We start from the raw sequence: 49,549 nt of genomic DNA, 5'->3' as shown, positions 1-49,549 counted from the left end.
GATTATAAAACAAAAAAAGGTAGATTTCCTCAGAATAAACTGAGAAAATCTACCTCTATTGGCCCGAAGGGACTTTTCCAGTGCCCTCATTTTAAGGTGTCCATTTTTTTTCGTGGGTATAGTTCATGATGTAGAGTGAGAACTTTTCATTTAGGAATGTGGGCAAGTTTGGTTTGGATGGCCAAGCACGTCGAATGTACACATATTGTAAGTCAACTGGGATTCGGGTTATTGAATACGCTTTCATTCGTTAGTGCACTTGGGTTATCGTTTGGTTACATTTTAATCGTGTACAATTTTCTGCAGCACTCGTTATGCACCAAGAAATATTTCAAGCGACCCTTTAAAATTCAGAGTATTGGCCTACTCTCAATTCCAAAGTTCCCGAATACAACTTCGCTACCGTACCGACAGCTGATTCTTCACAAGCATTCCGGGTTCTAGCCTCATCTACCTGTAAGGAATGATGTAATACGAGTATGAAACTATTATTTCTTCGTGGATATACAATGGGGTTCCTATTCTCCATGTTCTTACAGCCGTTGCTCTTGGTGTCGTGTGGCCTTTCTTTCAGAACAGGAATGATTGTCCTTTTTTAGTTACTGTATTCGGTACTCCTTTTTGTTTTAGGAATAGCTTTTGATTTTAATTTTATAACTTTAGTTGTATCCGGTACAACTCTTTCACCCTTTTTTGTGTTCATCACCATTTCTTCTGTCAGGACAAAAAATATACCAACTAGAAAAATGGCAGCTGCGCTTAGTGTAATGGCCATCCCAACAGCGGTTAATAAATAATCCTTGTTGTAATCGCTTACAAAAAAACTTAAACTAAAAATTAAAATCCCGATTACACAACCTGTGCCTGATACCCACTTCACTGCATCCATCATCTTCTGATTAGTTTCCATTATTTCATCCCCTTTCTTTCTATTTTATGACATTTCACAAATTTGTCAAATCTTTTCTATTTTTTAACATATCCACAATGAAAACCTTGACAAATAGAAGACGCCACTATTCACTTTTAGGTATTCAAGACTATATGAAAAATCTGTAAAACAGTATAAATACACTATCATTTTTTCCAATACTATCCTTTTCTATACTTGTAAAAACTTTTTGACTTCAATATCAAATAAATGACCCCTGATGAATTTATCAGGGGCCATACATCTTTCTATGATTTCTGCAAGGTTATCGTTAACGTTTTCTTTTCAGCACCCCGATACACTTTAACCTTCACTTTATCTCCGATTTTCTTATCCGTGTATAAGACTTTCCTTAATTCTGCTGCCGTATTTATTTTCGTTCCATCAATCTCCGCGATGATATCCTGTTGCTTAAGCCCTCCATTCGCTGCTGCCGATCCCGCTTCAATACTTGTAACCATGACACCCGACTTTGCAGCTTCAGGAACATTTTGTAGGTAATACTGTGGCAGTTCTTCTATACTGGCCAAGCTTACTCCTAAATACGGGCGCGTGATTTTTCCGTTTTCAATCAGTTCCGTAACAACCGGAATCACATCATTACTTGGTATGGCAAAACCTAGGCCCTCCACACCATTTTCGGAAATCTTCAAGCTGTTTATGCCTATCACTTCCCCAGCTGTATTGATCAATGCCCCGCCGCTATTGCCAGGGTTGATCGCTGCATCTGTTTGAAGGACATCAAGTTCCCACTCACCGTCCGATGTATCGACTGAAATGGAGCGTCCGGTCGCACTGACGATCCCTTGTGTAACCGAACGTGAAAAGTCAAGTCCAAGAGGGTTACCAATCGCCAATACTTCTTCACCTGGACGCATGCTATCAGAATTCCCGAATTTAATTCCATCAGGTGCTTTCGAGGCATCAATTGTCAAAACCGCTAAGTCCGTCAAGGCATCCGCCCCGACAACCACTGCAGTTGCCTTTTGTCCATCATATAATGAAATTTCGACTTTCTTTGCTCCCTCAATAACATGATTGTTCGTAATGATATAGGCCTTCCCATTTGCCTTTTTAAAAATGACCCCTGAACCAGTGCCGCTCGCAACCGTTTCGCTTTTCGTGCTTTGCTGCTGGAACGGGTCCTGGTTTTGCATCTCTTGTAAATTCACGACCCCTACAATCGATTTGGATGCTGATTCCACCATCTCTGCCCTATCATTTGAATCCGTACTTGTCGATAACTTTTCTGCCGTGACACTTCTATGTTTTTCAACGTTTTCCGTTTGCTCTACACCCGCCTTTTGGGTTGACTCATTCACGGAACCTTTCCCTTGATCTATAAAATCCCCGCCAAATACAAATACAGAAGATGTAACAATAGAAGCAACTGTTCCGGAAACAAGGCCAGTTAGCAAAAGGGACTTACCCTTCTTCCTTTCTGTCTTCACTCTGGCTTGCTCATCACCATTATAATTCTCCATCTTTATCCCTCCTATGATTGTCATTTACTTGGCTCAATCATATACAGTAATTATTAAAAAATTCTTAAGAAATAAAGAAATAAGTGACCTTTTTATAAAAAATATAAAATTTTATCAAATCCTGCTATATGATATTTTGCATGCTAGAAAACAAAAAGGCCTCAACATGGGCCCCTTTTCAATTCGACCGTTATATATACCTTTACATGACTTCATACACTTCTTTTGTCTCCTTATTCACACCATACCAGCCCCAAGTAGCTGCATGGCCATTTTTCTGACTGCCTTCATCCACTTCGAACACTTGAAAAATGTAATCTCCCTTTTCGGCATCATGATCATATTCTATTTGCAAATGCGGGAAATTTTCCATGTCCACGTAATCCTTCACAAGCTTCTCCGCCTGAGATTTACTTAAGGTACTAACCGAATCCTTACTCTCTTCTTTTCCTTTTACCGTCTCAGCTTTTGTATCCGTTACCGCCTTATCTTCTAATTCGGATCCAATGGTCCCTTCTTTACTTGCTTCCTCCACCGGTTCCACTTCGTCATTCCCCTCTACGGTTTCTATAGTGGCTGGGCCTGATACCGGATGCATTTCCGCCGCCTTTAAAACCATTAGTTTACCTTCCTGGTATTTTGCCTTATATGCGGCTGCTTCTTGAAAATCTCTTTGGGCCGAATCAAAATCCTGTTCGTCGTATTTCTTCATTCCACTTGCCAGAAAACCTGAAAGATCCATTAATTCTCTTACTTCCGGTGTTTTTGCTTCTATATAAGCTAATTCAAATGCCTCGTGGGCTTCTAAATAATTTTCCTCATTCAACTGACTTTTCCCCAAATCCATATTGGAATCATAATTCCTTGTTACGCAGCCTGAAGCAATCAACATCAAAAAAATAACCATGAATGTTCTCTTCACTACATCACTCCTCACTTTTCCAAAGATACTCTCCCATATTATTCTATACATCCATCTTAAACCCTTTGATAAGAAAACCGATACCTCTATTTCCTATCATTTTCATTAAGGAAATGTTGACTTTTATGATTATCTTTTTACAAAAAGTGGTACAGAAAGATAAACAGTTGAAAGGATGATGAGCAGAATGAGGCAGGACAAACAGACCTATCATGTCGATTTGGTCAGCGGCGACGTACTCGGACAAAAACTTGAAGAGAACCCGAGCTTCACTGTACACGTAACTGATGAGGAACTTGCAGAATTGAAACAATGCTTGGAGGAACACCGGACAGATGACCTGGAGGCATATGCCCGTTCACATGTGCCCTACCTTCTCTATCATCATGACCGGGCAAATGATAAATACGATGCAGCCATGAAAAAGCTTTATGCCCTCATATATAAATTTGGCGATGAAACGGCCCGAAACCATATCGAAGAAATCGGCATATTGACAGACAACAAATTCGAGGGACAAGAAGAGGTGCAAAAGTTCAAATAGAAAATATGAACAGAACCTGAAACTCAAAGGTTCTGTTTTTTTGAAAATCAGTTGGTGTTATCCCTTAACAATATTATGATGGTGTTCTGAATAAAAATCAGGAGGTCTATCATATAAGTTTTTATTTGGGGCGAGTATCTTTGCTTAGCATTTTTCTGGACATTTTATTTCAGCCTTTTCTAAAAGAAGCCTTCTGACCATCAGCTGGGGAGCCGCTGCACCCAATTTCTCAACCCTCAGCAACTAGCGTCATTTGCGGTTATCGAACTAGCTCCTCCTTCTTTTATAATTGCTTTTGGCGACTTTATTATAAGAGGTGATAAAGTAAAATGAAGACGATACATAAACGAAATTCTTATCTCGATAACCCCGCCCTTTAGGTGCCAACGAAAAAATCCTGTTCATATCCAACAGGATTTTTATCAATCTTTATTCAAAATTCAAAATGACAGGATTCTTGCAAGAAGAATCTAATAAGGACAATGTCTACCCCTTATCCTAAATGGGAAACGGCCTCTTAATAATTTAAGGTGATAGATTCATTTTAATGTTTTTGTTTATAATAAGTTACCGCGAGCGCAAGGGCCAGCACTGTTCCTTTGACGATATCCATAGCATAATACGGAACGGACATCATGATCAAACCATTTTGAAGGATTCCGATCAGGACTGCACCGACAAAGGTTCCAAAGGCATTCGGTTTTCCCGCTCCTAAAACGGAGGAACCAATGAAGGCTGCCGCAACGGCATCCATTAAATAGGGGGACCCTGAATTGATTTCCGATGTCATGACCCTTGAAGCAAGGACAATCCCCCCGATTGCAGCAAATAGAGCTGAAAGCAGATAGGCAAGGATTTTGTATTTATTGACCGATATCCCGGAAAGTCTAGCCGCTTCCTTATTTCCCCCAATCATGTACATATAACGACCGTGCTTCGTATAAGTCAAAAAGATATGGGTCGCTACCACAATGACTGCCATGATCAGGATTATCCATGGTACCTGACCAATTTTGGCGAAAAACGGGCTGATCAGTCCTGTTGCGAATGTTCCGTCGGGCATGACCATATTTTGCGAAACCGTGGCCCCTTTTGTATAGGTAAGGGCAATTCCCTGGATAATGAACATGGTAGCCAATGTCATCAGCATGTCGGGAATTCTCAATTTAACGATCATGAATGAATTCAAAGCCCCTACGACAAGCGAGGCGCCGATCGCAGCTAATATGGCGATTAATGTATCCTGCGAAAACCAGACAAACATTGATATGACGATGGCATTGGCCAATGATGCGACGGAGCCGACGGAAAGGTCGAACCCATTCACTGTCAAGGATATCGTTATGCCGATCGCAATGATGGTCACGATTGAGATGGAACGCAGGATGTTGATCAGATTAGTAGTTTGAATGAAAGATGGATTGGACACGGCAAAAATTCCAATTAGAATGACAATCGTTAATATTGTGCCGTATTTATAGAAAAATTCGAACAGGTCCACCTTTTTCTTCGCTTTCGCTGTCTGTGTAACAGAAATGGGTGTACTCATCCTAATTTCCTCCTGTTGAATAGAATAGCAGTTCTTCTTCATTCGTTTTGCTTGTTTCTAGTTCGATGACAGTGCTCCCGTCATATAACACGTATGTCCGGTTAGTAATGCCAATGATTTCGGAGAGCTCGGATGATGCATAAATGATCGCTTTCCCATCCCTCGCAAGCTTTGCAATCATTTCGAATATATCCTTCTTGGCTCCAACATCGACACCTTTCGTTGGTTCATCGAATATGTATACATCCGCATCGGCTATAAGCCATTTTCCAATGGCAACCTTTTGCTGGTTACCACCTGAAAGGTTTTCGACTTTCACCTCCCCGGAAGGAGTTTTAATGCCGAGACTTGCGATCATTTCCTTCGCTTTTTCCATTTCCGCCTTACGATCCACAAAACTGAATGTCTTGCAGAATTTGCCGATACTGGCTGCAGTCAAGTTCGCCGATACTGATTCCTGAACAAGGACCCCTTCTTTCCTGCGTTCCTCAGGTATAAGTGCCAGACCGCTTTTTACTGCTTGGTGCGGTGATTTCAAAGAAAGCTTACGGCCATTTAGGATGATTTCACCTGCTGTAATCGAAGTATGACCGAAAAGGCTTTTACACAACTCCGTTTTCCCAGCCCCGACCAACCCTGCCAAGCCGATTATCTCCCCTGCTTTAATATGCAGACTGACATTTTTAACTTTCTCTGTATCTGACAATCCCCTCACTTCCAGAATAACGTCGCCAATCGAAGAATTCACTTCAGGGAACTGTTCATCCATGGTTTTCCCTAGCATATTCTCTATCACTTCGTTACGGGTGATGTCTTCCATTTTTCGAAAAGTGACAAGCTCCCCATTCCTCATGATCGTAATTTCCTCACAGATTTCAAAAATCTCAGGCAGACGATGTGAAATGAAAATGACTCCAACACCTTTTTGCTTTAATTCATTTACAATTCGAAAAAGTTCTGTCGTTTCTGTATGACTTAACGGAGCAGTTGGTTCGTCGAGAATCAGGAATTTGCATTCTGTCGAAACGGCTCTTGCTATCAGGACCATCTGTTTTTCAGCCAAAGTAAGGTCTCTTACCAGCTTTTTCGAAGGGACACGAATTTTCATATCTTCAAGAATTAAAGAGGCTTGGTTGTGCAGCTCCTTCCATTGAACTATCTGTTTTTTTCCCATGTTTTGGACCATATCATTCAACATTATATTTTCCCCAACGGTTAAATAAGGGATGAGGGCCGTATCTACTTCCTGATAAACTATTTGAATACCCTGTTCCTGCGCCACTTTGGGCGAGCGGATATCCTGCTTTATCCCATCAATAAAAATGTCACCTGAATAATGAGCATGGGCTCCCGATAAAACCTTCATTAACGTCGATTTCCCTGCTCCGTTTGCACCGACCAATGCGTGGGTTGCCCCTGATTGTATAGAAAAGTCAACTTCACTAAGCGCCTTCACTCCTGGAAATTCAATCGAGATTTTCTTCATTTCTAGTTGCGTGCCCATGTCCATTCCCCCTTATTGAACAGACACTCCCTTCACTTGAAAGAGAGTGTCCCCTTTTACTTTTTATAATGAGCTTTCAAAACTTTCATCCAATCTTCTTCAAATTCCGTTGATACACCCCATCCTTCGACAATACCAGACAGATTTGCCATGTTTACGGCTTCTTTTGAGGCTTGGATTTGCTTTTGTGAAATAAGTGAAGCCTCTAAGTCATAGGTTTGCGGTGTTTTTTCGCCCGCTAATTTTTTTGCCAATATCCTCATATTCACTGCACCAATCAACTTGGGATCGACGGCTGCCGTGTAGGACCATGAGCTAGCGGCCGATTGGATTTCCTGAAGATCTGCATTCGATACATCAATTCCGTATATCTTCACTTCATCGCGGCCCGCTTCTTTAATCGCCCGGGCGGCACCGATAGCGAAGGCATCCCATGTTGCGAAAATGGCATCCAATTTACCTTTTGGGTATTTATTCAGCATTGCGGCTACTGCATTTTGTGTTTGAACCGCAGTATCTGCAGATGCCACTCCGAATCTTTCGACTTCCCTAATTCCAGGGTTTTCTTTTAATTTTTCCTGATAAACTGAATTTCTTCTCACCATTGGAGGAAAACCATCCACCCAAAGGTAAGCAATCGCCGCTTCACCTTTCTGTTCTTCTATCAGTTTATCAAAAGCCAGTGTTGCCAACGCTTCATCATCCTGTGAAGTTAATGTCACACCTTCTATTTTAGATAAATCGCTAATTGAATCGAATGTGACAACGCTTTTACCTGCATCAACCAACTTTTGAACGTCATTCACTGTTGCTGCATCATCACCATGGGAGATGATATAGCCGTCATAATCTTCCTGCAAAGCCTGCGCGATCGCATCATGGAATTTAGCCGTATCCCCATTGGCTGTATACGTATCCACTTGAAAGCCCATTGCTTCTCCTTCTTCCTTCGCTCCAGCAAGGTATTGGGCCGTATGATCATCACCGCCAATTTTACGGATCACTTTGATTTTGGCCCCTTCCCCATCAGCAAATCTTTCCGGTACATTTTCAAATGATACTTTTTCTTCTTTCTTCGATTCTGTGGAACTCTGTCCTGTAGAACAACCCGTTAAAAGCAACGCCGAAGCGATGGCTGAAACGAATATCCCTTTAATAGATCTTCCCATCTTGTTTCCCTCCACATTCTCTTATTATTCTTATCAGTTAAGTTGGTGTAAATCATAAAATAAAAACCTCTCTAGTAATAGAGAGGTTTAATCAGCTGTATTGCAGACTTATCCCTCTCTTATCTGTCAAAACATTTCTGTTTTGCAGGATTTAGCACCAATTCCTAATGGAACGGTTGCTGGGCATCTTAGGGCCAGTCCCTCCGCCACTCTTGATAAGAGAATATATCGTGTTACGTTTTTCGTAATTATCACTTTATAGGGATATAGTCGTAAAGTCAATAGTTTTTCGAATATTCGAAATGTTTCCTGCTACTTTTATTTTCTTTGAAGCTGGGCTAGACGCTTTTTCTCAATTTTTTCAAGTCTCTCCAACTGACGTAGTTTCACTTCGAACACAGTGATCGGATCACGGTAAACTTCCGGATTTTCTTTCATATGCTCCAATGTAGCCTGGTAGTCTTTAATTTCTGTCTGCGTTTGCTCTATTGTTTTTTGAAGTAAGGCAAATGAGCTGCGATAGAAAAGTGAGATGTCCCGATCTAAAGATTTTTCAAACAATCCAAATTGGGTAAGGAAGCGTTCAGTGATCATTTCCGCAACATCCTGGTAATCTTCACTTTCCAAGTATTTCTTATAACGATTGTACATATTGGCTTTATTTTGCGGTATTGCCCCAAACAGCTTTCCTGCTCCTTTAAGCAGCAATTGTGATGGAGTCCTTCGCAAAAGGATATTAACGTCATCGATGCGGATACTGCTTGTCATCCGGTCGGCATCACGGCGCCAGTCATCCAATACCCTGAAGTCACCTGCCAGCATAATCCGTTCTTCTTTGTATAATTCATTGAATCCGGCACTCATCTCATCCATAAACTGTTGGCTTTGTGAGAACTCCATTTGGGAACTAGCAATCCAATCTTGAAGAGAACGGTAATATTGAGGCATGATCTTGTCAGAAATGAAGGCTTGAATCCGCTCATTCATTTCATGGTTCAACTGTATATGGACCTGACTGAAATCACTGCTTTCCGTTAACGATTTAGAGCAATCCCTCAGTAATTCAGGAATTTTAGAAGAAAGCTGACTTTTCACTTCATCCTTAAGCACACGGTACGACCTTATGATATTTTCACTTTTTTCTTTTTCTAAATCAGCCAGTTGATTGACCGCACCATTCAATTTGACTTCCATCTGTTCATTCCAAGAGATGGAATGCTCGCATTTCCGTTCATTGGCTGTCCGTTTTTCTAACAGATAAGATAAAGTTTTACGAATGAAAGCAAGGATTTTTTCAGATCTTCTTTCTTTCCAATTATCATCTTGATAATTCGATTGAAGGAATGCAGAAAGGTCATTCAACTGCTGCTTGCTGTCATAAAGTTTAGAGAAAGCGAACACTTTCGCATTCGGGAAATATGCATTCACTTTATCCCATGTTTCGTCTTCCATCCGGACCGCGACTTGATCACTGTATATCGTATCCATTTTATTTAATAAGAAATGAATCGGCAGTTTCGGAGCCATCATTTGAATTTCCAATAACAGGTCCCGTTCACTACCGGTGAAAGGCGCCCGGGCATCAAGAACGAACATCAGGCCATCACTGCCATGTAAATAGCCTTGGAAATCCGATTCCACGCTTTTTTCCCCATTGAACCCCGGTGTATCCAATAATCGCAGACGATTATTTCTAAGATAGTCACTAATAAGCGTCACATCGACAATAGTCCCGCGCTGGCGGCGTGTTTCATCCAATTCAGTTAGCTCCATGACAACCTTGCTATCTGTATCGGTAATTTCAAGGATTTCCAAATCATCCCCGTCTTTGACGCTGACTAGTGAAGAATGATCTTCGGCAGCGATGCTCTCGCCAACTATTGACTGTATAAAGGATGTCTTGCCATTTCCTGTACTTCCCACAAGAAGAAGATTGAAATTTCCGGTATCCTTAAGCCCCTCGACCATCCATTTAAGCTTATTGCCAACCCTTAAATCATTCTCTTCAGCCCATTGGATGATAGAATTGAACAGTTTCTCTCCCGCTTCCAGTCCGCCTCCCAATTTAGGCGATTTCGAAAGCAGGCTTTCTGCATCCTGAATGACCAGCGCATTAATCGTATCCGGGAAGATTTCATTCCAGGACAGCGCGGATGCCGCCGCAAACAGCGAAAGCTCCCCATCTGCGATTTTCAGCCAGTTTTCCAGCAACCTTGGCACGACAGGGCTTAAATCTTTGATTAGGTGCGTTCCTTCCAACAGACCTGCATATGCATCCCTGTAATAGACGGAAAGCTCATCCCATACATCCCCTTGGTTTAATTCGATGGTATCTATCAAGTTATTAATCACTCTTAGCCATTCAAAATAAGAATCGGTATATTTATAATTTTTCCAGAGGGCAACCGTCACCTTTTCGAAACGACCCTGGTCAAGTGTGTATAGCGAACCAAGGACAGTTGAAAAGTAGTCCGGATCCATCGATTGGGCAACCCCCTGCTGGATATACGTTTTCAGCACATCGAACCAGCCCATTGATTCTGTACGGATACTTTCATTCGCCGCTAATACCACCGCACTGTTCCAATCCTTTTGTTCTTCAAAAAAGGCTCGTGCGATTTCCGTGACATTCGGATAGTCAGGTTGAAACTCTACTGCTTCTTTCACGACTTTGGAAGCCAAATCATTTCTAGATTCAACTATGTACAGGGAAAACAGTTGCAAAAGAACCTCCGTTTTCAAAACCGCTTCATTCGTATCGACGGATTTATAAATATCCTCTGCGGTTGAATACATTTCCAGTTCAAAATAAGCATCAGCGATGTTTTTCTTCGCCCATGAACCAAGTTCACCTTCTATGTTTTCCCATTTAAAAATGGCTGCTTCAAAGTCATGGTGCTGAAAGTATACTTCACCTTGAGCGAATCGAACTGCCGTTAAATCCGCTCTTTCTTTTTTTTGTTCCACGAGAAACATTTCACCCAAAGCTTGAATGGGGTGTTTCCTTGTATCCTCAATCATCGTTTCATAATATTTTTTCCCGATCAGCCGTTCGTCCATCTTTATTCCCCCGATATATTTCATATTTTCAATTAAAGGATAATCACTAATTTGAAAAGCAGTCAAGAAGCCCTAACATGCAATTAATAGGTTCCTTTAGTTAAGAAAATTATTTGTAAAACCTTAAAATATTATTTTAACAAAACAATATGGTAACAACATGTCACCACTCTTACAATTTTAAAACAGAAATGAATGGAACTGTAATGATTTTAATGAACCGATACAGAGATGTCATTTCCATATTCGAGAAATTATGTTTTTTCTAGTTTAACCGGTATCTGAAAAGTTTAGCGAACCATTCTTTATACATCTAAATTACCAGAAGTCCAGCCCTTTAACTACCTAAAACTAAAAACGGTAATAAGACAAATCCTCTACCCCACTCATTACTAATATCCCATTTTATCGTTCATATAAAAAAGCAGCACCCTCATTCGTGAAAGGTAACTGCTCTCTGATAAGCTCCGAACAGTCATTGTCCTTTGACAAATTAGGATTATACCCCTGTACGCTTACGTTGGTTATTCGGCTTTTTGGTCAACTGGCTTTTAAGCTGTTTCGTTTTCTTCACTACGCCGGTTTCCAGTTTATCTTTACTTGATCCTGCTTGCTTTTGAGCCAGTTTTTGTTTGACTGCATCCGCCAGGCTTAACTTTTTATTTTCAGACATAATGTTGTCTCCTTTAGTGTTCTGCCTTCTATTATAATATAGTTGCGGTTAGAAAGATAATAGGGAGTTATATCCGATTCTTTTTGCAAAAAATACCCCTCGATAAAGGAAGTTTCGCCAACGGAGGACTAATTCCCTGCTTAAAAGGAATAATGAAATGATAAATTATGTTGACTTCATAATCAGAATTTGCTAAATTATCTTTATATTATAAAATCTATGAAGAGAAAGAGTAAGATTAGTACCCTGTTCCACAGAGAGTCGACATTTGGTGGAAGTCGATGTCCAAGGCCTATCCGAAAATCATCTCTGAGATGCAAAGCTGAAAATGCAGTAGGCTTTGACGGGTTTCCGCCGTTACAATGGATCACGTATGAATTCGTACGTTGACTGAGTGCCGCAGCTTCTTATGAAGTGCGGAATATGGGTGGTAACGCGAGCACAAACTCGTCCCTGATTTTCAGGGGCGAGTTTTTTATTTGCACAAAACACTTAAAATAGCCTTTTTCAGGCCAGTCGGCGGGAGTTATCATTTTAAAAAAAAGGAGAATCACCATGAAAAAAACAGACACATTATTTATCGGCCTAATGCTTTTCTCAATGTTCTTCGGAGCCGGGAATCTTATATTCCCCCCATTTTTAGGGGCGTCTTCGGGAACTTCTTTTTGGCCAGCCATTACCGGTTTTATCGCCACTGGAGTCGGCCTGCCAATTTTAGTGCTTCTCGCCGTCTCACTTGTTAAAGGCGGGGCACAAACTATCGGGGCACGTGTACATCCTCTATTCAGCACGTTGTTCATGGTTGTCATTTATTTAAGCATCGGACCTTTTCTAGCCATTCCACGGAATGCGAATGTCGCCTATGAAATGGGCTTCAAGCCATATCTTGGTGACTCAATGAATCAATCCCTATTCCTATTCATATTCACAACCATATTTTTCATCATCGTTTATGCCATTTCATTGAATCCAAAAAAAATGGAAACCTTCATGGGACGCTGGATTACACCTATTCTGCTTTTGTCCATGGTCATTCTCTGTGTTGTCGGATTCGTAAAGCTTGATGCTCCATTCAAAGCTCCAACAGACGCATATGCAGCAGGAGCATTTTCGAAAGGGTTCATTGAAGGGTACAACACGATGGATGCTTTAGCTGCCCTGGCATTTGGGATCGTCATCCTTACTTCAATCCAGCAAAGAGGGATTTCCGATCGAAAACAATTGACGAGATATACAGTAAAAGCGGGTCTCATCGCTGGTGTATTGCTTTCATTAGTCTATATCTCCTTAGGTATAATGGGAGCACGCATGGCAGCCGATGGGTCATTCGAAAACGGAACGGATATCCTCACAGTCGCATCCACCCTTTTACTTGGAACTGGCGGGAAGGCCCTTCTCGGCATCATTTTCACTTTAGCATGTTTCACCACCGTCGTCGGATTGACGACCGCTTGCGGACAGTACTTCTCGAAACTTTTTCCCAAGCTGAACTACAAAAGCGTCATTCTGATTGTAACAATCGTCGGTTTCATCCTTTCAAATATGGGTCTGAATCAAATTCTGAAAGTATCGGTACCATTCCTTGTGATGGCTTATCCGTTAACGATCGTCCTGATTGTCCTGACATTCTTCAGCCGTCATTTCAAAAACCCGAAGAAGGTTTATCGCAGTGCAATGACTTTCACAGGAGTTTTCGCCTTGATGGATGGGCTGAATGCTTTCGGCTTACAATTAGGACCCGTGCAAACCTTGACTGATGTCCTTCCCCTTTCCGCTTACGGCATGGAGTGGGTCATCCCTGCTCTCATCGGTACAGCCCTTGGCATTCTGCTCAGTCAAATCGGACAAACAGCTCCAGCTGAGGAGTTGGAAATCAAAACATTATTATAATGAGGGAAGCAGATGATTTTACAGATCATCTGCTTATTTTTTGGACGGCCTGCATTGCTTTATTTTGGAAAACACCATCCACTTTTTGTTATGATGGGGTTAAAGGAGATGATAAGTAATATGTCGAAACAAACCCGTATTGGTAAAACAGATTTGTATGTAAATCCGATTGGCCTTGGAACGAATGCCATTGGCGGACATAACCTATTCCCTAATCTAAGCGAGGATACAGGAAGGAACGTCTTGAGAACGGCACTTGATGAAGGAATTAACTTTTGGGATACAGCTTACATTTACGGTCCGGAGCGCTCAGAAGAACTTATCGGTGAAATCCTTAAAGAGAGTCGCAAACGCGACGATATCGTACTTGCCACTAAAGGGGCACATAAATTTTCCGATGGCAATATCGTCTTTGATAACTCTCCGGCTTTTCTGAAAAATGCCGTGGATTCGAGTCTAAAAAGGCTCCAAACAGACTACATCGACTTATTCTATATCCATTTCCCTGATGAGGGTACTCCTAAAGATGAAGCAGTAGGTGCCTTAAAGGAATTGAAGGATGCAGGCAAAATCAAGTCAATCGGAGTCTCGAACTTTTCGTTCGAACAATTGAAGGAAGCGAATAAAGACGGCTATGTCGATGTCCTGCAATCCGAGTACAATCTATTCAAACGGGAGGCAGAACAAGACCTACTGCCATATACAGCCGAAAATAATATCTCCTTCATTCCTTATTTCCCCCTTGCTTCCGGTCTTCTCGGCGGCAAATATAATCAAGAATCAACATTCGAGGACGGCCGGGCAAAAAGTCCGCTTTTCCAAGGACAAGCCTTTGTAAGCAACCTGCAAAAAGTGGAAGAGGTACGGGCGATCGCCAACAGGAAGCATGCCGATGTTGCCGATGTGGTACTAGCTTGGTATTTAACTCGGCACTCGGTAGATGTCCTGATTCCCGGAGCGAAAAAGCCAGAACAGGTCATACGCAACTTAAAAGCATTAGATGTCAATCTAACCATGGATGAAATCGCCGAAATCAGTGCCATTTTCGCTTAGTATATAGAAGGAAAGGCTGTTCAGCACTGTTGAGCAGCCCTTTCTTGATTTATCCCATCTTCATTCCTAACCTGTGGTTCCAAGCTCCCTATTAATTGAACGTCTTACATTACTAGATGATTAGGATCTTCTATTTCGCTATATTTAGTGAATATTCCACCAATTAAAGAAGAGGCAGCCTGATGAAAAAATCTATTGTTATTTTATTTTTTCTCATCTTGGCCAATCTGTTCTGGGCCGGTAATTACATTTTCGACAAATACGTTGTGACCGAACTTTCCTCCATCCAACTAACATTTACGCGATGGCTGATTGCGGTATTTTTATTATTTCCTCTAGCCCAATGGATTGAAAAGCCATATTGGAGGAGTGTATGGAAAGAATGGAGATTGCTGTTAAAGGAGAAAATTTCAGCCCTCCATGCACTCGGACTTATCATATCTTTATTGACACCTTCTGGATATTTTCCAGCTCACCTCAGCCACAGCCGTTTCCATATTTCTCGGATTGATTCTCGTCGCTCCATTTGCCATTGACTCGGGATTGAATCTTGATTTAAGCAGTAAAACAAGCAGAGGACTCATATACATTTGAATCTTCCCGTCTGTTGGCCCCTTTATTTTCTGGAATATTTCCCTTCGTCATATCAATGCAAGCCAGGCTGGAATTTATCTAAATCTGATTGCTGTTTTTACCGCCATTCTTAACCTACTTTTAGGTCAACCGATTACTTTGGTCCAACTCCTGGACGGTCTCCTTGCCTTCATTGGTGTCTATCTGACAAGTAAAAAGAAAAAAGAATACCCGGCTGCCGTCATGAAGAACTTGTAAAAAATGTACAGAATTTCAAACCTCCTAACGCTTTCTTGTCTTTTCCCCTTGTCTACCCAGCATGATTTACGTTATCCTTTAAAGAAGAAAATCTGAATGCAAAGGTGTGCTTTAGTTGAGGATCAATAAATATATCAGTGAATCCGGAATTACCTCGAGACGAGGCGCAGATAAATGGATAGCCGATGGCCGTGTGACGATTAATGGCACAGTTGCTGAGCTTGGCAGTCAAGCTGAACCCGGGGATGATGTTCGTGTAGATGGCAAGCCAATAAAAGTGGAACAGCAAAATGTCTATATTGCACTGAATAAACCGATAGGGATTACAAGTACGACGGAAAAACACATTAAAGGAAATATTGTTGATTTTGTAAATCATCCGCTTCGCATTTTTCATATCGGACGGCTGGACAAAGACTCTAGTGGACTGATCCTGCTTACGAATGATGGAGACATCGTAAATGAAATCCTTCGTGCAGAAAACAAACATGAAAAGGAATATATCGTAACCGTGGATAAGCCACTTACCGCTTCCTTCATTCAAGATATGTCATCCGGCGTGGAGATTTTGGATACGAAAACACTTCCATGTAAGGTTAAGCAATTGACCAAATATACATTCAACATCACCTTGATGCAAGGATTGAACAGACAAATCCGCCGTATGTGCTCAGCACTCGGTTATGAGGTCCGTGATTTACATCGAATCCGAATCATGAATATCCATTTGGACGGACTGGCGCTCGGACAATGGCGCGACCTGACCAAAGATGAATTATCGGAACTATTCAAGGAGTTGGATTATACCCCTAGGCAGAGATAACTATTGAGATGCTCCCAGAATTCAGGGGGCATCGTTTTTTTATTTCAGAAGATTTTTCAGCAATAAAATTGCTATTTTGTTCTTTTTGGGTACTTTTACTCGTGAGTTTCGCACTTTTACTCGTGAATTCCGCTCTTTTACTCGTGAGTTTCGCACTTTTACTCGTGAATTCCGCTCATTTACTCGTGAATTCCGCTTTACTCGTGAATTTCGCACTTTTACTCGTGAATTCCGTACTTTTACTCGTGAGTTTCGTACTTTTACTCGTGAGTTTCGCACTTTTACTCGTGAATTCCACTTTACTCGTGAATTTCGCACTTTTACTCGCGAATTTCGCACTTTTACTCGTGAATTCCACTTTACTCGTGAATTCCGTTTTTAATGGCCAAAATAAAAAGCAACCTCTAATAGGCTGCTCGTAATCGGCTATAAAATTATACCCACCATAAATCAGTTGGACTTTCGTTGATGAGGACAGTTTTTAAATTGGTTACCGCCCGTTGAAATCCTTCTTCGACTGACATCAGCGGATCTTCGTGTTCGATGCTGACGACGTAATCGTAACCGTATGTGCGAAGGGCGCTCATGATGTCGGACCAATCTTGCAGGCTGTGTCCGCATCCTACTGAGCGAAAGTTCCAGGCGCGGCTTTGGACATTTCCATATGGCTGCATGTCGGTTAATCCATACATATTGATATTATCCTGATCCAAGTATGTGTCTTTTGCGTGGAAGTGGTAGATTGCCCCCGCTTTCCCTAGAATTTTGATGGCTCCGACTGGCTCGATGCCCTGCCACCAAAGATGGCTTGGATCAAGGTTGGCTCCTATTGCATCCGATGTAGCTTCCCGCAGTTTTAACAAGGTGTAGGGTGTGTGAACGAGAAAACCACCGTGCAGTTCAAGTCCAATTTTTATATTGTGTTCATCGGCAATGGCGGCTACTTTTTTCCAATAGGGGATCAATTTTTCTTCCCATTGCCATTTCAGCACATCTGTATACTCATTGGGCCATGGGGCGACAGGCCAGTTTGGATATTTAGCTCCTTCGTGATCACCAGCTGTACCAGAAAAGGTATTGACGACCGGGACATTTAGTAAGGATGCAAGCTTGATTGTTTTAATCAGTGTTTCATCACTTTCTTTGGCGAACGCTTTATCTGGAGAGATCGGATTGCCGTGGCAGCTGAATGCACTGATCGTTAATCCTCTTGTTTGAACGGATTCCAGGTATTTTTGGCGCTTTTCTTCACTATCCAGCAGTTCATCGAGTGGACAATGGATATTGCCTGGATACCCGCCTGTACCGATTTCAACTGTTTTTAATCCGGAATCCGCAACATAATCAAGCATATCCTCGAATGATTTTTGAGCAAATAGCACGGTAAAAACCCCTAATTTCACAAGCCCCACCTCACCTTTTCTTTAGTTTATGCTCATGACCTTCCCACTTGCCGAGCTTTGATAAATGGCTTCGATTATTTTTGAAACTTTCATGGCTTCCGATGGTTTTACCAATGGTTCCACCAATCCTAGGCAGCTGTCAATAAAGTTCTCTGCCTGCTGCAGGTCTGGTGTATCCTCCCCTGGCATCCATACTGCCTCACTATTTAATAGCATGCCGTGCTTAGCCTGATTCAAGACTAATGGGAACACATCAAGTCCGCCCTGTGTTCCGGATAAACTCAAAACAGTTGCTTCTTCACGGATATTCGCGGCCCAAGAAGTTTCGAATAATAGAGATGCTCCGTTGGCAAATTTGATATAAGCCGTGGCATGGTCATCCACTTCAAATACCGATGCATCGAAATTCCCCCATAGATTGACCTGATCGACACCCTTACTGACATAATTATATGTCGAACCTACGATTTCAATCGGTTCTGGGTCATCCATCAGCCATAAAGCCAAATCAAGCAAATGGCAGCCGTAGTCGATTACGCTTCCCCCGCCTTGCAATTCTTTGCTTGTAAATACTCCCCAGCCAGGGACTTTTCGGCGTCTGATTGCCTGTACACGCGCTACATATGGCTCACCGATTTCACCGGCCTGAATCATTTTCTTTGCAGCCTGGGCTTCCTTCATGAAGCGGTAATGATAAGCAGTCGATAACACTTTACCCGATATGTTTGCAGCCTCGGTTATTGCCTTACATTCCTCAGTTGTAATGGCCATCGGCTTTTCGCATAACACATGTACACCCGCTTGCAGGGCAGCAATTGAAATCTCCGCATGGAACTTATTTGGCGTTGCAATCGTAACAGCATCCACTTCAGCAAACATTTCTTCATAATTGGTGAAAACCTTCTCAATATGAAATTCACGTGCCACTTCTCGCGCCTTCATTTCATCTATATCCTGAATGGCGTATAAAACTACCTTATCTTGAAATTTTTGAAAAGCTGGGATATGCCTTTTTTGGGCAATTCCGCCAGCACCGATAATACCCATTTTTAATTTGTACATGATGACTATAAACCCCTTTATAAGCGGATGATTTTTCGGGATGCATTTGATTCCATCGCGCCAAGAATGACTTTTAATGATTTTAACCCTTCAACTCCGGAGACAAGAGGCTCCTCATTGTTCACCACACATTTTACAAAGTGGCTGATCACTTCGGAATCATGCTGTCCATCAGAATCATTTGTCTGGATGCTTCCTAATTGGATGGTTTCTGTCTTTCCACCATCATGATGGATGATCAGTGAGTATTTCGGATCGTCTTCAAGGCGCAATACCGCTTTTTCCGTATAAATGACCGTCGCATTGTCTTCTTTTGCATAAGACCAGCTGGCGGTAAGAGTACCGATGATACCGCTCTCCGTCCGGAGAATACAGGCCGCACTGTCATCAACGTCTGTGTTCTTCTTGGCAGTCGTTTCCACAAAGGCTCCCACTTCAACAAATTCCTCTCCAAGGAGATACCTTAATAAATCAGCTTTATGGACGCCTAAGTCGCCCATTGCACCAATGACTGCCTGATCCTTTTTAAAAAACCAGCTTTCCCGTCCGTCCACGCTCCAGGTTTCTGGCCCGGAATGTCCAAAGGCCGTCCGGAAGCTATAGACTTTTCCTAGCTTCCCACTCTCAATAAGCTGTTTCGCTTTTTGATGCGAAGGAACAAAACGCTGATTATGACCAATCATTAGTATTTTTCCGCTTTTCGCTGATGCTTCATTCATTTTTTCAGCTTCATCTAAAGAAGTGGCCATTGGTTTTTCACAAAGGACATGCTTACCTGCTTCCAAGGCCGCAACTGTGATGCCTGCATGCAGGTAATTCGGTGTACACACACTGATCGCTTCAATCTCCTCATTTTTCAAAAGTTCTATATAATCAGTATATGCTTGGGCGCCATACCTTTGTGCTGCTGCATTCGCCCGGTCTGGCACAATATCACAAACGGCAATGATTTCAGTTTCCTTATGTGCATCATACTCCGGAAAATGCCTATTTTTTGCGATACTCCCGCATCCAATGACTCCTACCTTCACTTTGCCCATTCTGTTCTCTCCTTCACTTCAGCTCTTTGTTGATATGGATTCCAACGGTTCGGCTTTCCCATAGTTCGTTACCATTCCAAATTCTGGCTTGACCCAATCAACGGCATTCTTAATTACCCGTTGAATCTCTGGATTATGGTAAGTCGGATATGTTTCATGACCTGGACGGAAATAGAAAATTCTCCCTTTTCCCCGCTGATACGTGCAACCGCTTCTGAAGATCTCCCCGCCTTCAAACCAACTGACGAATATTAATTGATCTGGTGCAGGAATATCAAAATGTTCCCCATACATCTCTTCCTTCTCAAGCTCTATATATTCTCCGATTCCATCAACGATCGGATGACTGGGATCGACAACCCAGAGCCTTTCCCTCTCATCCGCCACCCGCCATTTCAAATCGCAAGTCGTGCCCATTAACTGTTTGAAGATTTTAGAGAAATGACCAGAATGAAGGACGATGAGACCCATTCCCTCGAGAACTCGCTTCTGAACCCTCGTAACGATTTCATCCTGAACTTCATCATGTGCTACATGTCCCCACCATAGAAGTACATCCGTTCGTTTCAGTGCTTCTTCGGTTAATCCATGCTCTTCTTCATCGAGAGTGGCCGTCCTCACTTCGACCTGCTCACTTTGTAAAAAGCCGGAAATTGCCCCATGGATTCCATCTGGATATACTTCGGCTACTTCAGGCTTTGTTTTCTCGTGGCGAAACTCATTCCATACTAGGACTCTCATGAACAATCTCCTCCATATCAATTTGTCGGCATCTTGCTCCTGCTCGTATGTTAACTATTACCTCTTTATTCGTAACGCAAACGTTTGCGTTAAACGTGATCAAACCTTAGTCGATTATCAGATCATACTTATTGGCTTATAGAAAGTTGAATTTTCAAAAATAATAGTGATAATCTATATTGTAAATTTATGTTAGCAAAAATCAAGCTTTAATTAGTAAAACATTTCTACATTTTTCATTTAAAATCCTTTTCGGCAACAAAATGCGACTCCCGCTTTATGATTTTGGTAGGGATACTTATACTTTTTTCCATCATTTCAGGATTTGCAATGAGATCGAACACGCATTTTGCCGCCTCATACCCTAACTGATACGTATGGATATCAACCGTTGTAAGCGGCGTACTTAAAAATTCTATGAATTCTGAGTGATTAAAACAGACGACACTAATTTGCTCCGGCACTTTCAAGTTCTTTTCAGCTAAAACTCCAAGCAAAAGAACTCCCAATAAAAGATCCATAACCAAAAAAGCGGTTGGAGCCTTACTTAATTCCAGCAATTCATCAATCGCCTTTATTCCATCCGTTCGATTTAAAGGGATCAATTTGATATATTCCTGTGGCACATCTAATCCAGCCTGCTCCATCGCTTGTTGAAACCCTGTCAAGCGGGCTTGAATCACTTCAAACTCTGGACTTCCTCCTAAAAAGGCGATTCGCTCATGTCCAAGGCTGATTACAAACTCAGATACTTCCCTGGCCGCTTGAACATTATCGTTATCAATGAATGTGATGCCGCTCACGTTCGTACTTGGCTTCCCTATCAAAACAAACGGAAAGCCTTGCTTTATTAAATACGGCACTACTTTATCGTCCTTTTTAGAGTATAAAACAATCATGCCATCCACTCTTCTGCCCTGAACCATTTTCACGACATCCTCAAAGATGGCATCTTCCGTCTCGCCGGTTGTCAAAGAAAGGCTGTACCCCTCTTTATTGCAGAAATCCCCGATGCCTCGGATCACTTCTGGAAAAAAGGGATTATAAAGTGATTCCCTTGCGGAACTTTTCATGACGATTCCAATGGCTTTTGTGGACTTCGTGACTAAGTTGCGGGCATTTTCATTCATATGATAGCCCATTTCTTTTAATACCTTGCGTACCTTACGCTTTGTCTTTTCACTTATTGTCGGGCTGTTATGAATTACACGCGATACCGTTGATGGAGCGACATTCGCTTTTTTGGCAACGTCCTTTATTGTAACAGACATATTCATCACCACTCCCCGTTCACCGCATATGGTTTAATATTCCCTATATTTAAATAGTTATTTAACGGCTCCATCTGCAATTCCTTTGATAATTTGCCTTTGAGCAAAAAAATACGCAATGATGACTGGAATGATGGATAAAGTAAGTCCAGCCAAGGCAAGATGCCATTGTTTCGTATATTGCCCGAAAAAGAAGAACAATTTAAGCGGAATGGTCTCCGATCCCTCGCCACCAATAACAAGGGATGGCAACAAATAGTCATTCCATATCCAAATGACATTTAAGATCCCAACTGTAATGGACATCGGTTTTAATAATGGAAAGATGATATGCCAAAATACTTGAAACCGGTTAGCACCATCAATTTTAGCTGCTTCATCAAGAGAGATGGGAATCCCTTTTAATGTACCATGGTATAGGAATATGGAAAGACTGCAGCCAAAACCTAAATACATGAAAATCAGTCCGGCCTTGTTCAGCATCCCCAGCTGACCAAATTGGGCAACAAGCGGTATCATCACAGACTGAAACGGAATCAACATGGCTGCTACAAACACAAAGAAAAGCAAGGAACTTATTTTACTTTTGTTTCGGGAAAGTGCATATGCGGCCATCGCAGAAAAGATGATAATAATGACTACACTGACGCCCGATATCAATAAAGAATTGAATAAAGTCCGGAGGAAATCCAATTGCTCGAAAGCTTGAATGAAGTTTTCGAATGTCCAGGTTTCAGGCAGTCCCAGTGTATCGGCAAATATATCCCGCTTCATTTTAAAAGCATTGACAATCATTAAATAAAACGGAGTGAGCCATATTACGGCTAAAATGAAACCGATGAATCCAACCAGCCATAGCTTCCATTTTTTTCTCATTACAGCTCAACCTCCCTTTTCTTATTGATATACACTTGTGTTAAAGAAACTGCTGCCACAATTACGAAAAAGATTACGGCTTTTGCCTGTGCATATGCCATATCATTTTCGGTGAAAGCGGATTTTACAATGTTCATCGCGACCATTTCGGTTGAATTATAGGGAGCTCCGTTTGTCAAAGAAAGATTTTGATCATAAATCTTGAACGAGTGGGACAGCGTCAAAAACAAACTGACGGTAAAAGCAGGTGCCACAAGCGGGAAGGTGATATGGCGAAAGCGCTGGAAGCTGTTAGCCCCATCAATTTTTGCCGCTTCGATCAAGTCTTCAGGAACAGCCTGCAGATATGCAATATAAATGATCATGATATACCCGGCCATTTGCCAAGACGTTAATATGATCAATCCCCAAAAACCTGTTTCTGTCGTTGATAACCATCCATTAAATGCCTCGATCCCAGTCAAGTCACCAATCGCACCAAAGACCTTAATGAAAATGAACTGCCAAATAAAACCTAGGATCAGGCCGCCAATTAAATTGGGCATAAAGAAAACTGTCCGCAGTATGTTGCTTGATTTGATTTTCGATGTCACGATAAGAGCCAAACTTAAACCGATGACATTGATTACAACAATTGCCGCTACGGAAAATTTAATGGTGAACCAAAATGTATCCAGAAACCCTCTATCCGTAAACAAATCCATATAATTCTTAAGACCGATGAAAGCTGGCGTCCCTAGACCGTTCCAATTCGTAAAGGAATAATAAAATCCGTAGATGAGTGGCACGATCACCACCAAAATGAGTGCAGCAAGAACAGGTGTCAAAAACAGCCAATATGCGGCATCCCGATTCCTCAACGAAACCGACCTCCTTGAAATGATTTAATAGATAACGGATTTCAAAAAATATTAAAAATCATCGATCATGACTAGTTAGTAAATGATGTATACCTTATTTACGCAATTTCCCTTAGCTACTTTCTTGTAACAAGGAACAACCAATCGACACCCTTTTCATGCCGATTGGTCATTTGCCATTCCGAACACTTACTTGCTATGAATCTTCTCCCAATTTTCAATGTTCTGTTGGACAAGTTCATCCCACGTCAATTTACCAGTTACGTACTTTTGGACACTTGCACCAAGGTCATCATTCCAACCAACCGGATATCCATTAAACACCCACCCAATCGTGTTTCCATCTTGGGAGTATTTATAAATTTCTTTTGAAATTGGATCGGCTATTTTTTCTACATCATATCCTTCATAAGCAGGAATGAATTTAAAATCTTCCAAAACGGCTTTTTTCCCTTCTTCAGATGTATACATCCAGTCGAGGAACTTCTTCGCTTCTTCCTGTACCTTTTCATCCGATTTCTTGTTCACTGCCCAATAGTTCGGTACGCCGACCGGCATTCCTGCTTTGTCTCCATTAGGAATCGGAATGATACCAATGCCTTTTTCCGCTAATTCCGGGTCCATATCATATACTGTGTTATACACCCAGTTACCTTGCTGAATGATTGCAACCTTTTCAAGTGAGAACAACTCTTCCACTTGTTGGGAGTAATCAAGACTTGTTGTCGGCTGGACGGAATATTTATTTTGGATATCGACCATTTGTTTAAACTTGTCACCATCCGTGAATTTAACAGTTGGAGACTTGCTTGCTTTTAGCACATTCCCATCAAACTCCGGCGCTAAGAATACATTGGATAAATGGTTTCCTGTCACCCACTTCTCTTTAACCGGGTAAGCGAAAACTGCATCGATTTTCAATTTGTCTTTCTGTGAATCCATTTTCTTAACTGCCGCCTCTAGTGCTGCATAACTTGTAATTTCTTCAGGATTGATTCCGGCTTCCTTAAATATCCGTTTGTTATAAATCAAGCCGTATCCTTCCTGGTTAAATGGAAGTCCAAGAACTTGCCCGTCCTCTTCCACGCCATCCAAAGTGCCATCAAGTGCTGCTGCCGCTGCCTTCGTGTCCTTTAAATCTAATAATCTATCTTTATATTGTTTGACATCTACCGGTCCGCCAATGTTAAAAACCGCTGGCTCCTCACCTGAAGCGAACTTTGCCGTAATGGCTGATTTATAATCATTTCCACCGCCAACTGTCGATATCTTGATCTTCACATCTGGATTTTCTTTTTCATATTGTTTCACCAATGCCTCGAATTGCGACTTGAATTCTACCTTGAATTGAAAAATATCCAGAGTCACTTTATCCTTAGAGTCGCTGTTTCCACCAGTAGAAGAAGAGCATCCAGCCAAAATCACACTAAAAATTAATAAAACAGAAAAGATTCCCCCGTACCATTTTTTACGATTCATGCCTACCGACTCTCCCTTTTTTCATAATATTCATGCAATTTTAAGAAAACGTTTGCATAAAATAGTAAAATAAAAACCTTTCGTTCTACGATATGAATAGTCTATCGTACTTCTTTTACATCACCTCCTCACAAACTCTTTTGCAAACGTTTACATTTATGCGCTTTATATTACCACCAAATTCCATACTTTACAATTAAATTGTAGTATATTGTAAAAAAAGGATGTTTAAAACCTTCTCAATCTAATTATATGATTCAGAAACCATTGATTATTCCTTTAAACGATTATAAAAACTATTTTTTTGTACGGGCCATTTTCACCTCTGACATTAGTACCCAAAAAGGGAAACCCAACGGTCCCCCCTTTTCACTTCAATACCATCTGTACATTGGATGAACCATATTCATCTTTCAGTTCATAATATTTATCGCTTGCCTGTCCAAATTCTTTAAACACACCACTAATGATCAATTCATTCGTTTCCTTATCAACTACACTGTACTTGATATTGCTTTTCCCAAACTTTCTGTCATCCACTTTTAAAAGGATCATCTTAGACACCTCCATATTTAATGGCTGCATTCCTCAGGGTGTGTGGTTTCTTACTTACATAATATAACAAATTATTCGGAATTTACAGATTTTTTTACATTGCAAAATAAAAAAGCCTATTAGGCCTTTTCATTTCGAACTAACCAATCGCTTCAGGACTTCGAGATATCCAGGAATCCTTCACCAAATACATCCCGAACGTCATGTATGGCTATGAAAGCATTGCTATCCGTTGACTGCACAATTCTCTTTAACTTGAGCACCTCTTGCTTACTTATAACGATATATAAAATATCCTTGGATGCTTTTGTATAGTATCCATGACCGCTAAAAACGGTTACCCCTCGGTCCATCAATACCGTCACTTGTTTTGCAATCTGGTCCGCTTCATTTGATATGATGGTAATCGCTTTTTTCGGGTTCAATCCCTCAATGATGAATTCCATCGTTTTTGTTCCAATATAAAGCATTAGGATAGTAAGCATCAGACCTTCTGCGCCAATGATGAAATAAGATGAGAACGCAACGATTAAATCGAAAAACAGAAGTCCATAACTTAAGCTCCATCCCAAATATTTATTCGTAATTCGGGCTAAGATCGTTGTACCGGCAGTCGTACCTCCAACTCGAATGATTATTCCAATCCCTGCTCCGGCAAAAACCCCGCCAAATATCGCATTGATGACAATTTCATCGGAAGATATATTCCAACTTTCGGTTAAATGAAGGAAAAGCGAGTTGAATGCAACGGCGATGATGGTATAAATCGTTGTCATTTTCGACAGATATTTATAACCGACAATGAGCAGGAAAGCATTAATGATCAAACTTAACAGCCCTGGTGACCACTCAAAAAGATAAAATAAAATGATGGTTATCCCCGTGACTCCTCCCTCACCAAGTTCATTGGGAATAACGAAAAGATTTATTGCCAAAGCGAAAATAAAAGCTCCTATTAATATAAATAAAACATCTAAAGAAATCTTTTTCATATTTAATTACCTTCCTTTATGTAATTGTTAATGTGAAAAGAAATAGGTTAATTTCACTGCTCTATAGTAACATGGAATTCCATTTAATCCTTCAAAGATTTGAAGGTTTAACAAAAAGACTACCTTGGTAGTTAGATTATCTTCAATGAATAAGCTTAATACGTATAAGGGCACTAATTTTTTCTAAGCTCTTTTAGACAATAGCTTAACAAAGCTGCTGCCCATGGAAAACAGCAGCCATCATAATCCCCCTTTCAACTTATTGTTATGGTCAAACTCTACTGCTCCACTACATGGTTCAAAGGACAAATTCTAATCAGAATGCTGATAATAGTTCTCCTCTTTCGCCCCTCGTTATCTCCCTGATTTATGGATAATTATTTTATAATCGGGTTCCTTTTCAAAGCTTGACAGTTTTATAGAGTCATGATTAGAATGTTTTATATGTTAACTAAAATAGATTTAAGTTAACATATAACAAAAGGAGAATGTTCATGCACAGTGAAAAACAATTACCTTGGGAAGATAAAATAAAGAAAGAACTGGCTTATTTAGAAGAGATATCGCAAAAACGTGAACTCGTCACAACTGTATTTGCCGAGAAGCCATGGCTTTTGATTAACGGCCATAGGATGCTAAACCTTGCTTCCAATAACTATTTAGGATATGCAGGAGATGAACGGTTGAAAAAGGCTATGGTTGATGCAGTACATACATATGGTGCAGGAGCAACGGCTTCACGTTTAATCATTGGCAATCATCCTCTTTACGATCAAGCAGAACAAGCTCTTGTCAATTGGAAGAAAGCAGAAGCAGGTCTCATTATCAACAGTGGATATAACGCAAACCTAGGAATTATCTCCACCCTGCTGTCTCGTAACGATTTTATTTATAGTGATAAATTGAATCATGCAAGCATTGTCGACGGAGCTCTTTTGAGCCGTGCGAAGCATATGCGATATCGGCATAATGATTTAGATCATTTAGAAGCATTATTGAAGAAATCATCAATTGAAGCACGTAAATTAATCGTGACGGATACGGTCTTCAGCATGGACGGTGACTTTGCTTATCTTGAAGGCCTTGTTCGATTAAAAGAACGTTATAACGCAATTTTAATGACAGATGAAGCACACGGAAGCGGCATCTACGGTAAAAACGGTGAAGGTTATGCCTGTCATCTCCATCTTCAAAATAAAATTGATATCCAAATGGGAACATTCAGTAAAGCGCTTGGTTCATTCGGAGCCTATGTTGTCGGAAAAAAATGGCTTATTGACTATTTAAAAAATCGCATGCGCGGATTCATTTATTCAACTGCACTTCCCCCTGCCATACTCGGTGCTATAAAAACAGCGATTGACCTTGTGCAAGAAGAACCAGAGCGCCGTGCACTGCTCCAAACACATTCGGAATACTTTAGAAAAGAACTCACATATTACGGGTTTAATATTTGTGGGAGTCAATCACAGATTGTTCCTATTGTCATCGGAGAAAACGAAAAAACGATGAAATTTGCCAAACGTTTGCAGAAAGAAGGAATTGCAGCCATTGCTGTCAGACCGCCGACCGTTCCTGAAAATGAGGCGAGAATCCGGTTTACCGTGACAGCTCTCCACAATAAAGAAGATCTTGATTGGGCAGTTAAAAAGGTTTCTATTATTGGAAAAGAAATGGGTGTTATTGAATGAAAAAGCCGAATTTAATCATGCTTCCTGGCTGGGGAATGGAAGAAGGAGCATTTAAACCGTTAATCAAACCGCTGTCTGAAGCATTTAACCTATCATTTATAGAATGGAGAGATACGAAAACACTAAATGACTTTGAAGAACGAGTCATCGACACAATCGCTTCCATCGATGGTCCTATTTTTATACTTGGCTGGTCATTAGGGGCACTCGTATCACTTGAACTTATAAGCTCATATCGAGAAAAAATAAAAGGTTTTATACTAATTGGTGCAACGAGTCGGTTTACCACGGATGAAAACTATTCATTTGGTTGGAATCCACTTATTGTCGAGCGCATGAAGAAACAACTACAGCGTAATAAAGAGAAGACTTTGATTTCATTTTATGAAGCAATGTTTTCCGAAGCAGAAAAAAAAGAAGGTTTTTATCATCAATTCAATGCGACAATTCAACGCGAGTTTCAAGGAGATGATGTGTTTTCACTTCTTATAGGTTTGGATTATTTACTTCAGAAAGACGTAAGAGTAAAGCTCGCTCAGGTTAAAACCCCCTTTTTATTGATTCATGGAATGGAAGACAAAATTTGCCCACTCGAAGCCTCATCTTTCATTAAAGAAAATCTGGGTGGAGAAGCTGAATTCCACATTATGGAAGGTGCTGGTCATATTCCATTTTTCACAAAACCACAGGAATGTGTGCAGCTCATGAAAACATTCATTCAAAAAGGAGTACATTCATGATTGATAAACGATTGTTAAGTAAGCGGTTCAGTGAACATGCGAAAACATATGATGCGTATGCCAATGTTCAAAAAAATATGGCGAGACAATTGGTTGATCTACTTCCTCAAAAAAACCCCAGTCAAAGAATTAATATTCTTGAAATTGGCTGCGGCACTGGTTACTTGACCAGGTTACTCGTTAAAACATTTCCTAATGCCGTTATTACGGCTGTTGATTTAGCACCAGGAATGGTTGAAGTGGCGAAAGGACTGACAAAGGAAGACCGTGTTACTGTTTTATGTGCTGACATCGAAGAAATGGAACTTAATGAAAACTATGACTTAGTTATTTCCAATGCAACGTTTCAATGGCTGAATAACCTTCCTGTAACCCTTGAAAAATTGTCTTCGAGTTTAACGCCTGAAGGAAGCCTGATATTTTCAACGTTCGGAACTAAAACCTTTCAAGAGCTTCATATGTCATATGAACATGCGAAAGAAAAGCTTCAACTTACCATTGATAGTTCACCTGGCCAAATGTTTTATACTCTAGAAGAATTATCGCAAGTTTGTGAAGAAGCAATCCCTTTTTCATCAGCATTTCCAATAGAGATGACAAAAATGGAAACGCTTGAACCAGAGTACTTTCAGACAGTACGTGAATTTTTCACTTCAATCAAAAAGATTGGTGCAGCTAACAGCAACAAAGAAAACTACTGCCAACGCCCCGCTTTTTTTCGAGAGTTAATCAACATATACGACACAGAATACCGAGAAGAATCAGGTGTGAAAGCAACTTATCACTGTTTGTTCTTTAAAATTAAAAAACATAATTAATCCGAAGAGAACGGTCTGGGATACCAGTATAATATCCTTTTCTTATAGCCGTTTATAAAATATGCCTTTGCCTTTGCTTACATATTTGCAGCCCGTTCCTATAAAATTATTTATAACGGTTCCATCTAGTATTTCAGAGAATTCAGGCCGCCGCCTCTCCTAATTCCTTTGGAGAGGCGGCGGCCTAGTTACCCCTTGATTCAACTCAAGGGGGCGTGTGTTTTAAGTATAACTCATCCAAATACCTTGCCATCTGTAATATTGACCACTCGATCACATAAATCTAGCATTCTTTCATCGTGCGTTACCATGATGGCCGCTTTATTTCTTGACTTCACCTCATGTGCAAGCATTTCAACAACATCCCTGCCTCTTTTGGAATCAAGACTTGCCGTTGGTTCATCCGCTAAAATGATTTCAGGATCATTCATCAGCGAACGGGCGATGGCTACACGCTGCCGCTCTCCGCCCGATAGTGCTTCAGGCAGGTGATCTGCCCGATTTCCAAGTCCAAGATGGCTAAGCAATTCGTCCGCTTTTTTCACAGTTTTTTTATCCCGCTTGCCAATCAGTTCAGAAAGTAGCAGAAGCTGATCTCGTACAGTTAAATATGGAACAAGAATCGATGACTGGAATACAAACCCGATCTTTTCAAGGCGCACCCGAGTCAATTCCTTTGAGGATAGTGATGTAATATCCTCATCATTCAGCAGTAAGCGACCTTCGCTCGGAGATAGTAACGCACCCGCTATTGAAAGAAAAGTACTTTTTCCTGAGCCTTTTGATTCAATGAGATCGATTCTGAATTCACCATACGGTACCTTCGCAATAGCGCTTTTATCCGGAATAGAAGTTCCCGTGGCTCAAATGGCTTCACGAGGTAATCATCAGTACCCGCAAAATACCCCTTTTCCTTATCGATAAGTTGATCTTTAGCTGTCAATAAAATGACAGGCAGATCATATTGATCCCGGATTTCCTTACAAAGATCCAGTCCGTTTTTAAACGGCATCATAATATCAACAACCGCCAGATGGATCCGTTCCTTCTCCAGTATCAAGGAAGCCTCATTCCCGTCCTTCGCCTCCGATACCATGTACCCTTCCTTTTCCAAGTGAAATTTAAGCAACTCCCGAATATGCCGATCATCATCCGCAATTAATATATGTATCAAAGAAACAACATCTCCACTTCTTTTATGGCCCTAGCTAAACTTACAATAGCAATAATTTATCCTGTAAAACAACAAATACTCATTCCAACTCCAGTTCCTTATAAACTAGTTTGCCACTAATAGGAAAAAAAAGAAGATAAACAAAAAGGCGGCCAAGGTTTTCATGAACACTTTGGCCGCCTTTTTCCATCTGGTTACTTTTCATATTCACGGGGTTTTATAAATAGACTTAGATAGCAGATCAAAGCCCCGCATAAAGCAGGGCTTCAATTAACTAAGGTTTTAATTGATCACTAAGCCAGCCATCAATATGATCTAAATTAAAAATCAATAAATTATTTATGGGCCTTAGATGAGGTATCTTCTTATTTAATATTAGATCATCGATTTCCTTTTCGGTAATTGGATAATTTACCGATTCAAAGTAAATTATTAAACTTTTTATACCATAGGCTTTTCTCATTTAATCACCTCCCACCAAACTCTCCTTATTCAAAAGAATAAAGAAAACTTAGTGCTAGATATTAAATGAAAGACAGCTTAATACTTTTTACCCAATTCCGGAAAGAATAATCCTCTTTTACTTTATGTAAAGAACTTGGTGGATATTGAACCTGTTTGTATAATAGTGGGTATAAAAATAGGCCCTTAATCTTAAAAGCTTTTTAAATGAAAAAATTAATCCATTGAATAAGGCCTCCTCTCCTTGATAATTTCTATTTAACCCCATTCCGCATATTTGGAGACAGCAAGTTCAGTGTTGGTTGTATCCAACAATACTTTTCCTGTTATTTCTTCTGATACCGGAAACAACTCTCCCTTATATTCAGCATAGGGATTAATAGAAAATAATTCATAATTCATTAACTTCATTTACATAGGGAATCCATCCCATTTGGAACGATTATGAATTAGACTTCCCCCGTTTTTTCATTTTTTAACATAAAAAAAGAGTGCAGCTGCACCCTCTAAAATTCATACTTTTTTAATGCATTATCTGAATTCCTTTTCGTCAAATAAATGCGGAGCTTTCACCTTTTTCCCTTTTTTATGATTTGGATTTGGCTCTTTAGCTTCGATTTTAGCTTGGTCATAGACAGCGGTTCCGACAATTCCAGCAACATCTTGAAGCTTTTCTTTTGAGATTTTATCAATGGAATCATCAGGAGTATGATACCAAGGTTCTGATGGACTGTGGATGAATAAAGCAGCGGGAATCCCAGCCTCAGCGAAAGATACATGGTCACTGCGTCCGCCTTGTCCATATGGAGTAGGCTCGCCATTCAGCCTTGTACTTGATGCCTGAGCCAGCTCGGTCACAAGATTCAACTCTCCATCATTAGTCAAAATGACCAAATCTCCAGCGTCCTTGCTTCCCACCATATCCAGGTTGAAGTTTGCAATCGTCCGCTTGATCTCATCATCAGAGAGGTTCTCCACATAATTCTGTGAACCAAGCAATCCATTTTCCTCGGCCCCAAAGGTGACGAAGCGAAGTTCCGTATCTGTAGGAAGATTCTTCAGTGCACGTGCAAGTTCAAGTGTGACGGACGTGCCTGATGCATCATCATTCGCTCCAGGTGCCCCAGCGACGGAATCATGATGTCCAGTGATATAGATGATATCGCTCTTCTTAGCTTTAATGGTCTTTGTTGCTTTTTTTGTTGCCACCACGTTATAAGAGGTTTTCTCTCCGGTATAAGCTCCTTCAATCTTTAATGATGCTGCCAGTTTAACTCCAGCATTCAATTTTTCAAGCAGTGCTTCTCCATCCTTTTTCGTTATCGTGACAGATGGAATATACTGATCATTAGCTCCTCCAAGGGTCCCATTTAATTCCCCATCTGCATTATTGAATAGGATGATACCTGCTGCCCCTTTTTCTGCTGCATTCAATACTTTCTCTGCAAAAGTGAAGCTGCCTCTTTGAATAAGGGCGATCTTCCCTGTAACACCCGCTTTTTCAAGCTCTTCCTTCGTTCCTAAGCCGGCATAGACCATTTCACCGGATAGATCACCATTTACTGAATAAGTTAAATGGTTCGCTTGGATTTCCTCATCAAACCCGTCAACGGACAGCTCGACCAGATTTGGGTCTGTATAGGATAAAAAACTGAACTCGTCAATATCGGCTTTATAGCCATAAGATTCGAACTGCTTTTTGATGAATTGGACGGCCTTATACTCCGAATCAGTACCGGCAACTCGAGGTGTTTGTGAGAGGTATTCAATATTCTTGTAGATTTTGTCGACATCGATCCTTTTAACGATTTGCTTGTCTGTGGATGGCACATGATGTACTGGAGAAGAACTCGGTGTTGCTAAAGCGGTAGTAGTGGTCCCGGCTGCTCCGAATGTTAATGCCGCGACTAATGATACGGATAGAAATTGTTTTTTCATAGATTGCCTGCCTCCTAGTTCAATAGATTCCCTCCATTATTTTACAATATACAGAAAATTCTAACTAGGTAGGTTTATCCCTATTAATCCATGTCTAAAGTAACGAATTTACAAATAATAGAAATAGTTAGGCGATTTGACGCACAACAAAAGTCCTTAATCATTTGATACTTTGTCATATTATATAAAAATACCTGGTATCCAAACAGGATTTTCGTTCTTTTTCGGGAAAATAATACAATAGAAATTGAATTTTTATAGGGAGAAGGCGCAAAGATGTCGATAACTAAATTTGTGATGCCGGAAGTGATTTTTGGAAAAGGTTCGATAGAACAAGCTGGCGAGGCCTGCTTGCGGTTGGGTGCCAAAAAGGCGTTGATAGTCAGCGACTCCGGTGTTGCCAATGCTGGCTGGTTAGATAAAGTCATTGAATCCTGCCAAGATGTGGGTCTTGCCTTTGCTACCTTCATTGAAATGACGACCAACCCGAAAGACACGGAGATTGAAGCCGGCTGTTTGGCATTTAATGACCAAGAATGCGATGCCATCATTGGTTTGGGAGGAGGCAGTGCTTTGGATGTCGCCAAAGGGGTAGCCCTTTTAGCTACGAATGGTGGCATCATCAGTGATTATGAAGGTGTTGATAAAGTCCACTCTCCCCTCCCACCCATGGTGATGATTATGACTACGGCCGGATCAGGATCAGAGGTCTCTCAGTTTTCGGTGATCGTCGATTCATTCCGCGAGAAAAAAATGACGATCATTTCAAAATCACTCGTCCCCGATATTGCAATAATCGATCCTGGTACCTTAACCACCTTGGGACCGGATTTGACCGCGGCTACTGGAATGGATGTTTTAACCCACGCCATTGAATCCTACGTTTCTATCGCTGCGACACCGTTGACCGATGTACAAGCTAAAAACGCGTTGTCCATCGTTTCCCGTCACTTACGCCCCTCTGTAGCATCCAGGCATAATGAGGAAGCTAAAAACGCGATGGCGATGGCGAGCCTGCAAGCTGGACTAGCGTTTTCCAATGCCATTTTGGGAGCGGCCCATGCCATTTCACATGCAATTGGCGGAAAATACCTTCTTCCGCATGGTGAAATCAATGCGATACTGCTTCCCCATGTCATGGATTTCAATCGAATTGCCTCACCAAGGCGATTCAGCGAGATGGCAGACATCATGGGCATCGATACACGGGCATTGACCGAGCAGCAAGCTGGAATGGCAGCCGTTCACTTCGTAAGGGAATTATCCCAGGATATAGGAGCTCCCAAGAGTTTAAGTGATGTCGGCATTACGAAAGAAATGATAGAACCCATAGGGATGACCGCACTTGAGGATGCCTGCATGATCACAAATCCTCGTGATATGTCATTAGAACAGATTAATCAGCTGCTTCTTACAGCCCTTTAAGAGGTGAAAGGCATGAATAAACTTGAATTGATAGATTTAATGACAGGTGTGAAATCTTCAAAAAAAACGTATTACACGGAACTTAAGAAAACCGTGGATCAGTTGAAGAAGAAAAATATGCAGCTTGAAATTATGAATGACATCACTAAAAATATGAATATTGAAATCGACATCCAGGAAATTCTCCGAAATGTCATTGCGAAACTCAAGCAGCTCATTACATTCGATGACAGTCATTTTGTCATATTGTATGAGGAAGAACCTGCCCTGCTTCATATCTGCCCCAATGGTCACTGCGAACTTGAAATGGATTCCAATAACCTGTTACACCCTTTTCAGGATTTCTCGTCCGTCTTGAAAGACAAGCAGCCCATTCAGGTGGAAGTTACACGGTTACCGGACTTCCCAGAAAAAGAACGTCTAATATCCCTTGAAATTGAATCACTTCTATTGGTCCCTTTATACGGAAAAAGTAAAAAAATCGGAATCTGGACTTTCGGCAGGAAGAAAAAGAAAACATGGCATAAAGATGAACTGGATTTTCTTGAGCAACTATCCAATCAGCTTGCACTGACTTTGGAGAATGCCCAGCTTTATAAGGAAGTTCTTCATTCCAAACAGGAGTGGGAGGATACGTTCAAGGCAGTTGAAGATATGATCATCGTCTTTGATCACAAAGGATCTGTCTATCAATCCAATGATTCTGCCCGGGACTTTTCCGACTTGGTTCCTTTAATTGAAGCATCCCAATCTCTTATTCAAGATACCTTTTCATTTAATATGCCAGGATTTCAGGAAATTCTCCTTCAGCATGATACCATCTTGGAAATGCATGCCTACCCGATTCAGAATAAGGAGCATCAAGTATATGGGGTCATTGCTTATTATAAAAATGTCACTGAAAGAAGACAAATGGAAGTCCAGCTATTACATGCCGGTAAACTTGGGGCGATTGGTGAAATGGCAGCAGGGATTGCCCATGAATTGAATAGCCCATTAACGGCCATTCTTGGTAACTCGCAGATTTTATTACGGAAAACCCCACAGGACAATCTGGACTATATGCTATTGAACGATATTAAGATTTGCGGTGACCGATGCAGGCAAATAGTGAAAAGCCTGCTTACCTTTTCAAGGCAGGATGAATATAGATTCCACTATTACTCTGTTAACGAAGCAATTCACCAGGTTCTGAACCTTTTGAAGTTTCAACTTGGGAAGAAACAAATTTCCCTCCATCTTTCCCTTCAGGAAGACCTTCCGTTCATAAAGGGCAGCCAGCCGCAGATAGAACAGATCATCATCAACTTGCTATTGAATGCAAAGGACGCATTGGATGAGTCCGCTCTATCTGAAAAATCGATTGCGATCACTACCTATTCAGAAGACGAGTTCATGGTGATTCAGGTGACTGATAACGGAACAGGGATTGAAAAAGACCGCCTGCCCTTCATATTCCATCCCTTTCATACGACTAAAGATCGGGAAAAAGGTACAGGTTTGGGGCTGTCTGTAAGCCTTGGCATCGCCAAAGACCATGGAGGCAAGATCGACGTTTCGAGCATGCCAGGAAAAGGAAGCACTTTTTTCCTGAGGCTTCCCTTACAAGCAGAAGAGGAAAGGGGATGATAAGGTGATTCAGTTACTTGTGGTAGACGATGAGAAAGAAGTTGGGACTTTTCTTTCCCGCCTTTTTACGATGAAAGGTTACCTCGTACAAGTTGTGAACAGCGGGAAGGATTTTCATGAAATCGATTGGAATCAGCAGCGTTTTGATGTCGCAATGATAGACCTGAAGCTTCCGGATTGTGATGGCCTTTCCCTCCTGCAGCATTTAAAACAACAACAGCCGCGTTGCAAGGTACTGATCATGACCGGATACAGCACCGTAAAGACCGCTGTTGATGCAATGAAACTTGGCGCGAGTGATTTTATGGAAAAACCCTTTGCGGATATTGAAGTATTGGAAAGGCAGATTGACAACCTATTGAATGAAAATGAAGATTTGAATCAACATTTCATCCATAAGCTAGCCGAGGAATCAGGACTAATTGTCGGTGAAAGTACTTTAATGAAGAGTTTGATTGAAACGGCTTTCAAGGTTGCCCAAAAATCAGTCAATGTATTAATCGAAGGAGAAACCGGAAGCGGCAAAGAAGTGCTTTCACGCTTCATCCACTTAGCCAGCCCCCGTAACCATGGTCCTTTTATCGGCATCAATTGTGGAGCGATCTCTGAATCCCTGCTTGAAAGCGAATTATTCGGTCATGAAAAGGGGGCTTTCACCGGAGCGACCCAACTGAGAAAGGGTTTTTTCGAAATTGCAGGGAACGGGACGCTTTTCCTTGATGAAATTGCTGATGCAAGTCCGGCCATTCAAGTCAAATTACTTCGAGTTTTGGAAACGCGGGAATTCATGCGGGTTGGTAGTAGCGGGACATTACGGACGAACGCCCGTTTAGTGGCGGCCTCCAATGAAAACCTGCAGCAGGCAGTTGACAAAAAAAAATTCCGGGAAGATCTATTTTATCGACTGAACGTTGTGACTCTAGAAATCCCGCCTTTAAGGAAACGTAAAGAGGATATTCCCCTGCTTGTCCGGCATTTGATTGAGAGAAATGGTCAGGGAGATATCTCTTTTTCCAATGTAGCCATTGAAAAGTTACAGCAACACAACTGGCCAGGCAACATACGCGAACTATCTAATGTGGTCATGCGGACGCTGACTCTCGCAGACCATAAGTCAGAAATAACCGCCAATGATATCTCACTAACTAACAGCCAGATTACTCCGAACAAGAAAGAGCCTCCGAATGAGACTGAGGCAACTGAAAACCTGCTTGAAGAGTGGCGAAAAAAGCTGGTGGCTGACTTTAATGAGAAAGATGAACTGATGCTTGAAGAAATCCTTACAGAAATCAAACAGCTTCAATCCACAATTGGAAAGGAACTCGTCTTGCAGGCGCTGCAAAAAACATACGGCAACCGGAATGAAGCTGCCAAACGCTTGCAGATATCAATAAGGAAACTGCGCTATATATTAAATGAAAAGAACCAGACATAAGACAAAAATACAAAAAAGGAGGATGCCCTTTTCTATGGCCTCCTCCTTTTGTTCTTATTCTAAAGTCAATACGATGCGCCCGTTGATTTCTCCTTTTTCCATCATCGAAAACACGTCGTTGATTTCATCAAGTGTTCTTGTTTCAATATTTGTTCTTACTTTTCCCTCTGCCGCAAATTGAACAGCTTCCTGTAAGTCTTTTCTCGTGCCTACGATTGACCCTTTTACAGTTATCCCATTTAGTACTGTATCAAAAATCGGGATTGGAAGTTCATCATTCGGCAGTCCAACTACGACCAGTGTCCCGCCCCTCTTGACTGAACTGTATGCCTGTTCGAATGCCTTTTTCGTAACCGCTACAGAAATGGCTGCCTGCACACCACCAACTTTATCCTTTATGGCTTGTACAGGATCAGTCTTAAGCCCATTAACAGTGAAATCCGCCCCCAGCTCCGTTGCCAGATCAAGCTTATCATCTTGAATATCGACAGCAATGACATTAAAGCCCATCGCTTTCGCATATTGAAGGGCAACATGTCCCAATCCGCCAATTCCATAGATCGCTACCCAATCACCAGGTTTCGCTTCTGATACTTTAAGTGCTTTATAAGTCGTTACACCCGCACAGAAAATCGGTGAAACTTCCGCAAAGTCTAGCCCTTCAGGAACCTTCACCACATATTTGGCAGGTGCTTTGCAGTATTCCGCATATCCCCCGTCCACGGAATAGCCTGCATTCAGTTGATCCAAGCAAAGCGTCTCCCTTCCAGTCAGACAATACTCACAATCGCCACAGGCCGAGTAAAGCCATGGGATCCCAACACGGTCACCTACTTTCAAGGAAGTTACGCCTTCTGCCACCTTTTCTATAATGCCTACACCCTCATGTCCAGGGATAAGCGGAAGTTTAGGTTTAACTGGCCAATCGCCATGTACCGCATGTAAATCGGTATGACACACGCCACATGCTTTAATTTTCACTAATATCTCACCATAAACCAAGTCTGGGATGGGTACTTCTTTAATCTCAAGTTCTTGGTTAAATTCATTGACGACTGCTGCCTTCATTGTCCTAATCTGTTGTTTTGCATTGAAAGTGCTTTCCCCTTGTTTTACATTCATGATTCATATTCCTCCCTTAATTAAGTGGATATTTTTTTTACTACCACACATACAAGATGCAAGTGCCATGCCACTTCAAAAGGCCAAGACAACAGCATTCACTAAAAAAAAGTGCCGAAAAGTCGGCACTTCTGGACGAATTAACGGCTCGAGTCGGACGAAATCCGGTTTGTATATTGCAGACCAAATAGCTCACCCTATAAATAGGAGGTGTCTAAAACATGGACCAATTTGAAAAAGCCTATGAATCCTATAAACAGCAAGGAACACCGCAAGCAAACCAACTTGATTCAGCTGGAAAAGAAGAAATCATCGCCGTAAGGAAAAATGAAGAGGACAATATTATCGCCATCAAGACGGACTCCGGCCGCGAGCTCGACTACCCCACTGCCCTTTCGGAAGCCAAAGCAGGCAACCTGGCCAATGTTGACGTCTTTCATAAATATGGCCGTGACATATTGCGGAGTGAGCCCGATGGGATAAAAGAAAATAACCTGGATCAACTACCGGAGTTTTGAGTTTACGGGGAAACTGCCTGATATGGGCAGTTTTTTTCTGTCTGGATCTAAACGATAAAAAAGAACCAGCATGATAGCCGGATCCTTATTTTTCATACTGATAGGATTCAGAGATTTCGAGCAGTTGGCCGCAGGACTCGACAACCTCAATGATTTCCATCCACGACATGTCCAGACCCAGTTCATTAGCATGGGAAATCTTATCACGTAATTTCCGGATGGCACTTGCATCCTTTTTCCCTTTACTTTTTGAAGGGATTTGGAAGAAACACCTCAGTTGTTTATCCTTATGTATGATGTCGAATTTATCACTGATTTGCAGGCACTCTATTAAATTGATATCTTCATTTTTATCGATTCTCCTCCTATATAATTCGGTTGCTTTTTCTAAACGGTCTTCGCTGATCATTGGATGCCAGGTGCCATCGCCAAATCTATCCATGATGATATCGCTCATCCTCATTTCCAATAAGGTAATATATCCGAATATGAGCATCCTGATTGGAGGCTTTTGAAGGTCGGCATGGGTGATCAACTTTTTAATTAAATTATTCTCCAATACGAACACCCTTGTTTTATTCTTAAAAATATGGAGAAGCTGGATCAAAGGGGTTGAATCCGAAACCATTTCCCTTGGTGAAAAATTTCTTAAATATTCCGAAACGCTCCCTTCACCTAGTTCTTCCCTATCTATATATCCGATGATTTCTCCTTGATCTTGCACTGCCAATATATCAAAATTCTTTTTTTCCAGAGCTTTCTGGATATCCAGCGCCAGATCGTTTTTATGGCAAAACTCAAGCTCCTGGGCTATGCTCTTTACCGTGATATTTTCTTCATAAAGAGTTTTAAGACTAAGATAGCTGCTATTGCTTTTTCCATGGCTTCCAATTAACATCTTTCATCCTCCGCTTATGAACTTTCTGCACGTTTTACCAATCACGAACCGCTTTAAGAGCGATTGCCTCTTCAAAAGTTTTGGAGCAATCGCATTCGAACAAGTTTATAAGGCTTTAACCGCTAACTGAATAATAAAATGTCCATGTCATCAATAAATAAAGTCCACCCAAGTGGACTCAATCCCATTCATCTGGATCTTTTTGGCACCATAAATCAAATGCCATCAACAGCATTGCCTACCGCCGTTTCCTCATTCCCCTCTCCTTCCCAAGCCTTACAAACATCCACCCAACCCTTTGCTCCTGAATATTCAAATAATTCAGCGAGTGTAAGTTCTATTGCAGAGTTCGTACTGCCGCATGCCGGGAACAATGACTCAAAGCGCTTCATTGATACATCAAGAAAAACATCTAGATCGTTTGCAAGTCCAAATGGGCAAACTCCTCCGATGGCATGGCCTGTTTGTTCGAGCACTTCCTCAGGTGATAACATTCGTGCCTTGAATCCGAACACCTGACGAAATTTCTTATTATCCACTTTTGCGTCCCCTGCCGCTACAACCAAAATAGCATGTTCACCTTCCCCCCTAAAGGAAAGAGTCTTAGCGATCCGTGCTGGGATAACGCCGATGGTAACTGCTGCCTCAATCACCGTAGCACTCGATGTTTCGAACTCCATTACACCGCCTTCCCGGTCCCATTGTTTAAAATGGCTTTTGACACTCTCGATACACATATAATTTTCACTCCTTTGAAGTTCATACAAAAATAATATCATCCTTCATTACAATAAATCAAAATCCTTTTGGACTTCCCCTGCCTTATAAATACAACCATTCTTTACAAATTGACCAAACAAGCTTACATGAGATACTATTAATCTTCGGGCAAAAGCCTTAACGTGGTTCGTAACCATCCCACGATAAAAAACTAGGGAGAGAGTAAAATGAATGTTCGTACACTCGTGATAAACGGGTTATTGGCTGCCTTGTATGTGGCGGTCTCATTGGTGTTTAAACCAATTGCTTTTGAGATGTTCCAATTTCGTGTACCGGAAATGTTGAATCATCTGATTGTATTCAATAAAAAGTATATCTACGGTATCGTGGGCGGCGTCTTCATATCTAATCTGCTTTTTTCGCCGATGGTGCCATTTGATTTGATTTTCGGGGTAGGGCAATCCGTACTCGCCTTATTGCTTGTCATTTTTGTATCTCGGTTCATAAAAAGCATTAAAGGACGAATGATCGCCACGATTATCTTTTTCACATTCACAATGTTCTTAATTGCAATTGAACTGAACCTTGCCTTTGGCTTACCATTCTGGTTAAGCTGGATGACCACGGCTGTTGGTGAGTTCGTTGTCCTCTTGATTGGTGCGCCAATTATTTATGGAATGAACAAAAGAATTCAGTTTGAAAAGTGGCTATAAAGGAATCTTCGCGTCGTTAACCCACTATAATGTAAACAGAGCTGTCTGCATCATGCGACAGCTCTTTTTTCACCAATGAACTTGAAAATGATAAACTATTAGTCAGAATGGTGGTGACCCTTTGAAAAAAGTCCTGACTTTAACCGGTCTATTGGTAATGGCATTATTTATTTTTTCAAATGCAGAATTATTTACTTTGATTTGGAAAAGTGACTTGGATTCAGTTATTGGCATATTGATGGAAAACTTATTGCTTACATTTATTGTGACATTCGTATTGATGTTTGTCCAAAATTCATTTACAATCATCCCCTTAATATTGCTCCTGACTATCAATGTCACGATATTCGGATTCATATATGGCTACCTATGGAGTTGGTTTACAAGTGTTGTTGCGTCAGGGTTTATTTTTTATGCAGCAAGAAACTGGTTTCAGGAACTTCTTTTAAAGAAGATGGGCAAAAAGTGGCAAGAAACTGTTGTAGAGCATGGTTTCATGTACGTTTTTACCGGCAGGATTTTCCCGCTTATCCCAACAAGTTTAATTAACTTGGCAGCTGGAGTCAGCACCGTCACTTTCAAGGATTTTTTATTTGCGACGGCACTAGGCAACCTTATATACTTTTTCTTCCTATCTCTAATCCCATATGGACTCCTATCCGTTGAAATGAACCAATATACGCTAGCTGCACTTGCACTCCTTTTCTTACTATTTTTCATTATCTATAAGCGTGCAAAAAAGAAAAAGAAATTATCCTTATTCAGAAAAAACAGGTGACCGCATTGGCCCCTGTTTTTTTATTTAGGATTCTGCATATATTTTTTTCCGATAGTTTGTTAAAATGTGTATGTAATTTTACCTTTGAAATGTCTTAAAATCAGGGAGAATCTCCATGTCCAAACGCTCCATTTTAGCAATTTATATCCTATCCGGGATTCTTACACTAGTCGTGTTCGACTATTTTTTAACTACAAATATCCATAACAAAGAGTTCTTCATTCAACTTCAAAGAGCGGAAGGAATTTTTTTCCTTTTATCTATAGGCTTGATCTTATACCTTTACTTAGCTAAAAGGGAAGAATTCAAACAATTAAAAGAAGCGGAACAACGTCGGCGTACCCTCATCAATTCAATGGTGGATTTCGTTAACTTCAAGGATGGTGATGGCCGATGGCTTGAATCCAATGCCTTCGGGCTGCAATTATTTCAATTGGAGCATGTAGACTATAAAGGAAAAAAAGACAGCGAACTCGCAGAATACTCCGAATTTTATAAAGAGGCGTTGATATACTGTGAAGGTTCCGATGAAGAAACGTGGGTAAAAGGGGAAATCACAAGATGTGAGGAAATCATCCCTCTTCCCGACGGCAATCACAAGACCTTTGATACAATCAAAGTTCCTCTGTTCCATGAGGATGGTTCACGAAAAGGCTTAGTCGTCATTGGCAGGGATATTTCTGAAAGGGTTGTCGCGGAGAAACAATTATTCGATAGTGAACAACGCTATAAATCATTGTTTGAACACAATCCTTATCCGATGCTGATGCTTGATTTAAACGGATTGATCACGACCGTAAATCCAAGGTTTGAAACGGTAACAGGCTTTCAAAAAGAAGAAATACATGGTGCCTCATTCATTAATTTGAAATTTTCAGCAGAAGATGCGGATTTAATCCGTACATCTTGCCAATATGTCATGGAAAACCATAAGGGGATCAAAAAAGGGAAAGATATAGAATTCATAACGAAGTACGGGAAGTCCATCTTACTTTCATGTACGTTTGTCCCAATGATGGTTGGCGAAGATTTGGTCGGGATCATCACTTATGCTAAAGAGGTCACTCAAATTCGAGAAACTGAAGCACGCTTGAGAAGAACCGAAAAATTGTCGATAGTTGGCGAGCTAGCCGCAAGTGTAGCCCACGAAGTACGAAACCCGTTGACTTCTTTAAAGGGCTTCGTCCAGCTGCTTAAAAAGAGCGACCATCCCTATGAACAATACTACACGATAATGTTAAGTGAATTGGACCGGATCAATCTAATTGTAAGTGAGTTACTCGTTCTGGCAAAACCACAGGAACTTCCATTCAGCAAACATCAAATCATCGAACTGATGAATGATGTCAAAACATTGTTGAAACCAGAGGCGGACTCGTACCCCACCCAAATATCAATATCTGTTAAAAACGAAATACCGCTTCTGTTATGTGAGGCAAACCAATTAAAACAAGTATTCATAAACATGCTCAAGAATTCAATGGAGGCATCCGCCGATCACATTTTGATTGATTTCGAGCGCATGGACAATAACCTTTCCATTACCATCAAAGATAATGGAAGCGGAATAGAAAAAAAACGGTTAAAGCATCTTGGTGAACCTTTCTATTCTTCTAAAGAAAAAGGAACAGGGTTGGGATTGACAGTCAGTTGCCGAATCATTGAAGCGCACCGGGGGAAGGTCCGTTTTAACAGCGAACTAAACCATGGAACCGAGGTCCAAATCATTTTGCCCATATAAGTATAAATCGGAGGACAAGCCTTTATCTTGTCCTTTTTTGCAGGTTTCGGAACCATACTTGATAAAATTAAAATAGGGAGGTAAAGAAATCCTTGATTTCCCTCAAGAATGACACAGCCTCATCAGGTTGGTTCCCCTTTAAGTATCCTTTGCCCTCCTGCGTTATTGGATGTAACGGTCTCTGTTTTGCCAGCTGTACCCATTTGCGTTGCCTCAATTACCGCCTCTTTTTTTGACATCATCCACGGTCTCTTCCTTATCCTTTTCCACATCCATATCCTTTCAGAAAAACAAGGACTACGTCGCTCCCGATCCTTTGAAACTGTAACTGAAATAGCCGTCTTTGCTTTATCCTTGAAAATTACTTCTTAATCGGGTTTGCGCCACAGGCCTATTGATTTTTACGCAAGGGAATTACCACCAATATTTCCCATCCGATGTTTTATTGGCTATAATGGTGGAAGCTAGGCAAATCTAACCTTATTGTTATCACTTTTTTAGTGAACCTCTCAAACTGCCTTTAGATAACTAATTTATTTTCACTGTTTTTTCACATTTTCCTTTTATAATAAGCTTACATAATCTGATGAAAGGATGATGGCACACCAAGATGAAGAATTATTTATGGCTGGTAGTCAGCCTATTCAGTTTGCTTTTATACCCGGCAATGGCTTCTGGTCATGCTACAGTAATAAGCTCTAATCCTAGCCCGAATGAAGTGATGGATACTCTTCCTGAAAAGATCAGCATTCAATTCAGTGAGAATATACAACCAGCTTTCCATTCGCTTGAGGTATTCAGCCAAGATGGGGACAAAATTCAAATTCAAGATAGTGCAATCTCGGAACAAAGTGAAAAAGTACTGGAAGCTAAGTGGAAAGGCACTATTGATGAAGGGATTTACTACATAAAATGGAGAGTGGTTTCCAGCGATGGCCATCCCATTGAAGGGACAATCCCCTTTCAATTTGGAGATTCAACGGTCCTACCAAATCAAGAAATTTCCAAAGTGAACGCAGGTTTTCCGGATTCCATCACCGTTTTCCTGCAAAGTCTTCAATACATATGCTTCGCGGCCCTTACCGGAATCCTTTTTTTCCAATTATCTTTAATGAAGGGTTCTCGTCTTTTTGAAGCCAGCAGCAGGGCTCGTCTATACCTTTGGCTTTCATATGCAGGTCTAGCATTTTCCATCTTCTGCAGTCTGCCTTTAAAAGTGACGATTGACGCTGGTGTAGGTTGGGCGGATGCGTTTAATGGGACTTTTATAAAAGAAGTATTGAATGCTACAAGCTTCGGTACCATCTGGATCATAGAAATTCTATTGTTGCTCCTTCTGTTTTTAGTTATTTATTTCATGCTCGAGAACACACTGATTAAATCATTACCCTTCCTTTCTTTCATCATAATAGCAATCTTGATGGTTTGTAAGGCTTTAACTGGACATACGGCAGCTGTTCCTAATCAGGTTCTGGCCGTTTTGATGGATTTCCTCCACTTATTGTCCATGGCTTTATGGCTTGGCGGCCTTTTGGCCTTATTGGTTATTTTGCCTGGACTTGCTAATCGGCAGGCAGACGATAAGAAAACCTTTTACTGGTCAATCATTCAAAGGTTTTCCAGATGGTCGTTTCTGTTTGTAATCATACTGATCATTAGCGGGATCTATAGCAGTTTACAGCATGTACCGACTATCCATTCATTGATAAATACAACATATGGACAATTGTTACTTGCGAAAATTGGTCTCATGTTAGTCATGATCGTTTTAGGGGCCTTTCATTATTTCAGGGGGAAAAAGCGGGTTAAAAAACTTGGTTATAGTGTGGGAATGGAGTTTGGTTTAGGAATCGTCGTACTCATTGTTGCGGCTCTATTGACAAATGTCCAAACTGCCATGTCTTCTCCCGGTCCAATAGAGAAAACGTTACTGACTGACGAAAATAATGAGGTCACATTAATGGTGACTCCGAATAAAGTCGGGGATAACCTGATTCAAGTAGATCTATCCAATGGAGGCAAGCCGATAGCTGAAATAGAACAGCTTACAATCACTATGCAGCCCGTAGATACGCCAGGCGGTGAGATAAAGCTGCAAATGAAGGAAAAAAGCACAGGTACATTTGCATCAAAGTCTATATTAACCATGCCAGGAAAGTGGAATATCCATATTCACGGATTAACTGATAGCCTGGATTCAATCAATGCTGATTTTACAATTTTCATAGGGAATTCATAACAGGAGGGATAAATACAAATGAAAAACATTTCAAAGCTTCTTATTTCCACATTTGCTGCATTATTCATTTTCTCTAGTTCTGCGTATGCACACGTTACGGTCAAGCCAACCTCATCTGCACCTGAGGCGTGGGAAACTTATACACTCAAAGTGCCCGTTGAAAAAGAGACTGCCACCACAAAGGTGACTTTAAAAGTACCTGAAGGGGTTACTTTTGAAAGCTATCAGCCTGTACCAGGATGGAAAGTGACAACCAAGGCTGATAAAGATGGGCATGTAAAAACGGTAACTTGGGCAGCAACTGAAGAAGGAATAACCGCTGGACAATTCCAGCAATTCTCATTCGTTGCCCAAAATCCTAAAGAAGAAACGAAAGTGGCCTGGGATGCATTTCAATATTACGAAGATGGTGAAATTGTTGAATGGAGCGGTGATGAAGGCTCAGACCTACCGCATTCTGTAACGGAAATTTCGGTAGCTCCCAAGGATGCTGCCGGATCTACGGACCATGGTCACAAAAATGAAGCAGACACTAATAATTCCAAGACTACTGACAATGCAAAGGATTCCGTAACAACAGAAGGTGATAGCAATCAAACGCTGATCATCACTCTGGCTGTCATATCACTAATTCTTTCCATTGTAGCGCTTTTTGCAGCTCTTAGGAAAAATAAAAAATAATCATTATGGAAGGTGCCCCAAGAATCATGGGGCACCTTTTTTCACTTCTAATTTTCCATGACTACCGATTTACTCGGAAACTGAAGGTTTTCTGATTTTATGGTAGTATTAATGGAATTTTCCACTCTTTGTCCCGCTATCGTTAGGTTAAGCATTCCATTGCCCTGTGCCTTTTTGCTTATTCCCAGGTCTTCCGTACTTTTCACTAACTGTGCATATAATTCCGATTCAGTTAATTCGCGGTCAAATTCCTTTTCCGCAATCACTTTCAAGAGGGCTGCTGCACCGCTTACATGAGGCGTAGCCATCGACGTTCCGCTCAGCCTTGCAAATTTATTTCCTGGATACGTAGAAAGAATACCAACCCCTGGCGCCACCAAGTCAATTTCATCATTTGTATTTGAAAAATCAGCTAAATTTCTGTTTAAATCCACAGCTCCTACTTCCACTACCTCGGGATATGCTCCTGGATAATCCATTTCATCCGTTTCATGACGCCCATCGCCACTATTTCCAGCGGCGCAAACGACAAGGATATCGTTCTGAAGAGCCTTTTGAATGAGTTTGTGTTCAGCTTCATCCGCTGGACCGCCTAGTGAAAGTGAAATAACAGAAACCTTTTCTTCATTAGGTCCCCGCCAATTGATTGCATACTCTAAAGCTCCATTAATCCAATCTATTTCGCCTTGCCCTTGACCATTTAAGGCCTTTAACGCTAATACGCTTGCTTTAGGAGCCACTCCAACTACACCAGCATTATTAACGGCAGCCAAAATTGTACCGCTCACATGTGTCCCATGTCCGTTATCATCTTGATAATCCCCGGTATTGGTAAAATCCTTCCCTCCGATGATTCTTTCTTTAAGATCTGGATGTCCTTTATCGATGCCTGTATCGATGACGGCAACTACCACACCCTCACCATAATTGCCTTTTTCCCAAATTGCCGGGGCCTTCACAAGCTCGACACCCTCAGGAATCTTCTCTTTCACCGTGTCCATTACTTCAAGTACTTTGTAAGGTATTAATCTTTTTTCTCTTGTCATTTGATTACCCCTTCCTTCGTTCAATAAGTTAAACTGCCAACAGTGTGGGGATTTTCATCCCGTCTGGTTGCCGTCTACCGTTGAAAGAGATGAGATCAAAAAACTCTTCTCCCTTATATATACCAGATTTTTAAAAATAAAAAAGAAGTTTTCGGAAAATTCCGTCTAAATAACTACTTTTTATTTCTTTTTCTTTTTCTTTTATTATCTGGTAATTCACATTATAGAACAAACGTTCTGTTTATTCTACATGTTTTTTATCAATTATCAAATTTCATTTTAAAGCTAAGCGCTTTTCGCAACTAAAAAAGAAGCGACCCCGAATCGAGTCAGCTTCCATGGATGTTAAGCTGCGCCGCAGCATTTTTTGTATTTTTTCCCGCTTCCGCATGGACAAGGTTCATTTCTTCCAATTACTGGATTTTCATGGACGTGCGGCATTTTAGCTGCCTTGGCACTTTCCATGATAATTTGCGTGCCTTTTTCCTTCATTTGCTGATACCGCTGTTTAAATAACTCCATTACATCTTTACTGTACTTTAACGTATCTTCCGCGATATCCATCGCCTTTTGTTTGGATATATTATAATCCTCCAGGGCAAATTGATTATCCCTGAAAGAAACCCTAACTCCAAAATGCTGTCCAGCCTGTTTATTGGTCTTGCGCTCCTCAACGAATTCAAGGTATACTTCCTGGCAATCACAAGTCTGATGCATGCAATAATAATCATATATCCAATACGTTTTATCTTCATACTTACTCTTTAAAGCAATGCCATCCTCAACGCCAAAAACATCCAAATATTTAATCGCTTTTCCATCGAGGATCTCAAATGGATCAATCGTTCTCATCTATAGACACATCCTAATTCATCAAAGTTTATTCTTCCTATGTATTGTACAACCTAATTCATCAATCGTCACTTGAAACGAAGCCTGATGAGGCCAAATCCCTTTCGTTAAAGCAGATATATGGAAGCCTTATTGAAGGCAATCGAGTAGGAGGAGGCGCCTAGCCTCCGACCTCTCACACCACCGTACGTACCGTTCGGTATACGGCGGTTCAGTT

Annotated in this window: 46 protein-coding genes, 1 pseudogene, 2 riboswitches and 1 other annotated feature; of the genes and pseudogenes, 18 read left to right on the top strand and 29 right to left on the bottom strand. The window is 41.0% G+C overall.

Features of this window, described 5'->3' with window-relative positions:
- Positions 1 to 595: 595 nt before the first annotated feature.
- The 3 genes from N9I19_RS15000 to N9I19_RS14990 all read right to left on the bottom strand — a co-directional run bounded on the left by N9I19_RS15000 (position 596) and on the right by N9I19_RS14990 (position 3,337).
- Positions 596 to 910 (bottom strand): hypothetical protein, encoded by a 315-nt coding sequence (locus tag N9I19_RS15000; protein ID WP_061461379.1) that lies wholly within the window; start codon positions 908 to 910, stop codon positions 596 to 598.
- Between the two features lie 269 nt (positions 911 to 1,179).
- A complete protein-coding gene (locus N9I19_RS14995) occupies positions 1,180 to 2,415 on the bottom strand; it encodes a S1C family serine protease (protein ID WP_317778241.1) in 1,236 nt (411 codons plus the stop codon).
- 202 nt (positions 2,416 to 2,617) lie between these two features.
- Positions 2,618 to 3,337, bottom strand: coding sequence for a hypothetical protein (locus tag N9I19_RS14990; RefSeq protein WP_317778240.1), 720 nt, complete (start codon positions 3,335 to 3,337; stop codon positions 2,618 to 2,620).
- A 187-nt stretch (positions 3,338 to 3,524) separates the two neighbouring features.
- On the opposite strand from N9I19_RS14990, the gene N9I19_RS14985 reads away from it, so the two are divergent.
- Entirely contained in the window at positions 3,525 to 3,881 is a 357-nt protein-coding gene (locus N9I19_RS14985; RefSeq protein ID WP_284471915.1) for a hydrolase, read from the top strand.
- Positions 3,882 to 4,425: 544 nt separating this feature from the next.
- On the opposite strand, the gene N9I19_RS14980 is transcribed toward N9I19_RS14985, so the two are convergent.
- The 5 genes from N9I19_RS14980 to N9I19_RS14960 all read right to left on the bottom strand — a co-directional run bounded on the left by N9I19_RS14980 (position 4,426) and on the right by N9I19_RS14960 (position 11,836).
- Complete coding sequence (locus tag N9I19_RS14980) at positions 4,426 to 5,430, bottom strand: ABC transporter permease (RefSeq protein WP_317778239.1); 1,005 nt, start codon at positions 5,428 to 5,430, stop codon at positions 4,426 to 4,428.
- Position 5,431: 1 nt separating this feature from the next.
- On the bottom strand, positions 5,432 to 6,934 hold the full coding sequence (locus N9I19_RS14975) for a sugar ABC transporter ATP-binding protein (protein ID WP_317778238.1): 1,503 nt from the start codon (positions 6,932 to 6,934) through the stop codon (positions 5,432 to 5,434).
- Between the two features lie 56 nt (positions 6,935 to 6,990).
- Entirely contained in the window at positions 6,991 to 8,103 is a 1,113-nt protein-coding gene (locus N9I19_RS14970) for a sugar ABC transporter substrate-binding protein (protein WP_317778237.1), read from the bottom strand.
- Positions 8,104 to 8,219: 116 nt separating this feature from the next.
- Positions 8,220 to 8,325: riboswitch (SAM riboswitch) on the bottom strand.
- 96 nt (positions 8,326 to 8,421) lie between these two features.
- Positions 8,422 to 11,163, bottom strand: coding sequence for a GTPase domain-containing protein (locus tag N9I19_RS14965; RefSeq protein WP_317778236.1), 2,742 nt, complete (start codon positions 11,161 to 11,163; stop codon positions 8,422 to 8,424).
- A 499-nt stretch (positions 11,164 to 11,662) separates the two neighbouring features.
- The gene (locus N9I19_RS14960) at positions 11,663 to 11,836 is read right to left on the bottom strand and encodes a hypothetical protein (RefSeq protein ID WP_164468807.1); all 174 of its coding nucleotides are present in this window, start codon (positions 11,834 to 11,836) and stop codon (positions 11,663 to 11,665) included.
- A 210-nt stretch (positions 11,837 to 12,046) separates the two neighbouring features.
- Positions 12,047 to 12,294 (top strand) — a binding site (T-box leader).
- Positions 12,295 to 12,391: 97 nt separating this feature from the next.
- Here N9I19_RS14960 and brnQ point away from each other — a divergent pair.
- The 5 genes from brnQ (at position 12,392) to rluF (ending at position 16,433) form a co-directional block, all read left to right on the top strand.
- Positions 12,392 to 13,726, top strand: coding sequence for a branched-chain amino acid transport system II carrier protein (gene brnQ / locus N9I19_RS14955; protein ID WP_317778235.1), 1,335 nt, complete (start codon positions 12,392 to 12,394; stop codon positions 13,724 to 13,726).
- A 120-nt stretch (positions 13,727 to 13,846) separates the two neighbouring features.
- Positions 13,847 to 14,779: an aldo/keto reductase gene (locus N9I19_RS14950; protein WP_317778234.1), complete on the top strand. Its 933-nt coding sequence runs from the start codon at positions 13,847 to 13,849 to the stop codon at positions 14,777 to 14,779.
- Between the two features lie 182 nt (positions 14,780 to 14,961).
- Positions 14,962 to 15,315, top strand: a complete 354-nt coding sequence (locus tag N9I19_RS14945; RefSeq protein WP_317778233.1) for an EamA family transporter — start codon at positions 14,962 to 14,964, stop codon at positions 15,313 to 15,315.
- Positions 15,316 to 15,373: 58 nt separating this feature from the next.
- Positions 15,374 to 15,610, top strand: coding sequence for a DMT family transporter (locus N9I19_RS14940; protein ID WP_081108671.1), 237 nt, complete (start codon positions 15,374 to 15,376; stop codon positions 15,608 to 15,610).
- A 115-nt stretch (positions 15,611 to 15,725) separates the two neighbouring features.
- Complete coding sequence (gene rluF / locus N9I19_RS14935; RefSeq protein ID WP_061461357.1) at positions 15,726 to 16,433, top strand: 23S rRNA pseudouridine(2604) synthase RluF; 708 nt, start codon at positions 15,726 to 15,728, stop codon at positions 16,431 to 16,433.
- Positions 16,434 to 16,608: 175 nt separating this feature from the next.
- Here rluF and N9I19_RS14930 read toward each other — a convergent pair whose 3' ends face one another.
- From N9I19_RS14930 to N9I19_RS14880, 11 genes are all read right to left on the bottom strand, one after another.
- Positions 16,609 to 16,791 carry a hypothetical protein gene (locus N9I19_RS14930; protein ID WP_317778232.1) on the bottom strand — a complete coding sequence of 61 codons (183 nt, stop codon included), beginning with the start codon at positions 16,789 to 16,791 and terminating at the stop codon, positions 16,609 to 16,611.
- A gap of 76 nt (positions 16,792 to 16,867) precedes the next feature.
- Positions 16,868 to 17,836, bottom strand: a complete 969-nt coding sequence (locus N9I19_RS14925) for a sugar phosphate isomerase/epimerase family protein (protein ID WP_061461355.1) — start codon at positions 17,834 to 17,836, stop codon at positions 16,868 to 16,870.
- A gap of 21 nt (positions 17,837 to 17,857) precedes the next feature.
- Positions 17,858 to 18,898: a Gfo/Idh/MocA family protein gene (locus tag N9I19_RS14920; RefSeq protein WP_089362554.1), complete on the bottom strand. Its 1,041-nt coding sequence runs from the start codon at positions 18,896 to 18,898 to the stop codon at positions 17,858 to 17,860.
- Between the two features lie 17 nt (positions 18,899 to 18,915).
- A complete protein-coding gene (locus tag N9I19_RS14915; protein ID WP_317778231.1) occupies positions 18,916 to 19,938 on the bottom strand; it encodes a Gfo/Idh/MocA family protein in 1,023 nt (340 codons plus the stop codon).
- An 18-nt stretch (positions 19,939 to 19,956) separates the two neighbouring features.
- The gene (locus N9I19_RS14910; RefSeq protein ID WP_089362552.1) at positions 19,957 to 20,679 is read right to left on the bottom strand and encodes a ThuA domain-containing protein; all 723 of its coding nucleotides are present in this window, start codon (positions 20,677 to 20,679) and stop codon (positions 19,957 to 19,959) included.
- A 236-nt stretch (positions 20,680 to 20,915) separates the two neighbouring features.
- Positions 20,916 to 21,950: a LacI family DNA-binding transcriptional regulator gene (locus tag N9I19_RS14905; protein WP_317778230.1), complete on the bottom strand. Its 1,035-nt coding sequence runs from the start codon at positions 21,948 to 21,950 to the stop codon at positions 20,916 to 20,918.
- A gap of 57 nt (positions 21,951 to 22,007) precedes the next feature.
- A complete protein-coding gene (locus N9I19_RS14900; protein ID WP_061461345.1) occupies positions 22,008 to 22,826 on the bottom strand; it encodes a carbohydrate ABC transporter permease in 819 nt (272 codons plus the stop codon).
- Complete coding sequence (locus tag N9I19_RS14895; protein ID WP_061461343.1) at positions 22,826 to 23,686, bottom strand: carbohydrate ABC transporter permease; 861 nt, start codon at positions 23,684 to 23,686, stop codon at positions 22,826 to 22,828. Before N9I19_RS14895 ends, N9I19_RS14900 begins: the two co-directional genes overlap by 1 nt.
- A gap of 189 nt (positions 23,687 to 23,875) precedes the next feature.
- Positions 23,876 to 25,165: an ABC transporter substrate-binding protein gene (locus N9I19_RS14890; RefSeq protein WP_061461341.1), complete on the bottom strand. Its 1,290-nt coding sequence runs from the start codon at positions 25,163 to 25,165 to the stop codon at positions 23,876 to 23,878.
- Between the two features lie 369 nt (positions 25,166 to 25,534).
- A complete protein-coding gene (locus tag N9I19_RS14885) occupies positions 25,535 to 25,720 on the bottom strand; it encodes a hypothetical protein (RefSeq protein ID WP_061461339.1) in 186 nt (61 codons plus the stop codon).
- A 152-nt stretch (positions 25,721 to 25,872) separates the two neighbouring features.
- On the bottom strand, positions 25,873 to 26,712 hold the full coding sequence (locus N9I19_RS14880) for a YitT family protein (protein WP_061461337.1): 840 nt from the start codon (positions 26,710 to 26,712) through the stop codon (positions 25,873 to 25,875).
- A gap of 494 nt (positions 26,713 to 27,206) precedes the next feature.
- Between N9I19_RS14880 and bioF the strand changes: the two genes are divergently transcribed.
- The 3 genes from bioF to bioC are packed head-to-tail and all read left to right on the top strand — an operon-like array spanning position 27,207 to position 29,961.
- Positions 27,207 to 28,403 (top strand): 8-amino-7-oxononanoate synthase, encoded by a 1,197-nt coding sequence (bioF, locus tag N9I19_RS14875; RefSeq protein ID WP_317778229.1) that lies wholly within the window; start codon positions 27,207 to 27,209, stop codon positions 28,401 to 28,403.
- Positions 28,400 to 29,143, top strand: coding sequence for an alpha/beta fold hydrolase (locus N9I19_RS14870; protein ID WP_317778228.1), 744 nt, complete (start codon positions 28,400 to 28,402; stop codon positions 29,141 to 29,143). Before bioF ends, N9I19_RS14870 begins: the two co-directional genes overlap by 4 nt.
- Positions 29,140 to 29,961: a malonyl-ACP O-methyltransferase BioC gene (gene bioC, locus N9I19_RS14865; RefSeq protein ID WP_317778227.1), complete on the top strand. Its 822-nt coding sequence runs from the start codon at positions 29,140 to 29,142 to the stop codon at positions 29,959 to 29,961. The genes N9I19_RS14870 and bioC overlap by 4 nt, the downstream gene beginning before the upstream one ends.
- A gap of 233 nt (positions 29,962 to 30,194) precedes the next feature.
- On the opposite strand, the gene N9I19_RS14860 is transcribed toward bioC, so the two are convergent.
- The 5 genes and pseudogenes from N9I19_RS14860 to N9I19_RS14840 all read right to left on the bottom strand — a co-directional run bounded on the left by N9I19_RS14860 (position 30,195) and on the right by N9I19_RS14840 (position 33,535).
- Positions 30,195 to 30,809 (bottom strand): ABC transporter ATP-binding protein, encoded by a 615-nt coding sequence (locus N9I19_RS14860; RefSeq protein WP_317778243.1) that lies wholly within the window; start codon positions 30,807 to 30,809, stop codon positions 30,195 to 30,197.
- A pseudogene (locus N9I19_RS14855) lies at positions 30,746 to 31,135 on the bottom strand (response regulator transcription factor); the annotation flags it as partial. The pseudogene N9I19_RS14855 and the gene N9I19_RS14860, both read right to left, overlap by 64 nt.
- Positions 31,136 to 31,409: 274 nt before the next feature.
- Positions 31,410 to 31,598 carry a hypothetical protein gene (locus N9I19_RS14850; protein WP_125162658.1) on the bottom strand — a complete coding sequence of 63 codons (189 nt, stop codon included), beginning with the start codon at positions 31,596 to 31,598 and terminating at the stop codon, positions 31,410 to 31,412.
- A gap of 257 nt (positions 31,599 to 31,855) precedes the next feature.
- Entirely contained in the window at positions 31,856 to 32,008 is a 153-nt protein-coding gene (locus N9I19_RS14845) for a hypothetical protein (protein WP_317778226.1), read from the bottom strand.
- Between the two features lie 120 nt (positions 32,009 to 32,128).
- On the bottom strand, positions 32,129 to 33,535 hold the full coding sequence (locus tag N9I19_RS14840) for a M28 family peptidase (RefSeq protein WP_317778225.1): 1,407 nt from the start codon (positions 33,533 to 33,535) through the stop codon (positions 32,129 to 32,131).
- A gap of 276 nt (positions 33,536 to 33,811) precedes the next feature.
- On the opposite strand from N9I19_RS14840, the gene N9I19_RS14835 reads away from it, so the two are divergent.
- Genes N9I19_RS14835 through N9I19_RS14825 form a run of 3 tightly spaced genes read left to right on the top strand, consistent with a single transcriptional unit; the run spans position 33,812 to position 38,024 of the window.
- Positions 33,812 to 34,960, top strand: coding sequence for an iron-containing alcohol dehydrogenase (locus N9I19_RS14835; protein WP_089362542.1), 1,149 nt, complete (start codon positions 33,812 to 33,814; stop codon positions 34,958 to 34,960).
- A gap of 12 nt (positions 34,961 to 34,972) precedes the next feature.
- The gene (locus tag N9I19_RS14830; RefSeq protein WP_317778224.1) at positions 34,973 to 36,589 is read left to right on the top strand and encodes a sensor histidine kinase; all 1,617 of its coding nucleotides are present in this window, start codon (positions 34,973 to 34,975) and stop codon (positions 36,587 to 36,589) included.
- Between the two features lie 4 nt (positions 36,590 to 36,593).
- Positions 36,594 to 38,024 carry a sigma-54-dependent transcriptional regulator gene (locus N9I19_RS14825; RefSeq protein ID WP_317778223.1) on the top strand — a complete coding sequence of 477 codons (1,431 nt, stop codon included), beginning with the start codon at positions 36,594 to 36,596 and terminating at the stop codon, positions 38,022 to 38,024.
- Between the two features lie 54 nt (positions 38,025 to 38,078).
- On the opposite strand, the gene adhP is transcribed toward N9I19_RS14825, so the two are convergent.
- Complete coding sequence (adhP, locus tag N9I19_RS14820; protein WP_317778242.1) at positions 38,079 to 39,092, bottom strand: alcohol dehydrogenase AdhP; 1,014 nt, start codon at positions 39,090 to 39,092, stop codon at positions 38,079 to 38,081.
- A 275-nt stretch (positions 39,093 to 39,367) separates the two neighbouring features.
- On the opposite strand from adhP, the gene N9I19_RS14815 reads away from it, so the two are divergent.
- Entirely contained in the window at positions 39,368 to 39,664 is a 297-nt protein-coding gene (locus N9I19_RS14815) for a DUF3892 domain-containing protein (protein ID WP_061461310.1), read from the top strand.
- 85 nt (positions 39,665 to 39,749) lie between these two features.
- Here the strand turns inward: N9I19_RS14815 and N9I19_RS14810 are convergent, their stop codons facing one another.
- Positions 39,750 to 40,562 (bottom strand): hypothetical protein, encoded by an 813-nt coding sequence (locus tag N9I19_RS14810; RefSeq protein ID WP_317778222.1) that lies wholly within the window; start codon positions 40,560 to 40,562, stop codon positions 39,750 to 39,752.
- 215 nt (positions 40,563 to 40,777) lie between these two features.
- Positions 40,778 to 41,299, bottom strand: coding sequence for a YbaK/EbsC family protein (locus tag N9I19_RS14805; RefSeq protein WP_317778221.1), 522 nt, complete (start codon positions 41,297 to 41,299; stop codon positions 40,778 to 40,780).
- A gap of 159 nt (positions 41,300 to 41,458) precedes the next feature.
- A riboswitch (PreQ1 riboswitch) is annotated at positions 41,459 to 41,503 on the top strand.
- Between the two features lie 6 nt (positions 41,504 to 41,509).
- Here N9I19_RS14805 and N9I19_RS14800 point away from each other — a divergent pair.
- From N9I19_RS14800 to N9I19_RS14780, 5 genes are all read left to right on the top strand, one after another.
- Entirely contained in the window at positions 41,510 to 41,995 is a 486-nt protein-coding gene (locus tag N9I19_RS14800; protein ID WP_125162651.1) for a QueT transporter family protein, read from the top strand.
- A 121-nt stretch (positions 41,996 to 42,116) separates the two neighbouring features.
- Positions 42,117 to 42,773: a TVP38/TMEM64 family protein gene (locus N9I19_RS14795; RefSeq protein ID WP_317778220.1), complete on the top strand. Its 657-nt coding sequence runs from the start codon at positions 42,117 to 42,119 to the stop codon at positions 42,771 to 42,773.
- Positions 42,774 to 42,888: 115 nt separating this feature from the next.
- Positions 42,889 to 44,514 carry a PAS domain-containing sensor histidine kinase gene (locus N9I19_RS14790; RefSeq protein WP_061461305.1) on the top strand — a complete coding sequence of 542 codons (1,626 nt, stop codon included), beginning with the start codon at positions 42,889 to 42,891 and terminating at the stop codon, positions 44,512 to 44,514.
- A 610-nt stretch (positions 44,515 to 45,124) separates the two neighbouring features.
- Positions 45,125 to 46,753: a copper resistance CopC/CopD family protein gene (locus tag N9I19_RS14785; protein ID WP_284471940.1), complete on the top strand. Its 1,629-nt coding sequence runs from the start codon at positions 45,125 to 45,127 to the stop codon at positions 46,751 to 46,753.
- An 18-nt stretch (positions 46,754 to 46,771) separates the two neighbouring features.
- The gene (locus N9I19_RS14780; RefSeq protein ID WP_284471941.1) at positions 46,772 to 47,434 is read left to right on the top strand and encodes a YcnI family copper-binding membrane protein; all 663 of its coding nucleotides are present in this window, start codon (positions 46,772 to 46,774) and stop codon (positions 47,432 to 47,434) included.
- Between the two features lie 47 nt (positions 47,435 to 47,481).
- On the opposite strand, the gene N9I19_RS14775 is transcribed toward N9I19_RS14780, so the two are convergent.
- Positions 47,482 to 48,480 (bottom strand): S8 family peptidase, encoded by a 999-nt coding sequence (locus tag N9I19_RS14775; protein ID WP_317778219.1) that lies wholly within the window; start codon positions 48,478 to 48,480, stop codon positions 47,482 to 47,484.
- 345 nt (positions 48,481 to 48,825) lie between these two features.
- The gene (locus N9I19_RS14770) at positions 48,826 to 49,332 is read right to left on the bottom strand and encodes an SEC-C metal-binding domain-containing protein (RefSeq protein ID WP_089362533.1); all 507 of its coding nucleotides are present in this window, start codon (positions 49,330 to 49,332) and stop codon (positions 48,826 to 48,828) included.
- Positions 49,333 to 49,549 lie beyond the last annotated feature (217 nt).

It is taken from the genome of Peribacillus sp. CSMR9 (assembly GCF_033141925.1).
Taxonomy (GTDB): domain Bacteria; phylum Bacillota; class Bacilli; order Bacillales; family DSM-1321; genus Peribacillus; species Peribacillus simplex_A.
This window is presented reverse-complemented; position numbering and strand designations above follow the sequence as displayed.

Bases quoted from the DNA above. Each gene is read 5' to 3' on its own strand.
- N9I19_RS15000 (WP_061461379.1), bottom strand. From the start codon at position 910: ATGGAAACTAATCAGAAGATGATGGATGCAGTGAAGTGGGTATCAGGC.
- N9I19_RS14995 (WP_317778241.1), bottom strand. From the start codon at position 2,415: ATGGAGAATTATAATGGTGATGAGCAAGCCAGAGTGAAGACAGAAAGG.
- N9I19_RS14985 (WP_284471915.1), top strand. From the start codon at position 3,525: ATGAGGCAGGACAAACAGACCTATCATGTCGATTTGGTCAGCGGCGAC.
- N9I19_RS14980 (WP_317778239.1), bottom strand. From the start codon at position 5,430: ATGAGTACACCCATTTCTGTTACACAGACAGCGAAAGCGAAGAAAAAG.
- N9I19_RS14975 (WP_317778238.1), bottom strand. From the start codon at position 6,934: ATGGGCACGCAACTAGAAATGAAGAAAATCTCGATTGAATTTCCAGGA.
- N9I19_RS14970 (WP_317778237.1), bottom strand. From the start codon at position 8,103: ATGGGAAGATCTATTAAAGGGATATTCGTTTCAGCCATCGCTTCGGCG.
- N9I19_RS14965 (WP_317778236.1), bottom strand. From the start codon at position 11,163: ATGGACGAACGGCTGATCGGGAAAAAATATTATGAAACGATGATTGAG.
- N9I19_RS14960 (WP_164468807.1), bottom strand. From the start codon at position 11,836: ATGTCTGAAAATAAAAAGTTAAGCCTGGCGGATGCAGTCAAACAAAAA.
- brnQ (WP_317778235.1), top strand. From the start codon at position 12,392: ATGAAAAAAACAGACACATTATTTATCGGCCTAATGCTTTTCTCAATG.
- N9I19_RS14950 (WP_317778234.1), top strand. From the start codon at position 13,847: ATGTCGAAACAAACCCGTATTGGTAAAACAGATTTGTATGTAAATCCG.
- N9I19_RS14945 (WP_317778233.1), top strand. From the start codon at position 14,962: ATGAAAAAATCTATTGTTATTTTATTTTTTCTCATCTTGGCCAATCTG.
- N9I19_RS14920 (WP_089362554.1), bottom strand. From the start codon at position 18,898: ATGTACAAATTAAAAATGGGTATTATCGGTGCTGGCGGAATTGCCCAA.
- N9I19_RS14915 (WP_317778231.1), bottom strand. From the start codon at position 19,938: ATGGGCAAAGTGAAGGTAGGAGTCATTGGATGCGGGAGTATCGCAAAA.
- N9I19_RS14910 (WP_089362552.1), bottom strand. From the start codon at position 20,679: ATGAGAGTCCTAGTATGGAATGAGTTTCGCCACGAGAAAACAAAGCCT.
- N9I19_RS14905 (WP_317778230.1), bottom strand. From the start codon at position 21,950: ATGTCTGTTACAATAAAGGACGTTGCCAAAAAAGCGAATGTCGCTCCA.
- N9I19_RS14900 (WP_061461345.1), bottom strand. From the start codon at position 22,826: ATGAGAAAAAAATGGAAGCTATGGCTGGTTGGATTCATCGGTTTCATT.
- N9I19_RS14890 (WP_061461341.1), bottom strand. From the start codon at position 25,165: ATGAATCGTAAAAAATGGTACGGGGGAATCTTTTCTGTTTTATTAATT.
- N9I19_RS14885 (WP_061461339.1), bottom strand. From the start codon at position 25,720: ATGATCCTTTTAAAAGTGGATGACAGAAAGTTTGGGAAAAGCAATATC.
- N9I19_RS14880 (WP_061461337.1), bottom strand. From the start codon at position 26,712: ATGAAAAAGATTTCTTTAGATGTTTTATTTATATTAATAGGAGCTTTT.
- bioF (WP_317778229.1), top strand. From the start codon at position 27,207: ATGCACAGTGAAAAACAATTACCTTGGGAAGATAAAATAAAGAAAGAA.
- N9I19_RS14870 (WP_317778228.1), top strand. From the start codon at position 28,400: ATGAAAAAGCCGAATTTAATCATGCTTCCTGGCTGGGGAATGGAAGAA.
- bioC (WP_317778227.1), top strand. From the start codon at position 29,140: ATGATTGATAAACGATTGTTAAGTAAGCGGTTCAGTGAACATGCGAAA.
- N9I19_RS14850 (WP_125162658.1), bottom strand. From the start codon at position 31,598: ATGAGAAAAGCCTATGGTATAAAAAGTTTAATAATTTACTTTGAATCG.
- N9I19_RS14845 (WP_317778226.1), bottom strand. From the start codon at position 32,008: ATGAAGTTAATGAATTATGAATTATTTTCTATTAATCCCTATGCTGAA.
- N9I19_RS14840 (WP_317778225.1), bottom strand. From the start codon at position 33,535: ATGAAAAAACAATTTCTATCCGTATCATTAGTCGCGGCATTAACATTC.
- N9I19_RS14835 (WP_089362542.1), top strand. From the start codon at position 33,812: ATGTCGATAACTAAATTTGTGATGCCGGAAGTGATTTTTGGAAAAGGT.
- N9I19_RS14830 (WP_317778224.1), top strand. From the start codon at position 34,973: ATGAATAAACTTGAATTGATAGATTTAATGACAGGTGTGAAATCTTCA.
- adhP (WP_317778242.1), bottom strand. From the start codon at position 39,092: ATGAAGGCAGCAGTCGTCAATGAATTTAACCAAGAACTTGAGATTAAA.
- N9I19_RS14815 (WP_061461310.1), top strand. From the start codon at position 39,368: ATGGACCAATTTGAAAAAGCCTATGAATCCTATAAACAGCAAGGAACA.
- N9I19_RS14810 (WP_317778222.1), bottom strand. From the start codon at position 40,562: ATGTTAATTGGAAGCCATGGAAAAAGCAATAGCAGCTATCTTAGTCTT.
- N9I19_RS14805 (WP_317778221.1), bottom strand. From the start codon at position 41,299: ATGTGTATCGAGAGTGTCAAAAGCCATTTTAAACAATGGGACCGGGAA.
- N9I19_RS14800 (WP_125162651.1), top strand. From the start codon at position 41,510: ATGAATGTTCGTACACTCGTGATAAACGGGTTATTGGCTGCCTTGTAT.
- N9I19_RS14790 (WP_061461305.1), top strand. From the start codon at position 42,889: ATGTCCAAACGCTCCATTTTAGCAATTTATATCCTATCCGGGATTCTT.
- N9I19_RS14785 (WP_284471940.1), top strand. From the start codon at position 45,125: ATGAAGAATTATTTATGGCTGGTAGTCAGCCTATTCAGTTTGCTTTTA.
- N9I19_RS14780 (WP_284471941.1), top strand. From the start codon at position 46,772: ATGAAAAACATTTCAAAGCTTCTTATTTCCACATTTGCTGCATTATTC.
- N9I19_RS14775 (WP_317778219.1), bottom strand. From the start codon at position 48,480: ATGACAAGAGAAAAAAGATTAATACCTTACAAAGTACTTGAAGTAATG.
- N9I19_RS14770 (WP_089362533.1), bottom strand. From the start codon at position 49,332: ATGAGAACGATTGATCCATTTGAGATCCTCGATGGAAAAGCGATTAAA.